The 57671-nt window shown below is 38.8% G+C and carries 44 protein-coding genes (1 of these 44 running past the window's edge); 32 read left to right on the top strand and 12 right to left on the bottom strand.

Going from position 1 to position 57671, the window contains the following annotated elements:
* Positions 1-728 precede the first annotated feature (728 nt).
* The 4 genes from pyrI to pyrB form a co-directional block, all read right to left on the bottom strand.
* Positions 729-1184, bottom strand: a complete 456-nt coding sequence (pyrI, locus tag HMPREF1505_RS08695) for an aspartate carbamoyltransferase regulatory subunit (RefSeq protein ID WP_013265703.1) — start codon at positions 1182-1184, stop codon at positions 729-731.
* 102 nt (positions 1185-1286) lie between these two features.
* Entirely contained in the window at positions 1287-1706 is a 420-nt protein-coding gene (locus tag HMPREF1505_RS08700; RefSeq protein WP_231480384.1) for a hypothetical protein, read from the bottom strand.
* Between the two features lie 43 nt (positions 1707-1749).
* The gene (locus tag HMPREF1505_RS08705) at positions 1750-2169 is read right to left on the bottom strand and encodes a hypothetical protein (protein WP_231480385.1); all 420 of its coding nucleotides are present in this window, start codon (positions 2167-2169) and stop codon (positions 1750-1752) included.
* 22 nt (positions 2170-2191) lie between these two features.
* Complete coding sequence (gene pyrB / locus HMPREF1505_RS08710; RefSeq protein WP_036924712.1) at positions 2192-3139, bottom strand: aspartate carbamoyltransferase; 948 nt, start codon at positions 3137-3139, stop codon at positions 2192-2194.
* A 163-nt stretch (positions 3140-3302) separates the two neighbouring features.
* Between pyrB and HMPREF1505_RS08715 the strand changes: the two genes are divergently transcribed.
* The gene (locus HMPREF1505_RS08715; protein ID WP_036924715.1) at positions 3303-5606 is read left to right on the top strand and encodes a transglycosylase domain-containing protein; all 2304 of its coding nucleotides are present in this window, start codon (positions 3303-3305) and stop codon (positions 5604-5606) included.
* A 334-nt stretch (positions 5607-5940) separates the two neighbouring features.
* Here HMPREF1505_RS08715 and HMPREF1505_RS08720 read toward each other — a convergent pair whose 3' ends face one another.
* From HMPREF1505_RS08720 to HMPREF1505_RS08745, 6 genes are all read right to left on the bottom strand, one after another.
* Entirely contained in the window at positions 5941-6486 is a 546-nt protein-coding gene (locus tag HMPREF1505_RS08720) for a hypothetical protein (protein WP_013265742.1), read from the bottom strand.
* Between the two features lie 30 nt (positions 6487-6516).
* Positions 6517-7032, bottom strand: coding sequence for a hypothetical protein (locus HMPREF1505_RS08725; RefSeq protein WP_013265832.1), 516 nt, complete (start codon positions 7030-7032; stop codon positions 6517-6519).
* Between the two features lie 119 nt (positions 7033-7151).
* On the bottom strand, positions 7152-7727 hold the full coding sequence (ruvC, locus tag HMPREF1505_RS08730) for a crossover junction endodeoxyribonuclease RuvC (RefSeq protein ID WP_004359457.1): 576 nt from the start codon (positions 7725-7727) through the stop codon (positions 7152-7154).
* A 25-nt stretch (positions 7728-7752) separates the two neighbouring features.
* Positions 7753-8397, bottom strand: coding sequence for an MBL fold metallo-hydrolase (locus tag HMPREF1505_RS08735; protein WP_036924719.1), 645 nt, complete (start codon positions 8395-8397; stop codon positions 7753-7755).
* 68 nt (positions 8398-8465) lie between these two features.
* Complete coding sequence (rsmG, locus tag HMPREF1505_RS08740) at positions 8466-9089, bottom strand: 16S rRNA (guanine(527)-N(7))-methyltransferase RsmG (RefSeq protein WP_013265377.1); 624 nt, start codon at positions 9087-9089, stop codon at positions 8466-8468.
* 50 nt (positions 9090-9139) lie between these two features.
* Positions 9140-9910 carry an RsiV family protein gene (locus tag HMPREF1505_RS08745; protein WP_036924721.1) on the bottom strand — a complete coding sequence of 257 codons (771 nt, stop codon included), beginning with the start codon at positions 9908-9910 and terminating at the stop codon, positions 9140-9142.
* A gap of 69 nt (positions 9911-9979) precedes the next feature.
* Between HMPREF1505_RS08745 and HMPREF1505_RS08750 the strand changes: the two genes are divergently transcribed.
* The 31 genes from HMPREF1505_RS08750 (at position 9980) to HMPREF1505_RS08905 (ending at position 55919) form a co-directional block, all read left to right on the top strand.
* Positions 9980-10603, top strand: a complete 624-nt coding sequence (locus HMPREF1505_RS08750; RefSeq protein WP_036924723.1) for an HAD family phosphatase — start codon at positions 9980-9982, stop codon at positions 10601-10603.
* Positions 10604-10708: 105 nt separating this feature from the next.
* Complete coding sequence (panB, locus tag HMPREF1505_RS08755) at positions 10709-11527, top strand: 3-methyl-2-oxobutanoate hydroxymethyltransferase (RefSeq protein WP_036924725.1); 819 nt, start codon at positions 10709-10711, stop codon at positions 11525-11527.
* Between the two features lie 178 nt (positions 11528-11705).
* Positions 11706-12881, top strand: a complete 1176-nt coding sequence (locus tag HMPREF1505_RS08760; RefSeq protein ID WP_036924727.1) for an MFS transporter — start codon at positions 11706-11708, stop codon at positions 12879-12881.
* A gap of 525 nt (positions 12882-13406) precedes the next feature.
* Positions 13407-14357, top strand: a complete 951-nt coding sequence (gene ftsY / locus HMPREF1505_RS08765) for a signal recognition particle-docking protein FtsY (RefSeq protein ID WP_036924729.1) — start codon at positions 13407-13409, stop codon at positions 14355-14357.
* 103 nt (positions 14358-14460) lie between these two features.
* The gene (rimO, locus tag HMPREF1505_RS08770) at positions 14461-15762 is read left to right on the top strand and encodes a 30S ribosomal protein S12 methylthiotransferase RimO (RefSeq protein ID WP_036924731.1); all 1302 of its coding nucleotides are present in this window, start codon (positions 14461-14463) and stop codon (positions 15760-15762) included.
* 87 nt (positions 15763-15849) lie between these two features.
* Positions 15850-16143 carry an HU family DNA-binding protein gene (locus HMPREF1505_RS08775; RefSeq protein ID WP_004359441.1) on the top strand — a complete coding sequence of 98 codons (294 nt, stop codon included), beginning with the start codon at positions 15850-15852 and terminating at the stop codon, positions 16141-16143.
* The gene (locus tag HMPREF1505_RS08780; protein WP_036924733.1) at positions 16136-17503 is read left to right on the top strand and encodes an HU family DNA-binding protein; all 1368 of its coding nucleotides are present in this window, start codon (positions 16136-16138) and stop codon (positions 17501-17503) included. Before HMPREF1505_RS08775 ends, HMPREF1505_RS08780 begins: the two co-directional genes overlap by 8 nt.
* Positions 17504-17693: 190 nt before the next feature.
* A complete protein-coding gene (locus HMPREF1505_RS08785) occupies positions 17694-18689 on the top strand; it encodes a MoxR family ATPase (RefSeq protein WP_004359437.1) in 996 nt (331 codons plus the stop codon).
* 50 nt (positions 18690-18739) lie between these two features.
* The gene (locus HMPREF1505_RS08790) at positions 18740-19612 is read left to right on the top strand and encodes a DUF58 domain-containing protein (protein WP_036924735.1); all 873 of its coding nucleotides are present in this window, start codon (positions 18740-18742) and stop codon (positions 19610-19612) included.
* Entirely contained in the window at positions 19609-20643 is a 1035-nt protein-coding gene (locus HMPREF1505_RS08795) for a hypothetical protein (RefSeq protein WP_036924737.1), read from the top strand. Before HMPREF1505_RS08790 ends, HMPREF1505_RS08795 begins: the two co-directional genes overlap by 4 nt.
* Before the next feature lie 19 nt (positions 20644-20662).
* Positions 20663-21619: a VWA domain-containing protein gene (locus tag HMPREF1505_RS08800; protein ID WP_036924739.1), complete on the top strand. Its 957-nt coding sequence runs from the start codon at positions 20663-20665 to the stop codon at positions 21617-21619.
* Between the two features lie 56 nt (positions 21620-21675).
* Positions 21676-22671, top strand: a complete 996-nt coding sequence (locus HMPREF1505_RS08805) for a VWA domain-containing protein (protein ID WP_036924740.1) — start codon at positions 21676-21678, stop codon at positions 22669-22671.
* A gap of 5 nt (positions 22672-22676) precedes the next feature.
* The gene (locus tag HMPREF1505_RS08810) at positions 22677-23369 is read left to right on the top strand and encodes a tetratricopeptide repeat protein (protein ID WP_036924936.1); all 693 of its coding nucleotides are present in this window, start codon (positions 22677-22679) and stop codon (positions 23367-23369) included.
* A gap of 10 nt (positions 23370-23379) precedes the next feature.
* Complete coding sequence (locus HMPREF1505_RS08815) at positions 23380-25932, top strand: BatD family protein (protein WP_036924741.1); 2553 nt, start codon at positions 23380-23382, stop codon at positions 25930-25932.
* A gap of 39 nt (positions 25933-25971) precedes the next feature.
* Positions 25972-26667 carry a phosphatase PAP2 family protein gene (locus HMPREF1505_RS08820; protein WP_036924742.1) on the top strand — a complete coding sequence of 232 codons (696 nt, stop codon included), beginning with the start codon at positions 25972-25974 and terminating at the stop codon, positions 26665-26667.
* 9 nt (positions 26668-26676) lie between these two features.
* Entirely contained in the window at positions 26677-27948 is a 1272-nt protein-coding gene (locus tag HMPREF1505_RS08825; RefSeq protein WP_036924743.1) for an S-adenosylmethionine:tRNA ribosyltransferase-isomerase, read from the top strand.
* 133 nt (positions 27949-28081) lie between these two features.
* A complete protein-coding gene (locus tag HMPREF1505_RS08830) occupies positions 28082-29302 on the top strand; it encodes a DUF2027 domain-containing protein (RefSeq protein ID WP_036924744.1) in 1221 nt (406 codons plus the stop codon).
* 13 nt (positions 29303-29315) lie between these two features.
* Positions 29316-31286, top strand: coding sequence for an NAD(+) synthase (locus tag HMPREF1505_RS08835; protein ID WP_036924746.1), 1971 nt, complete (start codon positions 29316-29318; stop codon positions 31284-31286).
* Positions 31283-31795, top strand: a complete 513-nt coding sequence (locus HMPREF1505_RS08840) for a hypothetical protein (protein WP_036924747.1) — start codon at positions 31283-31285, stop codon at positions 31793-31795. The genes HMPREF1505_RS08835 and HMPREF1505_RS08840 overlap by 4 nt, the downstream gene beginning before the upstream one ends.
* 930 nt (positions 31796-32725) lie before the next feature.
* Entirely contained in the window at positions 32726-35482 is a 2757-nt protein-coding gene (locus HMPREF1505_RS08850) for a TonB-dependent receptor (RefSeq protein WP_036924751.1), read from the top strand.
* Between the two features lie 196 nt (positions 35483-35678).
* Positions 35679-38258, top strand: coding sequence for a DNA gyrase subunit A (gene gyrA, locus HMPREF1505_RS08855; protein ID WP_036924752.1), 2580 nt, complete (start codon positions 35679-35681; stop codon positions 38256-38258).
* Between the two features lie 230 nt (positions 38259-38488).
* Positions 38489-39751 carry a hypothetical protein gene (locus HMPREF1505_RS08860; protein ID WP_013265160.1) on the top strand — a complete coding sequence of 421 codons (1263 nt, stop codon included), beginning with the start codon at positions 38489-38491 and terminating at the stop codon, positions 39749-39751.
* Between the two features lie 82 nt (positions 39752-39833).
* Positions 39834-40946, top strand: a complete 1113-nt coding sequence (locus tag HMPREF1505_RS08865; RefSeq protein ID WP_036924753.1) for a hypothetical protein — start codon at positions 39834-39836, stop codon at positions 40944-40946.
* Between the two features lie 53 nt (positions 40947-40999).
* Positions 41000-42148, top strand: a complete 1149-nt coding sequence (locus HMPREF1505_RS08870) for a hypothetical protein (protein ID WP_226893200.1) — start codon at positions 41000-41002, stop codon at positions 42146-42148.
* A 2-nt stretch (positions 42149-42150) separates the two neighbouring features.
* On the top strand, positions 42151-43464 hold the full coding sequence (locus tag HMPREF1505_RS08875; protein WP_036924757.1) for a DEAD/DEAH box helicase: 1314 nt from the start codon (positions 42151-42153) through the stop codon (positions 43462-43464).
* A 209-nt stretch (positions 43465-43673) separates the two neighbouring features.
* Complete coding sequence (serC, locus tag HMPREF1505_RS08880; RefSeq protein WP_013265365.1) at positions 43674-44744, top strand: 3-phosphoserine/phosphohydroxythreonine transaminase; 1071 nt, start codon at positions 43674-43676, stop codon at positions 44742-44744.
* Positions 44745-44834: 90 nt separating this feature from the next.
* Positions 44835-45752: an NAD(P)-dependent oxidoreductase gene (locus HMPREF1505_RS08885; protein ID WP_036924759.1), complete on the top strand. Its 918-nt coding sequence runs from the start codon at positions 44835-44837 to the stop codon at positions 45750-45752.
* A gap of 88 nt (positions 45753-45840) precedes the next feature.
* Entirely contained in the window at positions 45841-47088 is a 1248-nt protein-coding gene (locus HMPREF1505_RS08890; protein ID WP_036924761.1) for a DUF1015 domain-containing protein, read from the top strand.
* A gap of 21 nt (positions 47089-47109) precedes the next feature.
* Complete coding sequence (locus HMPREF1505_RS08895) at positions 47110-47703, top strand: YigZ family protein (RefSeq protein ID WP_013265280.1); 594 nt, start codon at positions 47110-47112, stop codon at positions 47701-47703.
* Positions 47704-48385: 682 nt separating this feature from the next.
* Positions 48386-53512 carry a translocation/assembly module TamB domain-containing protein gene (locus tag HMPREF1505_RS08900; RefSeq protein ID WP_231480386.1) on the top strand — a complete coding sequence of 1709 codons (5127 nt, stop codon included), beginning with the start codon at positions 48386-48388 and terminating at the stop codon, positions 53510-53512.
* 49 nt (positions 53513-53561) lie between these two features.
* Positions 53562-55919 carry a BamA/TamA family outer membrane protein gene (locus tag HMPREF1505_RS08905; protein ID WP_155948932.1) on the top strand — a complete coding sequence of 786 codons (2358 nt, stop codon included), beginning with the start codon at positions 53562-53564 and terminating at the stop codon, positions 55917-55919.
* Between the two features lie 755 nt (positions 55920-56674).
* Here HMPREF1505_RS08905 and HMPREF1505_RS08915 read toward each other — a convergent pair.
* Both HMPREF1505_RS08915 and HMPREF1505_RS08920 read right to left on the bottom strand, forming a co-directional pair.
* The gene (locus HMPREF1505_RS08915; RefSeq protein WP_036924769.1) at positions 56675-57160 is read right to left on the bottom strand and encodes a dihydrofolate reductase; all 486 of its coding nucleotides are present in this window, start codon (positions 57158-57160) and stop codon (positions 56675-56677) included.
* 196 nt (positions 57161-57356) lie between these two features.
* Positions 57357-57671, bottom strand: the end of a protein-coding gene (locus HMPREF1505_RS08920; RefSeq protein ID WP_036924771.1) for a thymidylate synthase. The gene runs 480 nt beyond the window's last position; the window shows 315 of its 795 coding nt (coding positions 481-795); its start codon lies off the right edge, out of view — the gene reads right to left on this strand; the stop codon is at positions 57357-57359.

Here is a 57671-nt window from a genome sequence, read left to right on the forward strand (position 1 = left end):
ACTCCGTGTGCCTATTATATAAGACTTTTAGTTTATCACTCCATATTTCGGAAGAACCACAATTTATTCCTATGTTATTTGTTTTTGTAAACTATTTTCGTACAGTTCAAAAGCAATACATGCTCTTTTGGCTTCTAAAAGACGCCCAATTGGCTTGCAAAAGGTGCCCTTTAAGCCCCTTACTAACGCCCTTTTGAAGTCCAATTAAGCACCTTTTACTTTGTTACTTTATAACTAATTGATTTCCTTATGGTTATAAACCTGCTTTTAGTATATGTTATTTTCGTTATTTATAGATGTCTTATTTGAAATTATGTAATGATTTTTCAAACCCTTGTCAGCATATTTTCGAAGTCTTAAAATGAGAAGTCTTCAATGACGGAGGGTGATAATAGGATAGATAGATGACTGTTTTAGCTATGCTTTTGTTTGATAAGTAACCTCGGTTCTTCCGTTAACGCAATACGAAAAGCGTCCACACATTTAACGGAAGAACTAAAAAAATGATTTCTCATCACGTAGATAAATAGGAAAAGATAGTTTTAAGGCTGAATAAACAAGTCTATAATTTATAAAATACTTCAATCTAATTAGCTTTAATGATATCAATTAAATTACTCATAGATAGTTGTTTAAAATATCAACTTATCCATCAAACAAGCAACCCGTCTACTTGTAAACTCGTCAACTTGTCTACTTCGAAACTTGTTTATTCAGCAACTGGCAGACTATACCAGTTCAACCTTCTCCATTTCCTGCTCTTTGTCGCAGTAATGACATTTAAGAATACCATGTTCCTTGTCGACAACATGGAAGATAGTGTCCATAGGTTCATTATTAGTAATACACTTTGGGTTATTGCATCTTACAATGCTCCGAAGCTCATCCGGTGTCACAACCTTCTTCTTCTCTACCACTTCATAGTCATTAATGATGTTCAACACCACGTTCGGTGCCACGACCGACAAGCGAGAAATTTCATCATCGGTAAAGAACTTATCGCTCACCTTGATGATTCCCTTTGTGCCTACCATCTTCGATGAGAAGTTGAAACCAATAGTGACAGGTGTGGAGAGCTTCTGGAGCTGTAATAGGTTCACAACCTGAAAAGTCTTCTCTGCTGGAATATGATCTATAACGGTGCCGCTCTCAATAGCAGCTACCAGACGTTCTTTCTTTGACATAATGATATGAGCCTCACTCCGTCTCCTTGATATGAAGGAATGCCTGACAGGGTATTTGTGGGCAGTTTTCTTTGTTCACTCATAGGCATTATGAGTCTATTTCTATTTTTCTTGGATGATTTCTACTCTATCTACGGCATCATCTGCTCTTAACCAAAAGTTTACTTTACGTTTTTTGCCTGTGGTGTTAGGCTCGATGGTTATCGTGAGTGTGTTGCCTGTTAATTCTGCAGTGTACCATCTTCCCACCATACCGGTGCTGATAACCTTATTCCCATATTGTGCTGCAGATTCTTCAACAGCCATATTTGCAAATCGCAGAGTTTGGTAGTTGGCGCATACCAACTTATAGGTACCTCCTTCAGCAGGAACTGTTATGTTCCTTGGATCACCTATATAGTCTGTAGTCCACTTAAATGTCGCTCTGTGGAGTTCATCAACTGTATCCTTGCTACAGCTGAATTGGGTGGCTAAAAGAACCAGTAACAACGCTACAAACGTTACATTCTTAAGTTTATTCATGCTCATTAAATGGATATAGTTATATAGATATTATGAGTATATTTTATTTGTTTTGTGTCACTTCTATATGATCGAAGATGTCACCTGCTGTCACATCGATGAATAGTTTGCGTTCTTTGCCAGTTGTATTGGGGAGGAGAGTGATATAAAAAGTATTTCCTTTCGCTAATACATCGTACCAATCAAATTGAATATGATGAAAATCTTGCTCTTTACTTGAACCAAAGATGGTTGTGTCTTGAGATGTAACGTTATTAATCCATGGTCCCCCATAATTGGTACATTTTAATTGATAAGTTCCACCTTCTGCTGTAGCAGTAATCTTTCTTGGGTCTCCTGGGCGGTTCGAAGTCCACTTCATAGGATCCCAACGACCATCTTCAGAGTTTAGTTCGCAGCTGAATAGGGTGGTCAAAAGCATCAGTAGCAGAGCGGCAAACGTACTCTTTTTTAATATACTCATACTCGTAAAAATGATAAAGTTATTATTTTAAAATTGTCTTATCGTTTTTTACTTCCTCCATAGATATACCAAGACAATGACAGAAAATAGCTTCACGCGCAAAAAGACCATTACGAGCCTGTTCTATATAGTAAGCATGTGGACTATCATCAACATCGTATGCTATCTCGTTCACACGTGGCAGCGGATGAAGAATCTTCATATTCGGACGAGCCAATGAGAGCATATCACGACGAAGAATATAAACATTCTTTACACGTTCATATTCCATTAGGTCAGAGAAGCGCTCTTTCTGTACGCGTGTCATATAGATAATATCTGCGTTCGCAATCACTTCTGGCGTGAAATCCTCATGCTCTTCGAAGTGGATGTTATAGTCACGACAGTACACCTTATACTCCTCAGGCATAGCGAGTTCCTTTGGTGCAATAAAGTGAAACGTTGGATTAAAATGGCGCATAGCCATAAGAAGAGAATGAACCGTTCTGCCGTATTTAAGATCACCAACAAGATAGATGTTTAGATTCTCTAATGTTCCTTGTGTCTGATTAATCGTATAAAGGTCAAGCAAGCATTGTGAAGGATGTTGATGTGCTCCGTCGCCAGCATTAATGATAGGCACTGGAGCCACTTCAGAAGCATATTGTGCTGCACCCTCTATGTAATGTCGCATAACAATTGCATCGGCATAATTAGAGACCATGAGGATGGTGTCTTTTAGTGTTTCACCCTTGCTGACACTTGAAACCTTTGCATCGGTAAAGCCAATAACACGTGCGCCGAGTCGGTTAGCCGCTGTTTCAAAACTAAGTCGGGTACGTGTAGAAGGCTCATAGAAGAGCGTTGCGATAACCTTACCTTTAAGTAGCTCTCGGTTTGGATGTTTCTCAAACTCTTGAGCCATTTCAATAAGGTAGAGTAGTTGCTCACGATCTAACCCTTGGATATTCACAAAGTTATGCTTTTCCATTTTTGTTTTGTGATGTTTTAGTTCTTTTCTGTTGGTAAAGGTACATTATTATTTTCTAATCAACGAACTATAGAAAGGGAAATATCCACCTATATCAAAAAAACATCTATTTATTTTGCTTATCCATTGATTTACATTATCTTTGCATAATATTTTCACAATTATGAGAAGACACTTTGTACATTTCCTCTGGGGGTCACTTCTTGCCATCTTGGGCTTGGTCTTCGTATTCTTCATCTCTGTATGGAACGGATGGGTAGGGTACATGCCTGATATGGATGAATTGTCTAACCCTATAGATAAGTTTGCTTCGCAAGTCTATTCTTCAGACCAACAACTTATCGGTACTTGGAACGCGGATAACAATAATCGTGTGGCAATCGACTATAATGGACTGTCGCCACACCTTGTTCATGCCCTTGTTGCGACAGAAGATGAGCGCTTCTATGAACATTCAGGTATTGACTTTATAGCCCTTGGACGTGCTGTTGTGAAGCGTGGTGTGATGGGACAGGCAAGTGCTGGAGGTGGTTCTACAATCACACAGCAGCTTGCTAAACAGCTTTTCTCAGAGAAGGCACACAGCACAGTAGAACGTCTTTTGCAGAAGCCTATTGAGTGGATTATTGCAGTGAAGTTGGAACGTTACTTCACGAAGGAAGAGATACTTGCTATGTATTTCAATTATTTTGATTTCCTTCATAATGCTGTTGGTATTAAGCGAGCTGCTAATGTCTATTTCAATAAGGAACCACGTAAGTTGACGGTGACAGAGTCTGCTATGTTAGTAGGACTTTGCAAGAACCCATCAATGTTCAATCCTCTTCGTCATCCAGAGCGTTGTTTGCAACGTCGCAACGTTGTTTTGATGCAGATGGTTAAGTCTGGCTATGTAACGAAAGATGAATATAAAGAATTGTCACAGCGTCCTTTAGGACTTCATTTTACGAGGTCAAAGCCAGTGAGTGGTGCAGGTGATTATTTCCAAGCATTCCTTCGTCAATATATGATGGCAAAGAAACCGGAGCGTGAGAATTATCAGTCATGGCAGAATCGTCAGTTTGTTCTTGATTCAATTGCATGGGAGCAGGATCCACTTTATGGCTGGTGTAATAAGAATACGAAGCGTAATGGTGAGCCTTATAATGTGAATACTGATGGTTTACGTATCTACACGACTATTGATACACGTATGCAACGGTATGCTGAAGAGTCTGTGCGTAAGCATGTAGGTGGATACTTACAGTCACAGTTCAATCAGGCTATGCATTATAAGAAGAATGCTCCATTCTCATCTAATATATCACGTCGTACGATTAAAGAGATATTGAATCGCTCCTGTCGCCAGACACTACGCTATCAGCGTTTGAAAGAGCAGGGAGCTACACCTGATGAGATTAGACGTAGTTTCCGTACACCACATGAGATGACGCTCTTTACATACCATGGTGATATTGATACGGTAATGACGCCAATCGACTCAATACGTTACTATAAGTCATTCCTCCGTTCAGCCTTTGTTAGTATGGACCCACATACGGGCGCTGTTAAGGCTTATGTTGGTGGTATTGATTATCAACATTTCAAGTATGATGTTGTGATGGGTGGTCGTCGTCAAGTTGGTTCAACTATAAAACCATTCCTTTATGCACTTGCAATGCAGAATGGTATGACTCCTTGTACACTTGCCCCAAACGTACAGCGCACTTATGGAGGATGGACTCCTCGCAATGGTTCACGTGCTCGTTATGGTCAAGAGGTCCCTTTGCGCTGGGCTTTACAACAGTCTAACAACTGGATTTCAGCGTATCTGATTAACCTCCTCGGTCCGTCTCAGTTCGTAAGCATTCTACATGACTTTGGATTGAATAATCCTGATATTGATAAGAATACAAGTCCAGTGTTATGTCTTGGACCTTGTGAGGCTTCTGTTGGTGAGATGGCAAGTGCCTATACAACTTTTGCTAATGGTGGTATTCGTTGTGCTCCGCTCTTTGTAACTAAGATTGAAGATAGCCATGGTAATGTCATTGCTAAGTTCCAACCATTGATGACAGAGGTTATTTCAGAGGTTAGTTCTTATCAAATGATTGATATGTTGGGTGCCGTTATTCAGGGTGGTACAGGTAGTCGTTTGCGTTACGCTTACCATCTTACAGCTGATATTGGTGGAAAGACGGGTACAACAAACAATAACTCGGATGGTTGGTTTATGGGTATTACACCAGAACTTGTCAGCGGTTGCTGGGTTGGTGGTGAAGATCGTGATATCCACTTCGACCATACATCAATGGGTCAAGGTGCTACAACTGCCTTGCCAGTGTGGGCTTACTTTATGCAGCGTGTTTATGCTGACAAACGATTAGGATATAATCAAGGTACTAAGTTTGCTATTCCTGCTAAGTTTAATCCTTGTGAGACGGCTGACACTATCAATGTTAATGGTATACAAGAAGAGTACTTCTAAGTGATAATATCTATCTTTAGACATTGATAGATATATAAGAAAACAGGGACACCTCATCGGGTGTCCCTGTTTTCTTATGCCTGTTGTGAATCATACCAAATCAATAAAGATACTTTCTTATAACTTCTAACAATAAGTTCTTACTTATTTATTTATAGATGATAGCGTGTTTAACACTTAGTACAATTGGTGCTAAGCCTCCGCACATGTTGTGCGGAGCATTCGCACAATGTGTGCTAAGCGTCCACACGTAAGTTGAAAAGGGTAAGACGGATTCATGAATATGATGAATCGTAAGCTTTTCTTTATAATCTTAGACAGAAAAGGGTTAAAACTATATTTTTGTCATGTGATAGCCCATACGCTTTAGCTGTATGGCTGCACCCATATAATACATTTGGTGAAGTGCTGCCACATATGCTTGAAAGGCATCACTACTACCTGGTGCAATAGGAAGATGACGGAGTAGGCTATTGGTTCGTGCTGCACACTTTCCTACAATAGCAGCAATATCCTTATGCTCTTCAGTAGAAAGGAGTAGAACTTTCTCACAAATATAGTCATCCATGTGGTCATAATCAATACGATCGCGTAGATAAGTGTAGAGATTCTCTACTTTACTATACAACCCCCAGTCTTCATCCCAATATTTAGCTATTGCCATACCGATGTACATCATCCAACCAAGGGAGACGGTAGGGTAGTTGGCAAACTCTCGCATACCATCAGGTAAGTAAGCTTCAGCAATGCCCAACCACTTATCTTCCATGTCGGTAATATCTGGCAACATATTATCTACAAGTTGTTTTCCTTGTAGATAAGTTGTTAAATCCTCTTTGAATTTGTCTTCAAATGAATATCTTAATTGTTCGTCTTGCATTGTTATGTATCTTAAAAGATTGAATTTGTACTACTCAGCCAACTTCTTCTTCACTTCTGCCAATGCTTTAATCCAATCGGTATCGAGGGAGAACTGAGTAAGATAGTCCTCACTATTGAAGTATACCAAAACAAGATTCTTATCAGGATCATTGTAGAGTGGGTGATTAATACTTGCATCACGGAATATCTTGAGAATTTGCTCTTTTCTCTTTTGCTTGTCAGCACGTGCATACTCTTTCGTAAAGAGATTAACATACTCATGCATATAATAAGCCATAGAGTCAAGTTGTGCGTTGAGATGAGCAATATCCTTAGTAGAAAGTTGCTTCGTTGTATCAACAAGAGCAGATAATGTCCGAGTATTAAGATAGGTAATTGCGTCGACTTTAAAGGAAGCTGCTTTGCGCACGTTTACATCTTCTTTACTGTCAGTTGCTATCTTGTAAGCACTTGCATATAGTTGTTTCGATACACGCTCCTGCTGGGCATTCACCGTAAGTACAGATGCGAGTAGGAATGAAAGAGCTATTATTCTATTTTTCATACGCTTGATACTTAAATCCTTGTGTTGTTTTAGTTGTTATCTTTGACGTTATTGAAGTTTTATAGGTTTAATGTACATAATTGTATTCATGACTAAATACAGCCGTGTTAGATATTTGTTTATCTTATTCTGTCCGCATTTTTGCGCGCAAAATCTTTCCAAGACCCATAGTGTTTTGCATCCGTTTCTGGCCGACTCATCTGTAAGAAATGACAATAAGCTGCTGCAACAGCATCCGTAGCATCCATAAAATGGGGCATTTGATCGTCACGTAGATGTAGTAGCTTTTGTAACATACCAGCAACCTGTTCCTTAGAGGCTGAGCCATTTCCCGTAATTGCCATTTTAATTTTCAATGGTGCGTATTCTTGAATAGGGACATCGTGGTTAATAGCTGCAGCAATAACAACACCTTGCGCACGTCCAAGTTTCAGCATTGATTGTACATTCTTTCCAAAGAAAGGAGCTTCGACGGCTACTTCATCGGGTAAATATTCGTCGATAATACCTGTTACACGTTCAAATATTCTACCTAATCGGAGATATACATCTTTCTCCCTGCGCATGTCAATGACACCCATGACAACAAGTTCAGCTTTATTTCCACAGACACGTAGCACACCATATCCCATCACATTAGTGCCAGGATCGATACCAAGTAGTATCTTTTCGGGTTGTGAACTTCTTGTCTTCATCTTGAGGAATTATTTTACTTGTGTTTTATCGGTCCATATAAGGGTTATGAGATAGCTCGAAACCGATAGATGTCTGTGGTCCATGCCCTGGATAAACAATAGTAGTGTCGGGAAGTTGTGCAAGTTCTCGAAGACTACTAATAATCTGAAACATACTACCTCCTGGGAAATCTGTTCTACCAATACTTCCTTTAAACAAGGTATCACCAGTAAAGATAACATTCTCTTCTGCACAATAAAAACATACTGAACCGCCAGAATGTCCAGGAGTATGCATAACCTTAAAGGTGTGTGAACCGAATGATATAATTTGCTTGTCTGTTAGTTTTAAATCACCAGCAGGCAAGTCATAGTTCAGTTGCATTCCCAGCATCTGTGCAGCTGCCTGCTTTGGATTATTCATAAATACACTATCGCCTTCAGAAACCTCTGGCTGGAGATTGAAGGCAGTAAGAAGAGCAGCATCACCAAAGTGATGATCAAGATGGCCATGGGTACCAAGATTGTGGACAGGTGTTAGCCCATCCCCTTTTATATAATCAATGATAGAGTTCTGTTCGCTTTCGGTAAGTGCGCCACAATCAATAATAACACATTCCTTAGTTTCGTCACTGACAACGTAGCAGTTCTCCTGAAGAGGATTAACCTCAAAAGTTTGGATTTTAAGCATAAGTGATATTTGAGTATAAATGGTTGATAATGAAGAAGAATTATATTATAGAAGCGTAGGGAATAGGATTATCCTGGTACGTAAATAAGATATTTCTCCTTAAACCATTCTTCATCAAACCATTGTGAAAGTTCAGTTTTCTCAGCAATGTTTTTGTATGGTTTCAGTTCTTCATCAAGGTTTCCACCTTTTAAAACAATGACACCATTTGGTAAAACATTATGTTGGTCTGATGCAATATTCTTCTTAACAATCTTCATTAAATCAGGTAGTGGCATCACTGCACGTGATACAATGAAGTCAAACTTTCCTTTCTCTTCTTCTCCACGTAGGTGAGAAGGGAGGACATTCTCAAGGCCAATTGCATCAGCAACTTCCTGTGCAACTCTTACTTTCTTACCTGTACCATCAATGAGTTTAAAGTTGGCTTCAGGAAAGAAGATTGCAAGAGGAACACCAGGAAAGCCTCCACCAGTACCAAAGTCAAGGACGTTTGTACCTTCACGGAAGTTTATACATTTTGCTATAGCTAATGAATGAAGAATATGATGCTCATAAAGATTGTCAATATCTTTACGTGAAATGACATTAATTTTTGCATTCCAGTCGTGGTATAGTGCATCGAGCGCTGCAAATTGTTCTTCCTGTTTTGGAGTAAGTTGAGGAAAGTATTTCTTTATAATTTCAATCATAATCTTTTTGTATGAGGTTTAGTGGTACAAAAATAAAGCCATAGAGAATGTTAGTTGTCGATAGCAACTCTAACTTCTTTCTGACTAATCTCACCTGGGCTATAGATGAATACAGTTGAATCATCTGTAAGAATGAAGTTATCTGCAGGGTAGGGGGCTATACCAATGAAATAACCCTTTGCTTGTAATCCTGCTATATCATCTTTCTCAAGGTCCTCTTTCTCTGCTAAACGCGCAATGATTTCCTTTGTTAGCGTTTCTTTATAATCCTTACCAAATTGGTCTTGAAGTGTGATAAGTTTACCGTTTTGGGGATTAAAATTACGTACAATCGTATACTTTGTAAGCTGCCCATTGCCATTGTTAATGGCAATATGTGATAAGGCAGTAATATATTTGTCCGCAGCAGCTCTTAATTCTGTCTTGATAGTTAGCTCCCCAATGAGTTGACTTTTATCTCTCTCTTTCTGACGAATAAGCTGAGCTATTTCCATATACTGCTTTATATACTGCCTTACAAAGGATGGAATAGCAGTTTGAGGAGTGAGTTTATCGTTTTTGACAGCGAAATAGTCTGGTTGTAAAAGCCCCATTCTGAGTAAAGAATCATTGACAGCAGCATGTTTACTCTCTTTTAAGTAAGTGAAATCTACATGTACATGACATTGTATTGCATCTGAAAGACGAGCTACAGTGTCTACAGAAACGACAGCTGTTGGGATATCCAACTTCTTTGGTGCTGATGACTTGTGTTCACAACTGCTCATAATGAATATTAGCATTGTGGAAAAAGCAAATATTGTAAATAACTTCTTTGTCATATATAGGCTACAAAGTTACGAAAAGTTTTTGTAACTTTGCATTATAATATATAATAATAAATGAGGAAAATGGTAAAAGCTTGTTTGTTTGATTTGGATGGAGTTGTGTTCGATACAGAGCCTTTATATACCTTGTTTTGGCGAAATTTGGATAAAAGACTTCGTCCTAACATTGATAATTTTGAGCATATTATTAAAGGACAGACACTTGTTCAGATATACGATAAGTATTTTACTGGAGACGAAGATAAACAGAAAGAAGTTACTACACTTCTCTATGAATACGAACAGAATATGTCTTTTAATTATATTGCTTGCTTCGAGGACTTTGTGAAAGATGTTAGAAGTAAAGGTATAAAGACTGCTGTTGTTACGAGTTCTAACCTTGAGAAGATGCTGAATGTTTATAATAAGCATCCAGAATTTAAGGGATACTTTGACGAGATTCTAACCTCTGAAGACTTTAAAGAGAGTAAACCATCTCCTGATTGTTACTTTAAGGCTGCTGCTCGTTTTGGTGTATCACCTAAAGAATGCATTGTCTTTGAAGATAGCTTTAATGGATTGCGTTCGGGAATTGCGTCAGGAGCACGTGTAATAGGTCTTGCTACGACTAATTCTGTGGCTGAAATTGAACCTTACACAAAGGAGGTTATTAGTAATTATGATGGTTTTACTTTGTCAGACCATTAAAAAGGAGTAACTTTGCAGCCCGAAACAAAAGTCAAGGTTCAAAATCATATTTGCTTATAAAGCATAAAATGGAAAGGATTGGACTATTGAATTATAAAAGTGATTATGGGATATTTAACAACAGATAAGAAGAAAGTTACTGCAAAAACATTATTGGAAATGAAGGCAGCGGGGGAGAAGATTACTCAAATGACTGCCTATGACTTTACGACAGCAGGAATTATTGATGCCGCTGGAATCGATAGTATTCTTGTTGGTGATTCTGCATCGAATGTGATGGCAGGTAATCAAGATACAACTCCTATTACTGTTGAACAGATGATTTATCATGCACGTTCTGTTGTACGTGCATGTCAACGTTGTCTTGTTGTTTGTGATATGCCATTCGGTTCTTATCAGATAAGTCGTGAAGATGGTATTCGCAATGCTATTCGTATTATAAAAGAAACTGGTGCAGGTGCACTCAAAATGGAAGGTGGTAAGGAGATTGCTGATACTATTAAAGGAATAGTTGATGCTGGTATTCCTGTTATTGGACATCTTGGTCTTACTCCACAAAGTATTCATAAGTTTGGTGGATATGGACTACGTGCCAAAGACGACGCAGAAGCTGAGAAACTTATAGAAGATGCACTTGCGCTTGATGCTGCAGGTGTCAGTGCTATCACCCTTGAGAAAGTTCCTGCTTCTTTAGCCACAAAGGTTACTTCTATGGTGAAAGCTGCAACGATAGGTATCGGCGCTGGTAATGGTACAGACGGTCAGGTGCTTGTTTATGCAGATGCTCTTGGTATGACACAGGGCTTCAAGCCTAAGTTCCTCCGTCATTTCGCTAATGTCAACAAATGTATGACAGAGGGTGTACAAGAATATATTAAATGTGTGAAGGATACGAGTTTTCCTTCAGAATCTGAGTCATATTAATATTCGTTTATAGATAAGAATTTATAAATTACGATTCTAAATGATGTTGGATTTATTAATGGAAATATGTATTTAAAAGCTAAATAGAGATTGTTGTATTCATCTATCTCTAACAAAATACATTACATATTTCAGAGTCTAACTCACATAATGATTAATTTCTGGATAATAATGATTTATGGATACTCAAAACATACCTGTTCACGTTCGTTTGTGGAATAAGCATTTTTGGTTATTGGCAATGGCTAATCTCTTGTTAGTCATGTCGTCTTATATGCTCGTTGCTACCATACCTTTGCGTATGGAAGTTAGAGGATATTCTATGTTACAGATAGCTTTGGTAATGGGTGTGTTCTTTATTGGGATATATCTCTTTGGTAGTCTTTCTGGCTATCTTGTTCAACGCTATCGTCGCAAAAATGTATTTAATGTCTCAACATTATTACTATTGGCAGTTACAGGGGTACTTTATTATCTAAGTATTTTACCTTATAACTCTTTTGATTATACGCTACTTGTAGGACTTCGTTTCATACAAGGCGCTTTCTATGGTCTTTCGCAACTTGTCCTTCTTAGTACACTCATTATTGATACTGTTGAAGCTGTACACAGAACAGAAGCAAACCATGCTGCAACATGGTTTGGACGTTTTGCGCTTTCATTTGGTCCTTTAGCGGGAATCATGGTATATCAAACAATGAATTTTGCTTCAGTGCTCCTCTTGTCTTGTATCTGCGTGGCTGTTTCTTTTATCTTTGTCAACTTAATAAGATTTCCATTTCGTATGCCAAGTGAGGATTTCTCTCGCTTTTCTTGCGATCGTTTTCTATTGAAAGGTAGTCATTGGCTTTTTGTCAACGTGACTCTTATCACATCTGTTGTTGGACTTCTTTTGAGTATAGAACACAGTCCTCGTTTTTATGGAATGCTGATGGTGGGCTTTATTATAGCAATTCTTGCTGAAAGATTTGTCTTTGCAGATGCTGATCTTCGCAGTGAAGCCACAACAGGAATGATTGTTATTGGTATTGCAATTCTACTGATGATTACTCGAAATCAGGAAAGTGTTAGCTATATCGTACCAATCCTTATTGGTCTGGGTGTAGGATTGATAGGAAGTAGATTCTTACTCTTTTTTATAAAGATGTCAGACCATTGTCAACGTGGAACGAGTCAGAGTACATTTTTACTGGCTTGGGAAACAGGTATCGGTGTCGGGTTGGTTCTTTCTTATGGAGTATTTAATCTTGAACTACCTCTCATCTTATGGATTGGACTTGGAATTTTAGCAGTCTCACTGATTCTGTATGATACGTTTATCCATAGCTGGTATGTAAAGCATAAGCATCGATAATTTACTTTAATTATTTATTGATACATATTTGAATATTAGTATTTTATATATCGATTTGATTAAAGATACTTAATAAGTTCTCATAAACTCGTTAGTAACGTTGTAAGTAAGCATTTCTTTGAGCATAAGGAATGCTTACTTGCGTTTACTGTAATCTGATAAAACTAATATTTCGATTGATGTTATACTATATAAGCCGGTTTTAATAGTAAATGACACTTCTAATCACAAACAAATATAGTTTTTCTTAGTATTATAAAGCATGTTGTTAAGCCTCCGCACCATTGGTGCAAAGCCTTAGCACGAATAGTGCGGAGGCTTAACACGATATGTGATGAGTTATATTATTTCTATTAAAAACAAACTCTACTATTCAATCTTATCATAAAAAAGAATACACTTAGGCTTAAACACGTAAATTATAGCGTAAATATTTCTTGGATAATACTAATTTTCATTGTGTTGTAAAGCAAATTTGCTTTTTCGTCAACTTTTTATTATCTTTGCAACAAATTAGCTAATTATATGGGATTATTCGGTTTATTCGGTAAGAAGAAGAAAGAAACACTTGACAAAGGACTTGAGAAAACAAAAGAAAATGTTTTCTCAAAACTGACACGTGCAGTGGCAGGAAAGTCAAAAGTAGATGATGAGGTCTTAGACGACCTTGAAGAGATTCTTGTAACGTCTGATGTCGGTGTAGATACAACTATTAAGATTATCCGACGCATTGAAGAACGCGTTGCCCGCGATAAGTATGTTTCAACAAGCGAGCTTAATAGTATTCTTAAAAGTGAGATAACAGCATTACTCTCTGAAAATAATACTGGAGATAATGGAGAATGGACGTTACCAGAAGGTACACACCCATACGTTATACTTGTTGTCGGAGTAAATGGTGTCGGTAAGACTACAACCATAGGTAAACTTGCTTGGCAGTTTAAGCAAGCTGGAAAGAAAGTTTATCTCGGAGCAGCTGACACCTTCCGCGCTGCTGCTGTTGAGCAGATTCAAATTTGGGGTGACCGTGTTGGTGTTCCAGTGGTGAAACAGCAGATGGGAGCAGACCCTGCAAGTGTTGCTTTTGATACACTGCAAAGTGCTAAAGCAAATGGTGCGGATGTAGTGATTATTGACACGGCAGGTCGTTTGCACAATAAAGTAGGCTTGATGAACGAGTTGAAGAAGATTAAGGATGTCATGAAGAAGGTTGTTCCTGAGGCTCCACACGAAGTACTGCTTGTACTTGATGGAAGTACTGGACAGAATGCCTTTGAACAGGCACGTCAGTTTGCTGCTGTAACACAGATTACATCTTTGGCTATTACGAAACTTGATGGAACCGCTAAGGGAGGAGTCGTGATAGGTATTAGTGACCAATTGAAGGTTCCTGTTAAGTATATTGGATTAGGTGAAGGCATGGAAGACTTGCAGCTTTTTGATAAGGTGCAGTTTGTTGATAGCCTATTTAAATAGGGTGTTGGGTGTTGAATGTTGGGTGTTGATGAAGTGATATTACATCCATTTATGCAATTCATTAACACCCAACATTCAACGCCTATCACTAAACAAAGAACGAATGAAGAAAAATCAGATAGATATTGTTACCATGGGCTGCTCAAAGAATCTTGTAGATTCAGAGCTAATCATGAAGCAATTTGAAGAAAACGGCTTTCATTGTACACATGACTCAAAGCGTCCACAAGGTGAGATTGCCGTTATCAATACATGCGGATTCATCGAAGCTGCAAAAGAAGAAAGTATCAATACGATTCTTGAATTTATCAATAGAAAGAAGAATGGACAGCTTAATAAGCTCTATGTAATGGGCTGTCTGTCACAACGATACAAAGACGAACTTGAAGCAGAACTTCCAGAGGTAGATAAGTTCTATGGTAAGTTCAATTATAAACAGTTGCTGACAGATCTTGGTAAGGCTGATGTTCCTGCATGTAATGGTGTTAGGCATCTTACCACTCCACGCCATTATGCTTATGTAAAGATTGCTGAAGGTTGTGATCGTCATTGTGCTTATTGCGCCATTCCATTGATTACGGGGCGTCATCATTCACGTCCTGTTGAAGAAGTTTTGGACGAGGTAAGAGGGCTTGTTGCTCAAGGAGTGAAGGAGTTTCAGATTATTGAGCAGGAATTGACCTACTATGGTGTAGACCTTGATGGTAAACATCATATTACTGAACTTATATCACGAATGGCTGATATAGAGGGAGTAGAGTGGATTCGCCTCCATTATGCTTATCCTAATCAGTTCCCACTTGACCTTCTCGATGTAATCGCAGAAAAATCAAATGTGTGTAAATATTTGGATATAGCCTTCCAACATATTTCGGACCATATGCTCGACCGTATGCGCCGTCATGTGAGTAAGCAGGAAACACTTGATTTAATTGCAGAGATACGTCGTCGTGTACCAGGTATTCATCTTCGTACAACACTTCTTGTTGGTTTCCCTGGTGAGACTGATGAAGATTTTGAGGAATTAAAGGAGTTTGTAACTAATGCTCGCTTTGAGCGTATGGGAGCCTTCTCTTATTCTGAAGAAGAAGGTACCTATAGTGCAAATCATTATAAAGATGATGTACCAGAGGATGTTAAGCAGGCTCGTCTCGATGAACTAATGGTTATTCAACAAGGGATATCAGAAGAGTTGGAAGCTGAGAAGGTAGGTAAAACCTTTAAGGTTATTATTGATTGTAAGGAAGGAGAATACTATGTTGGTCGTACAGAATTCTGTTCACCAGAGGTGGATCCTGAGGTCTTGATATCGTCAACAGAGAAGTCTTTACGTATCGGTAAATTCTATGATGTTTGCATCACAGACTCCGATGAGTTTGACCTTTTTGGAGAGGTTGTTAAGTGATAGTTTGTAGTTCATAATATTGAATTTATAAACTAAGAGTTAATTTGATTATAGATTCTGAATTTTTGAATAAAAGGAGAAAACAGAATGAATAATAAAGAATTCATTGCAGCATTAGCAGCAAGAACTGGATATACACAGGATGAAAGCCAAAAGATGGTGAAAACTGTTGTAGACATGATGGGTAAGTCCTTCGAAACAGGCGATCCTGTGCCAGTTATTGGTTTCGGAACGTTTGAAGTTAAAAAGCGTTTGGAACGTGTTATGGTTAATCCTTCAACAGGTTTGCGTATGCTGGTTCCTCCAAAGTTGGTTCTTAACTTCAAACCTGCAGCAACAATCAAAGGACATGTAAGAAAGGGAGGACAAGACAATGGCTAAGAGTGCAATACAATTAATTACAAGTGCATTGGCTAAACAGCATAATCTGTCGGCTGATGATGCGGCAGCTTTTGTTGATGCCTTTTTTGACATTATAAGTTCTGAATTAAAAAACGGTAATCAAGTAAAGATTAAAGGACTTGGAACCTTTAAGGTTCAAGCTGTTAAACCACGTGAGAGTGTTAACGTTAATACGGGTGAACGTGTACTTATAGAAGGTCATGACAAGATCAGTTTCACTCCAGATACAGTGATGAAGGAACTTGTGAACAAACCTTTCTCGCAATTTGAGACTGTCGTTATCAATGATGGCGTTGATACAGAGGAGTTAGAACGTATTCCTGCTGAAGATAGTTCTGATGAGGTAAAATCAGAACTTGTTGATGATGCCACAACAAAAAATACTTCTGAAGAAAAACTACTTGTCGAGGAGGAAAGAACAGAAGTAGAAGATACAAAGGATGAAACTAATAATATTAGTTCTGTAAAAGGGGATGCGGTAATAGAGGCAGAAGATAGTCTCAATGAAAAGAACTTACCGATTGATGTTATAGAAGAGCCTAATACAGAAGAAAATGAGGCTATCTTTGATTCAGAAGAAAAACCTTCTAATCTTGAGGAAAAGAAAGAGGAAAAACAGGAGGTTGCTAAAGAGGTAGATTCTAAGGTCGATTCAATTGTTGAGTCAAAGGTTGACGCTATAGTCGAACCAAAAGTTGAGGAGGAAACTATAGAGGTTGAAGTTAAGTCTGTACAATCTGTTCCTAATACATCAGAAGAGCGAGAAGAGTCTTCAAATGAGAATAATATTGATAACAAAGAATTACCAAATAGTTCTGAACCAACTCATATTCTTGACGACGAAGACACTGATGTAGAAAGTTCAGAGAATGGTATACTAAAGAAGGTTGCATTGGTTGCATTTATTGTAATCATATGTCTTGGTATTTTTCTTTGGGCACGAATGAGTAGCACAAACTCAAAGAAGAAGACGAAAGAAGTAGCAGAGCAAGTAAATACTTCAGAAGATCATTCTTCCCTTGGTACACAGACAGTCTCTGCAGATACAACATCTGTAACTAAAGTTCATAAAACACCTGAAAAGAAAGAGACAGCTAAAGTTGATTCTTTTATGCCTTTAAATAGTGACCCTCGTATCCGTTATGGTGCTTATAATATTATAGGCATTGATCGCATTGTAGTGTTGAAGAAAGGTGAGACTATGGAGAAGTATAGCCGAAAGACACTTGGTGCTGATATGGTTGGGTATTTTCAAGTTCTTAATGGTCGTAAGACAATGCAAGCTGGTGACACTATGAAAGTTCCAAAGGTTGAATTAAGACCAGAGTATAGAAAGTAAGTATTTTAAATATAATAAAGCAGTATTTGTTTTATACAGCTGTAATCTTGTAGAAAAAAGTCCTTAAAAGAAGTTTTAAGGACTTTTTTAATATAATTTAGACACTATTCTTCGCTTCATCCGCATTTATGTTGTACTTTTGCGACTAATAGAATAAGAATATAATAGTACAATAATAATTTGTAAGATAATGGCAGAATCTATTGATATTAGAGAGTTGAACGAGCGGATAGAAAGTCAGAGTTCATTTGTAACCAACCTTACAACAGGTATGAATCAGGTTATCGTTGGTCAAAGACATCTGATAGACTCACTACTTATTTCGTTACTCAGTGATGGTCATATTCTTCTTGAGGGTGTGCCTGGTCTGGCAAAAACACTTGCTATCAAGACTCTATCACAGCTTGTTGATGCACGTTATAGTCGTATTCAGTTTACTCCAGACCTTTTGCCAGCTGACGTTATTGGTACACAGATTTATTCTCAGAAGGATGAAGCCTTTCACGTAAAGAAAGGTCCTGTATTTGCTAATTTTGTACTCGCTGATGAAATCAATCGTGCTCCAGCAAAGGTTCAGAGTGCATTGTTAGAGGCTATGCAGGAGCATCAAGTAACAATTGGTGACTCTACTTTTACACTTCCAGACCCTTTCCTTGTATTGGCTACTCAGAATCCGATAGAGCAGGAGGGTACTTATATGCTTCCTGAAGCACAGGTAGACCGATTCATGTTGAAGGTTGTTATCGATTACCCTACGTTAGAGGAAGAGAAACTTGTTATTCGTGAGAATCTTCAAGAGAGTATGCCTGTTGTACATCCTGTTATTACTGCGAATGAGATTCTTGAGGCACGTCGTGTGGTTAAGGATGTATATATCGATGATAAAATCATGCAATATATTGCTGATATCGTTTTTGCGACACGTTACCCAGAGCGCTATCAATTGCCAGAATTGAAGCAAATGATAACATTTGGTGGAAGTCCACGTGCAAGTATCAATCTTGCAAAAGCAAGTCGTGCCTATGCTTTCATCAAGCATCGTGGTTATGTTGTCCCTGAAGATGTACGTGCAGTTGCACATGATGTTTTGCGTCATAGAATTGGTTTGTCTTACGAGGCAGAAGCAACTGATCTTACAACAGAGAAGATTATTAGTGAGATTATCAACAAAGTACAGGTGCCTTAATCTTCAATTATATTCTTAGAAGAATTTAAGAAGCATTATTATCATTTTCTATGGATACTACTGAATTACTAAAGAAAGTCCGAAAGATTGAAATCAAGACCTTAGGACTGAGCCAGAATATCTTTGCTGGGCAGTATCATTCTGCCTTCAAAGGGCGTGGTATGGCCTTTTCTGAAGTACGCGAGTATCAGTATGGTGATGATGTTAGAGATATTGATTGGAATGTGACAGGACGTTTTCATCGTCCATACGTTAAGGTTTTTGAAGAAGAACGTGAGTTGACAGTGATGCTGCTAATAGATGTCAGTGGCTCGCTTGATTTTGGTACTTCTGGCCAGTTAAAACGCGAGTGTGCTACGGAGATAGCCGCTACTTTAGCATTCTCTGCTATTCAAAATAACGATAAGATTGGTGTTATATTTTTCTCAGATTATATAGAGAAGTATATTGCTCCAAAGAAAGGACGTAAGCATATTCTTTATCTTATTCGAGAGATGCTTACTTTTACTCCGAATAGCAAGAGAACAGATGTCGGCATAAGTCTTGAATACCTTAACAAGGTAATGAAGCGTCGTTGTACAGCCTTTGTAATCAGTGATTTCTATACTCGTAAGGATTTTAGTCAAGAACTACGAATAGCTAATAAAAAACATGATATTGTTGCCATTCAAATTTATGACCCTCGAGCAAAAGAAATGCCTGATGTTGGCTTAATGAAGGTTGTTGATGCAGAAACAGGGCATGAGATGTATATTGATACTCATGATGCTCGTTTACGCAAAGTACATAATAAATATTGGGAGGAGCGTGAGATACGATTACATGAGATGTTAACTCAGAGTCATGTTGATAGTGTGGCTATCGCAACGGATGACGACTATGTAAAAATGTTGATGACGTTGTTTTCAAAGAGGAACCGATGAGAAAATATATTGTTATATTTTTATTGCTTATCCTGGCAGTTGTAAGCCATGCACAAGTACAGGTAACGGCAAGTGTGGATTCTACCAAAATATTAATAGGTGGACGTTCACACTATTTCATTACTGTATATGCACCTAAAGGGACGAAGATTTCTTTTCCAGAATTTAATAATAAAAAAGAGATAGTATCAGATGTTGAAGTACTAAGTGCTAAGTCTGACACAGCAGATGCAAATAGTAAGGTAAGAATAAGACGGATATATACCATTACTGCATGGGATGCTAAGCGTTATACTATTCCTGCACAGAAAGTTATTGTAGGTGGTGCGACTAAGACGACAGGTAATGTTACTCTGGATGTCCAGGCTGTTCCTGTCGATACAGTGAAAAGTACTCCTATGCCACCAGATGATATTCAAAAGGTTCCTTTTTCATGGGGGGAATGGGTTCCTGTAATTTTAGTAATTGTACTTGCACTTATACTCATCTGTTTTGTTTTCTATCTTTATAGAATTCTTTGCCATAAGAAAAATGGTAGGGCATTAAAGAAAACACGTGCATTATCTTACTATGAGCAAGCAAAACATGACCTTTCTGAGATAGCTGCAAATAAGATGTTGTATGCAGAACAGAAAGCTTATTATACAGATGTTACAAACGTTCTCAGAAAATATATCTCACAGCGTTACAATATCAACGCATTGGAAATGACTTCTCATGAGATATTAGAAAGTATGAAGGATGTTTGTGATGTTTCTGAATTAAAAGTAGTATTCAGCACAGCAGACCTTGTAAAATTCGCTAAATATTCAACAGATGCGAATGACATGACTTATTATCTTGATAGTATTGTTCATTTTATAGATAGTACAAAGGTTGAAGAAACAAAAGAGGTTGTTGAAGAACCAAAAGAAAACATAAGTGATACTCGTTCACGTAAGATAATAAAGCTCGCTATAGGATTGCTATTAGTAATATCCGTAGCTTTGCTTATTTACGCTGCATTTGAAGCCTATGCGCTTTTGATGTAATATAAATAGAATTATAGAAATGGAATTTGCCAATAGTGGATATCTCCTTTTACTACTCTTGTTGATACCGTATCTATTATGGTATTTCTTTCGTGGTAAAGGTAAAGAACCAACCATGAGGATGAGCGATACATTTGCTTATCAGCATGCTCCCAAAAGTTGGAAGGTGAAATTGATTCATCTCCCTATGGCTTTGCGTTGTATAGTTTACGCATTAGTAGTCATTGTTTTGGCACGTCCACAAACTTATAATGCCTGGGATAATAAAGATACTGAGGGTATTGACATCATGTTGACAATGGACATTTCTGCAAGTATGTTAACAGAAGATGTTTTTCCCAATCGTATGGAAGTAGCAAAGGAAGTTGCTTCTGAATTTATCAGTAGTCGTCCAAGTGACAATATAGGACTTACTATCTTTGCGGGTGAAGCTTTTACACAATGCCCAATGACGCTTGATCATGCAGCCCTGTTGAATCTTCTTCATAATGTTCGTACGGATTTAGTTACAAATGGATTAATGCAAGATGGTACTGCTATTGGTCTGGGATTAGCAAACTCTGTTAGTCGCTTAAAAGATTCTAAAGCTAAGAGTAAGGTTGTTATTCTGTTAACCGATGGTAGTAATAATGTTGGTTCTATTTCTCCAATGACAGCTGCTACCATAGCAAAGAAATTTGGTATCAGAGTTTATACAATCGGCTTAGGTAGAGAAACAGGGGAAGATATTGGTGCCATCGATTATAAGACATTGCAAGATATTGCAGTATTAACGAATGGTGAATTCTATAGAGCACAAAGCCAGGCTGAGTTATCAAAAATCTATCAAGATATTGATAAACTTGAAAAGACAAAGATGAATATTAAGTCGTATGACCATCTACATGATGCTTACATGCCTTTTGCTTGGTTGGCTTTATTACTCTTTTGCTTTGAGTTAATTCTTCGTTGGACAGTCTTCCGACGATTGCCATAATATTATCTCTTAGCGATACAAATAAGATTTGCTTGTTTAACAAGATTAGTTGAAGAATGTTTAGATTTGATAATCCCATATATCTGTGGTTATTATTACTGATACCCTTATCAGTAATCATCTACTTGTACTCCATTCGTAAGCATAAGCAACGATTGGCGAAGTTTGGGAATCCATCACTTATACACCAGCTCTCTCCTATGACAAGTAAGAGAAGAGGTTGGATTAAATTTGTGTTGGTAGAACTGGTATTATTACTCCTTATACTTATTATCGCTCGTCCTCAGGTTGGAAGTAGAATTGCTACAAACAAGGAGCGTGAAGGCATAGAAACTATAATTGCACTTGATATTAGTAATTCAATGCTGGCAGAAGACGTTGCTCCTTCACGTTTAGAGAAGAGCAAATTGCTTGTTGAAAATTTGATGAATAAGTTTAGTGAAGACAAAATAGGATTGATTGTCTTTGCGGGAGATGCTTTTGTTCAATTACCTATAACAAGTGATTATGTTTCAGCTAAAATGTTTTTAGATAATATCAATCCTTCTTTAATTGGTACACAAGGAACAGATATTGGTAAGGCACTTCAACTTTCTATGAATAGTTTTACACCTAACTCTAAGGTCGGGAAGGCTATTATCTTAATTACGGATGGTGAAGATAATGAAGGTGGTGCTGAAGAAATGGCAAAACAGGCACAAAGCAAGGGGATAAGAGTTTTTATTTTAGGTGTTGGCTCTACAGAGGGTGCAACAATTCCAATGTCTGATGGCAGTGAATTGAAAACATCTAACGGTGAAGTTGTGAAGACTCGTCTTAACGAAGAAATGTGTAAACAGATTGCAACTGCAGGACATGGTGTTTATCTACATGTTACAAATAGCAGTATGGCTGACGCTGTTTTAGGCAGAGAACTTAATAAATTGCAGAAAGGTAAAATTAACAATGTTGTTTACAGCGACTTTGATGAACAATTTCAGGCATTAGCATTGCTTGTTGTCATTCTGCTAATTATAGATGTCTTATTACTTGAAAGAAAAAGACGTTGGTAAAAGGTATGGTAAAACGACTTTATATCACAATATGTATGTTGTTGGTGTTTGTCGGGAGTAATGCACAAACAGCTAATCAACTCATAAGAGAGGGAAATAAGCTTTTCTCTTCAAAAAACTATGCACAGGCGGAAATTCTTTATCATAAAGCTATTGATAAAGATGGTAGCAATGCGATTGCTAATTATAATTTGGGTAGATGCCTACAAGCACAAAAAAAGAATGAGGAAGCAAAGAAATTGTATGATAATGCTGCAAAGTTAGAAAAAGACCCAGTTCGCCTCTCAAGCAGTTATAATAATCTTGGTACAATTTTTCAAGATGAGCAAAATTATGAAAAGGCTATAGAGGCTTATAAGAGTGCTTTACGTAGTAATCCAAATCATAAGAATGCTCGCTATAACCTTGAGTTATGTAAACGTAAATTGAAACAGCAACAAAATCAGCAATCATCTGATAAAAATAAATCTGATAAGGATAAAGAAAAGAAAAAGAAGCAACCTCAAAATCAGAATCAAAATAAAAACAATCAAAAAAATAATCAGAAGAATAAACAACCGAAAGACAACCAAGGCATGAGCAAAGATAATGCTGAGCAACTTCTCAATGCTGTTAAACAGCAAGAGAAAGAAACTCAAGAGCGTCTATCAAAGGTTATGCGCCAACCTTCTGATAAAAAACTTGATAAAAACTGGTAATATTGAAAATATGAAACGATATATAATTTTATTTCTGTCACTAATGAGTGTTTGTGTTTTACAAGCACAACGTGTTCGGGTGGCTGCACCAAAACAAGTGACAGTGGGCGAGGAGTTTCAGGTTGAATACGTCGTATACACCCAAGATGTTCGTAGATTTCAATTGGGAAGATTATCAAGTGGACTTGAGAAAGTATTTGGTCCTGCAACTTCTTCGCAATCAAATTATCAATTCATTGATGGGCATGCAAGTAGTTCATCTTCTGTTTCATTTACATACGTCTTTATAGCAACTAAGAAAGGAAATGTTAATATTGGTCCTGCCCATATTTTTGTGAATGATCAGGAACTTGCATCAACGCCAGTAAAAATTTTAGCTACTACAGGTTCTCATAGTGCTACAAGTAGTGGATATTATGATTCACGTACAGACTCTCGTGCTGCTGCAGCAAAGATTACAGCTAACGATTTGTTTATCAAGGTAAGTGCTAATAAGACTACTGTTTATGAACAGGAGCCTGTTTTGCTGACATACAAGGTCTATACAACAAAGAACTTACGCCAACTTATTGGTAAGATGCCCGACTTGGTTGGTTTTCATGTGCAAGAAGTTGACTTGCCACAACAGAAGACTTTTCACAAGGAACGAATCGGAAAACGTTTATATAATTGTGTTACATGGAGCCAGTATGTAATGTATCCACAAATGACAGGTACTTTACAGGTTCCACCATTGACCTTTCATGGTATCATACAAGAATCTAATGGCTTTAATCCATTTGAAGCCTTTGGTATTGATGGTGGTAGTACAAATTTTAAGAAAGACATTGTAGCACCAGGATTAGCTGTTAAGGTTTTACCTTTACCTAATCGTCCTACAGATTTTTCTGGTGGTGTTGGTCATTTTAATCTTTCTGCACAATTAAATAAAAAAGAAGTAAAGGCTGGTAATCCTATTACGATTCGTGTTGTTGTTAGTGGAGCAGGAAATCTGAAGTTGATAAAGAAACCTATCATTCAGATTCCTAAGGGCTTTGAGTCATTTGATATTAAAACAACTGATAAGACCCAGTTGACAACAAAGGGTGCAGAGGGTAACATGGTTTATGATCAGGTAGTTATTCCTCATCAGGAAGGACTTGTAGCCATACCTCCAGTAAAGTTCTGCTACTATGACTTAGTGCAGAAGAAATACGTAACGCTGCAGACAGAACCGATGGAGTTAAAAGTATCAAGAGGTGACGGCTCTTCAAAAGATATTCTTTCTGTTGATTTACCAAATGAAGACATTTTACCATTGAAGATAGGCGACAGTTCACTTGATAAAGTTGGCAACTTCTTCTTTGGTTCTGTGACATACTATATAATTCTTCTTTTACTATTGGGAGTAGGGGGTGCATTATCATTCTACTATCGTGATCGCTTTGCGCATCGTGTGGATATGGTATTAAAACGTGGAAAAAATGCCAATCGTGTTGCTTCCAGTCGTTTACATGCTGCAGAACTTTTAATGCTGAAGAATAAAAATCTCGATTTCTATGATGAGGTTTTGAAGACATTATGGGGTTATGCAAGTGATAAGCTCAACCTGCCTGTAGAATCATTATCACGTGATAATATTAGAGAGCAGTTTAGTAAAATCAATGTTCCATTCGAAGTGATTGATAACTACATTTCTGCTATTGACGAATGTGAATATGAACGCTATGCTCCTGGTGACGAGAAAGGTAATATGAAACGAACACTTGATGCAGCAATGAAAGCTATAGCAGATATGGAAGAGACTGTAAAGAAATTGAAGCCTTCAAGCAAGAAGACTTTCAGCTTCTTCTTCCTTATCATATGCATGTCTATTTTCTCTTTGCAGTTATCAGCACAAACAAAGGCTGATGTTGACAAGCTATATCAAAAAGGGAATTACATGCAAGCCGTTAAAGGTTATGAGAAACTATTAAAGCAGGGCGAATCTGCTGCCTTATATTATAATCTTGGCAATAGCTACTATCGCCTTGATAACATCCCACATGCCGTGTTATCATATGAGCGTGCACAGCGTCTTGCTCCAAGCGATGAGGATATTCGTTTCAACCTTCAGTTGGCACAATCAAAGACAATTGACAATTTGACACCAGAGCCAGAAATGTTTTTTATAACATGGTATAAGGCATTGGTTAATTATCTTAGTGTTGACATGTGGGCAATTCTCAGTCTTGTTTGTCTATTTATTTCGATTTTAGCGCTTATTGTTTACTTGTTTGTTGACATTGAGTTCCTTAGGAAGTTGTCAAAGGTGGTATTGCCTATCTTTTTCCTATTTTTCATTATCAACACATTCTTTGCTATACAACAGGTTTATTTGTTAGACTCAGCATCACATGGTATTATCATGACACCATCAGCCGTTGTAAGAAAGACGCCTGATCAGAAGTCTGCTGAAGCATTTATCCTTCATGAAGGTTCAAAAGTCAGAATTACCGATAATAGTATGAGCCAGTGGACGGAAATCAAGTTGAGTGATGGTCGTCAAGGTTGGATTAAGGCTGAGAATGTTGAAGCTATATAAATGACAACTTGACAGAAAGTTTCTTATAGAATCCAAACAATGAATTTAGACGTATTTAGAGAACTTGATAAATCAATTTTACTCGCTTTCAATGGAGGCGATAACCTTTTTATTGATTATTTTGTTCTTACAGTTACCAATGCTTTTACATGGATTCCTCTTTATGCGTCTTTGCTTTATTTGGTTATAAAGAATAATGAGAACTGGCAAAAAATAATACTTGTTATTGGATCTGTGGCATTGGGGCTTCTTATCGTAAATGGTTTAAATGTTGGTATTGTTAAGCCACTTGTAGCCCGACCACGTCCTCTCAATAATCCAGACTTACAGGGAATTGTTGTGGCTGTAAACCATTATATGGTTGATGGTTATAGCTTTTTCTCGTCACATACTGCTAATGCCTTTGTGATAGCAGTATTCTTCTGTTTATTGGTACGTGACCGCATCTTTTCTATTTTAATGATTGCATGGAGCATTATGGTATCCCTAACACGTCCATATCTTGGTGTTCATTATCCTTCTGACGTATTTGTAGGAATGATATTTGGCTCAAGCGTCGCTGTTTTCATTTATTTTTTATACCTTCGCATTTATATTCGTTTTAGTGACAAATTACACTATATTTCGACAAAATATACGCGAACAGGTTATAGCTTTGCAGATATAGACGTTGTTATTAGTGTACTTATCTTGTCATTTATTTATGCGGCTTTTCGGGCCGTCTTATCCATATAAAATAAAATTATGTCTGAAGATACAAAACATATTAGCATTTCTGATTACAACTATCCACTCCCTGATGAGCGCATCGCCAAGTTTCCGTTGACAGAGCGCGACCATAGTAAGTTATTGCTTTATAAGCATGGTGATGTATCGGAGGACATTTTTTATAATCTTCCTGAATATTTGCCTAAGGGTGCGTTGATGGTTTTCAATAATACGAAAGTCATTCAAGCACGTATGCACTTTCGCAAGGAGACGGGAGCACTCATAGAGGTGTTTCTTATGGAACCAGCACAGCCAACAGATTATGAATTGATGTTTCAAACAAATCATGAGTGTGCATGGCTTTGTATGGTTGGCAACCTTAAGAAGTGGAAGGAAGGTGCATTAAAGCGTGCATTTGAAATCAAAGGGCAGAAGCTGACACTCACCGCAACAATGGACCGCAGTAAGGTTCAAGAGCAAGCTGGTGGAACTAATCACTGGATTCAATTTGAGTGGGATAATACAAACATATCATTTGCTGAGATTCTTGAAGCCGTAGGTGAATTACCTATTCCTCCATATCTTAACCGTGCTACAGAGGAAAGTGATAAAGAAACTTATCAAACCGTATATTCAAAGATTAAAGGTTCAGTGGCAGCACCTACAGCTGGACTTCACTTTACCGATAAAGTGCTGAAAGCCTTGGATGAACATGGTGTTGATCGTGAGGAACTTACACTTCATGTGGGAGCCGGAACTTTCAAACCAGTGAAGAGTCAGGAGATTGAGGGTCATAATATGCACACGGAGTTTGTTGTTGTTCGTCGTCAGACCTTAGAGAAACTTCTAAAGCATAAATGTCACGCTGTTGCTGTAGGAACAACAAGTGTTAGAACACTGGAAAGCCTTTATTATATGGGTGTTAAGTTGGTATTGTCTCCAGAAACAGCAGAGAAAGACCTTCATGTCAATCAATGGGAACCATATGACTTACCACATAATGAAGAAGGATTGGTAGTAGTGAATGGTAAGGTGATAACTGCGGAGGATTCTATTCGTCATTTGCTTGCCTATTTGGATAAAGACGGATTAAATGTGTTACATTCAAGTACTCAGATTATCATTGCTCCAGGTTATACTTATAAGATAGTCAAGGCACTTGTTACCAATTTCCATCAACCACAATCAACGTTGTTGCTCTTAGTAAGTGCTTTTTTAAAGGGCGATTGGCGTAAGGTTTATGATTATGCCCTCAGCCATGACTTCCGTTTCCTTAGTTATGGTGATTCTTCATTATTGATACCATAGTATTTTTCCCTTAGCGTGAGGATTTATAAAACTTATTTATTATAAGTAGACTTGGTATTTAAAAGAGGGAGGAAATGCAGCTAATTGATAAGATATTGGTTGTATTCTTTATAAACATTTAGAAGAAAAAAAGATGAAAATAGGTGATAAAGTTAGATTTTTAAGCTCTACTGGTGGTGGAGTCATTGCAGGTTTCAAAGGTAAAATTGTTTTGGTTGAAGACGAAGATGGTTTTCAGATTCCAACAGTAGCCAGTGAGGTTGTTGTTGTTGAAGATGCCGCTACTGACCGTGCAAAACTGCGTATCGACCAGCAGCAACGTAAGATGGAGAAAGGCGAGGATACTCGCAGTATCAAGCAACGTCTGACCGCTACAGGCGCTGAAGAAGAGGAGGTAGGGGAGGATTGGCGTGATGTTGATGCTGACATAGAACCGCATGATGACCCTTCCGTTAATTTTGAAGCTCCAGTGAGAGAACGTGTTGGTGGTGATGAATTGTCTATTTATCTTGCTTTCACACCTACCGATATAAAGAACCTCACGACTACGCACTTCAAGTCTTATCTTGTCAATGATTCAAATTATTATGTTCATTTCTCCTACTCTTTAAAGCAGGAAGATAAGTGGGTATTGAAGGCTGTTGGCGAATTGGAACCAAATATGAAGTTGCTGATAGAGGACTTCACGCTTGCCGACCTCAACGATATGTTGCAGGGATGTGTTCAACTTCACAGTTATAAGAAGGATAAGCCTTTCGCACTCAAGCCTACTTGTGATCTTCAGGTAAAGATTGATGCCGTGAAGTTCTATAAGCTCAATACTTTCCACGAAAGTGTCTTCTTCGAGCAGCCAGCATTGATATACACGTTGATTGAGAAGGATAAGCCTGCTCAGCACCCGATGTTGGAACCTTTAACAAGGAAAGGTGAGGACGAAGCCACAGAGAAGTTGAAGGTGGGTTATGCGTCACCAAGCCGTCTGTCAGAAGAAGATATTGACAAGAAGACGGAGGAACTCTCCAAGCGTTATAAGTTTGAGCGTAAGAAGCCAGCTAAACAGATTCTTAGCGATGACAAAATTATCATAGACCTTCATGCTGACGAATTGCTCGAGACGACAGCGGGTATGACAGCGGCAGATATTCTTGAATATCAATTAGATGTCTTCCGTCGTACGCTCGAACAATACAAGGCGCATCGTGGCAAGAAACTCATCTTCATTCATGGGAAGGGCGAAGGCGTATTGCGCCATGCAATCATTCATGAACTTAATTATAAATACAAACATTATTCTTACCAAGATGCTTCTTTCCGTGAATACGGCTACGGAGCTACTCAGGTAACAATTAAATAATTTTTCATTCAATATGAAACACGGACTTATAAAGGTGGCTGCAGCTATTCCTGCAGTGAAGGTTGCAGATACAAAGTTCAACCTTATAGAAACAGAAAAGCAGATTGCTATTGCTGAAGGTCAGGGCGTAGAGATTATCGTTTTCCCAGAGCTTTCAATAACGGGTTACACTTGTCAGGACCTTTTCCAGCAGCAACTTCTTCTTGACGATACTGAGCAGGCTGTCATCGAGCTGCTCGAATTTACTCGCCAATTAGATATCACCGTCATTGTCGGTGCGCCTGTAGCTGTGGGAGCATTGCTCCTTAATTGCGCATTGGTCATTCAACAAGGAAAACTCTTAGGCATCGTAGCAAAGACCTTCCTACCTAACTACAGCGAGTTCTATGAGAAACGATGGTTTGCATCTTCACAAGACTTGCGTCCACAGCACATTCGCTTTGCAGGGAATAATATTCGCGTGACACCAGAGTTGCAGATTTTCCGCACATCTGAGGGGGCTACCTTTGCCATAGAAATCTGTGAGGATGTATGGGCACCAACACCACCGAGCAATCATCTTGCCTTGGCAGGTGCAGAGATTGTCTTCAACCTTTCTACCAGCGACGAACTCATCGGAAAGCACACTTACTTGAAGTCACTGCTTGCCCAGCAAAGCGCACGCACTATCAGCGGATACGTTTATAGCAGCAGTGGTTTTGGTGAGAGTACGCAGGATGTTGTCTTTGGTGGAAATGCATTGATTTTTGAGAATGGCTCACTTGTTAAGCAGTCAGAACGCTTCCAGCTTGACCCACAGTTAGTTATCTCTGAAATTGACATTGAAAATTTACGTAGCGAACGTCGTACCAATAGTACCTTTGTCAACGCACAGCGTCCTGTTGCGTCAGGATTAGCTGGTGTTACTGGTCAGATTGATGAACTCGCCTTGCACGTAGATTGCTTGCCACCGCTCAAGCCTATGCGTGAGTTTACGCTGACACGCGAGTTCGACCAGCATCCTTTTATTCCTAAGACAGAGAATATGCAGGATGCTTGCGATGAAATCTATAATATTCAGGTGAGTGGATTGGCGAAGAGGTTGGTACATACTAATTGCAAATCAGCAATTATTGGTATTAGTGGTGGACTTGATTCCACCCTTGCCCTCCTTGTTGTTGTCAAGACTTTTGATAAGCTTGGACTTGATCGTAAGGGAATTGTAGGCGTTACCATGCCAGGGTTCGGAACAACAGGCCGAACCTATAAGAATGCTATGGCTCTCATGGAGCGTCTTGGTATCACGATTCGTGAGATTGATATTAAAGCCTCTGTTTTACAGCATTTTAAGGATATTGGTCATGACCCAGAGGTACACGATTCTACTTATGAGAACGCACAAGCGCGTGAGCGTACGCAGATTTTGATGGATTTGAGTAATCAGATGAACGGACTTGTCATTGGTACGGGCGACCTTAGCGAACTTGCCTTGGGATGGTGCACCTATAATGGCGACCACATGAGTATGTATGCCGTGAATGCAGGTGTGCCAAAGACGCTGACGCAATATCTTGTGCGTTATGCTGCTGACACAACTAAGGATGAAAATGTACGTAAGACATTGATAGACATCGTGGAAACTCCAATCTCACCAGAGCTAAAACCTGCTGATGATAAGGGAGAAATTGCACAGAAGACAGAAGACCTTGTTGGTCCTTACGAGCTTCACGATTTCTTCCTCTATTATGTTCTTCGCTGCGGTTTCCGCCCTTCAAAAATCTATTGGATGGCGCAGAATGCCTTTCGTGGTGTTTACCCCGACAGCGTCATTCTTCATTGGATGCGCATCTTCTTCCGTAGGTTCTTCTCTCAGCAATTCAAACGTTCATGCTTGCCAGACGGACCAAAGGTGGGCAGCGTGAGCCTTTCGCCACGTGGCGACTGGAGAATGCCTTCTGATGCAATGTCAACCAACTGGCTAAACGAGTTGGAAGGACTGTCATGAAGCGAATAATCTTTCAACTTATTTTCCTACTGATTCCTCTGTGCACACCTGCGCAGGGGAATCTTCCTTTACTTCCATTGCCTGTGCTTGAATTATTGCAATATCAGGTGCAGAAAGGGAAGCGGGCGGTTGCACCTTATCTTTTCAGTAAGTATGGGTTTAGGCGGATACCAGCAGAATTGGTGGTTGATGAATCTCGTCAGTTATGGGGTTGGCATGTCGGTCCTAACACGGATTTTGATCAATCTAAACATCCATTTTACAGACTCTTTACAAAGAAGGATAATTCAAGCCTTGCAGTCATTGACGATAGGGGAGGAGCGTTGCAAATCGTCTTTTGGGACAAGGGGTATTATCATACGTTGGTGTCTGGTCTTCGGTCGCATGGCTACCAGCTGCAGCATGTGAAGCCTGCGACTAATGTTCTTCGTTTTCAGCGTGAGGGCAGTTCTGTGATAGCAGACGTGACGGTGTGGGCAGATATGTACGTCTTAGAGCTTCATAACTGATAACGACTTGTTTTCTACTTTCTTCTCTTGTTTTTCATTTTGACGATACAAAGATAAGTTTTAATTTCTAAGATTGCAAGAAAAGTGAGTGTTATAAAATGTTATTTTGATTATAATGCGTTATTAATCAGTATTTTACAAAATGATTAGCAGTTATCGCATAGGCTAATAACAATACGCTCATTATTTATTTTTTTTCGCATAGAGGTTCTCTCTAAGCTTCTTTGATGCCATATCTATACGATGCAGATGCGCCTTTTATGGTGAATAGATAGGCTAAAAACATCATTTTATTTCTTGTATAAGACGTTAAGACCTAACTTTTTACAATAGTGAGAGTGAGAATAATATTTCTGTTTTGATTGATAATCAGTAATATAACTTCTTTGCTACTTTCCTCCGATTACAAAATTACAAATTACATATTACATTAAGGACCATCAGACTTTTCGTATGGTGCCGAATAGGTGAAAAATGATAGTTTTATAATGAATAAAATAATAATTTATAATATAAATATTTTTATTATTATATATAATATATATTATATATAATAATAAACTTTTGTTCCTTAGCTGCTGGCAGACATACCCCCACGACCTTAATGTAATTTGTAATTTGTAATTTGTAATTTTGAGAACTGATAATACAACCATAAATTGTCCGTATACATAAGGGGGGATACTTGCTCAATAAAAGATAACTCATGATATATCAAAAAGTTAGACTTAAAATAACATTTTTTAAAGTAATAGATTCTTGGAATCACAAAGATTTGTTCGTAACTTTACACGTATATAAAAGAAACTTCTACATAGAAATCTACTTACATCTTCCTTGCTTTTTTATCAGATATTCTTTATCTTTGCATGCACCATTTGACATTGGACAATCTTTATCAAAAATAAATCTATTTCTAAAAAGCATCTTATGAGAAACGGACTACTTTTGTTGTTAATGTTATTATTTTGCTGCAGTAATGTACATGCAAAAGATGACGCAATCCCTGTTCAAGGGCGAGTGCTTGATAACATGACAGGAGCTGGAGTGCCAAGTGCCAAGGTTTACCTGATGACCTTAGACAGTGTTGTTATAGATAGCTTGATAGCCGCACCTGCAGAGGCTGGAGAATATGCGGGCTTCTATCAGTTTAAAAATTTGACGAAGGTTGGGAATTATATCGTGCGGGCAAGTGCTGAGGGGTATGAGGACGGCTATATGCACTTTGCGTTGAGGAGTAAGCGAGAGTTTTCTGTATTTGTAAAGTCAATACGATTGGCAAAGGCGCACGAATTGGCAGAAGTGACCGTAAAGGCTACAAAGGTTAAGATGGTTGTTGCGGGCGATACGATTGTTTATAATGCTGATGCTTTCAACCTTGCAGAGGGGAGCATGCTCGATGCACTAATCAGCAAGTTGCCAGGCGCACGACTGACCAAAGATGGGCAAATATTCGTCAATGGCAAGTATATCCAAAGTCTTTTAGTCAACGGACGAGAGTTTTTCAGTGGAAACCCAAAGTTGGCATTGGAGAATCTACCTGCCTATACGGTTAATAAAATCAAGGTTTTTAACAAGTCGGGAGCAGCTTCAAAGTTGGCAGGACGTGATATGGGCGACAAGAACTATGTGATGGATGTAAAGCTGAAGAAGGAGTATGCCGTAGGCTATATGGGTAACGTTGAAGCTGGTGCAGGTTCGAACAACAGATATAAGCTACGTGGCTTAGCCATAAAGTTCTCTGACAAAGAACGCATCGGAATATTTGCCAATAGCAACAACCTTAACGACAATCAGCGAGCGGCACTCAATGGCGAGTGGAGTCCACAAGATGTAGGGAGTGGATTGCAGACGACTAAAACGGTTGGTGCTCAATATATGCGCTTTTTAGGAAATGATTTTTCTTGGTTCGATATTAGTAGCCTTTGGAATCATACAAATACTGACAACGAGTCTCACTCATCTAAACAAACATTCTTGTATGGTGGAGATTCATATCAGCATAGCAGGTATAAGTCGTTAGGAAGTTCTGAAAATTGGTCAGCGGGCAGCAATTTATGTATCCAAAAAGACGAATATTATACGATTAATAACCTTTCTTTTTCATATACCCATAGTCATGGCTTAAATAATAGTAGTATTGAGACTTCTGATAATCAATCACTACTTAACCGTATGCTATCGGCAAATAGCCTTGAATCGAAGAATATAGATTTCAACCTTAAAAATAGCAATGGAATAAGTATCATAGCTGATATGATCAGGTGGAATTTTGGAATCAATTATAACCGTAACACGCAAAAGACCTTTTCTCTACAGGATTTGACCTATCTACAGCATAGCCTTCCACGTGATTATCGTAATCAATATATAAACCGCCTTAATCAAAACCTTAAGTTATCAGCTGGTATCAGTTATAATTGGGCTTTTAGAAATATCAGCTTACAACCTGAGTATAATTACGCATATTCTTATATAAAAACGGATAATCCACTCTATCGTCTTGATAAGATTTCTGGACGTGATAGCAGCTTGTTCGATAGATTGCCCTCTGCCACAAGCATCTTGGCTACAGTCCTTGATAATGGGAATACATATCACTTTACTGAGTATCAAAATAGTCATCAATTTAACTTCTGCTATAGAGACTTGCATAGTAAACTCTTGAAGTGTGAGATAAGTGTAAATCTGCCTGTTCGTATAGCTCATGCCAACCTTTACTATCAACGCATGGGACGACACGATGTGTCTCGGCAGAGTATATTCTTTGAACCTAATATATGGTTGAGGGGTAACGCATGGGAGATAAAAGCTAAGATGAATTCTGAATTACCTGACCTCACAACAATGGTTAATTATCGTGATGACAGCAATCCTATGAATATCATATTAGGCAATACGCAGCTTCGTAATATTCATTATTATGACATAGAAGGTGGTAAGACATTTGAGGGAAAGAAACATAGTCGCCTTAACATTAATACGGGTTATCATCAGACGGATAATGCTGTGGCTTATAGTCTTGTATTTGATAAACAAACAGGTGTTTCAACCGTTCAGCCCATTAGCGTAAATGGTAATTATCGCATTGATTTAGGAATAGGATATACTCGTTCGCTGGATAAAAAAGAGAAATTAAGTATTGATAATCAAGCATCTTTTAACTATAATCATAACGTTGACATGGCAATGGTACAAGGGGCTACACAAAGTCAACGAAGTATTGTAAATAACTGGAAGATAAGTAACGTCTTGAAACTAAATTATCGTCTCGATGATAACTATGAGTTCACACTCCATGGCGGAGGTACATATTATCTTATCAAGAGTCAGCGTGAGGGATTTAGCAATATTCATGCAGGAGATTATAATATAGGTGTGAATGTGCAGGTAGCTTTGCCTTGGAAACTACAATTAACAACCGACCTAACAATGTTTGCTCGCCGTGGTTATCAGCTCTCAGAGATGAATACTACTGACTGGATATGGAATGCACAACTTAGTCGCAGTTTCATAAATAAGAAACTTTTAGTTAAGTTGCAAGGCTTTGACATACTCCGTCAGCTCTCTAATACTCAATACTTAATGAACGCACAAGGAAGAACTGAAACATGGAATAATAGTATTCCACGATATATGATGTTATCCTTGTCATGGCGATTTAATGTAAATCCTAAAAAGAAATAAACGCTTCAAAATAATAGGTCTTGATAACATTTTTTCGTTATAAGCCCTTTGTGGTATCAAAAAATATTCGTATCTTTACACCTTGAAAAAGTACGAAAACGGCTCAGAAAGGAAATAAAGGCTATTGTGAGCAATTTTAGCCTTATGGGGATGAGCTCGTTAAAGTGATAGAAATTTATAACAGAAAAAATATATAATGGACGAAAATCAGACAATTGATCAGGACAGAATTATGAAGATCAACATCGAGGAGGAGATGAAAAGCTCCTACATCGACTACTCAATGTCGGTGATTGTAGCACGTGCCCTCCCTGATGTTCGTGACGGTTTTAAGCCTGTTCACCGCCGTATCCTCTTCGGTATGCGTGGTATCGGTAACTTTAGCAACCAGCCTTACAAGAAGTGTGCCCGCGTTGTCGGTGAGGTACTTGGTAAGTATCACCCACATGGTGACTCTTCTGTTTACGGTGCGCTTGTGCGTATGGGACAGGACTGGAATATGCGCTACAAGTTGGTTGATGGACAGGGTAACTTTGGTTCTGTCGATGGTGACTCTGCTGCTGCGATGCGTTATACTGAGTGCCGCCTCTCAAAGATGGGTGAGCACGTTATGGACGATATCGAGAAGGATACGGTTGACATGGTCAACAACTTCGACGATACGCTGCGTGAGCCAGCTGTAATGCCTACAAAGATTCCTAACCTGCTTGTAAATGGTGGTAATGGTATCGCTGTGGGTATGGCAACGAATATCCCTACGCATAATCTTGGCGAAGTTATTGATGGATGTTGTGCTTATATTGACAATCCAGAGATTTCTACTGATGGATTAATGGAATTTATCCCAGCTCCAGACTTCCCAACAGGTGCATATATTTATGGTCTTCAAGGTGTTAAGGATGCCTATGAGACTGGTCGTGGCCGTGTCGTAATGCGTGCAAAGGCTGAGATTGAGAGCGATGAGAACCACGATAAGATTGTTGTGACAGAGATTCCTTACGGAGTTAATAAGCAGCAACTTATTGAATATATTGCTGACCTCGTGAAGGAAGGAAAGTTGGAGGGTATCTCTAATGTTAATGACGAAACGGGCCGTCAAGGTATGCGTATCGTTGTTGATGTGAAGCGTGATGCCAATGCAAACGTCATTCTGAATAAGCTTTTCAAGATGACAGCATTACAGAGTTCTTTCTCTGTAAACTGTATCGCATTGGTAGCGGGTCGTCCACGTCTGTTGAGCCTTCGTGAGTGTATTAAGTACTTTGTTGAACATCGTCACGATGTCACCATCCGCCGTGCACAATTCGACTTGAAGAAGGCACAGGAGCGCGCACATATCTTAGAAGCACTGATTAAGGCTTGTGACAATATTGATGAGGTTGTACGTATTATTCGTGCCAGCAAGACACCTTCAGAGGCACAAAGAAACCTTGAGAAGCGTTTTGAATTCGATGAGCTTCAATCAAGAGCTATCGTTGATATGCGTTTGTCACAGCTTACGGGTCTGCGTCTTGACCAGTTGCATCAAGAGTTTGAGGAATTGATGCAAACCATCAAGGACTTGCAGGAGATTCTTAATAACCCTGAGCGTTGTAAGGAAGTGATGAAGGAAGAGTTGCAGGAGGTTAAGGAGAAGTATGGCGATGACCGTCGTACAGAGATTATCCCTGATGAGCATGAGTTTAATGCTGAGGACTTCTATCCTAATGACCCTGTAGTTATTACTATTAGTCACCTTGGTTATATTAAGCGCACTCCGCTTGCAGACTTTAAGGAGCAGGCTCGTGGTGGAGTAGGTTCTAAGGGTGCTCGCACACGTGAGAAGGACTTCACCGAATATATCTATCCAGCAACAATGCACCAGACAATGCTGTTCTTTACTCGTAAGGGACGCTGCTACTGGATGAAGTGTTATGACATCCCAGAGGGTGATAAGAACTCAAAGGGACGTGCTATTCAGAATATGCTCTCACTTGAGCCGGGCGACTCTGTTAATGCATTCTTGCGTATTCAGGGCTTGGATGATGATGACTTCCTCGATTCTCACTATGTAGTATTTGCTACAAAGCAGGGTATCGTTAAGAAGACTTCACTCCGTGCTTACTCACGTCCTCGTACCAATGGTGTGATTGCTATTAACATCAATGAGGGAGATGAGGTTGTAGACGTTCGTCTGACAAATGGTCATAACGAACTTATCATCGCTGACCGCAATGGTCGTGCTTGTCGCTTCGATGAGTCAAATATCCGTACTATGGGGCGTGTGTCTACAGGTGTACGTGGTATGCGTTTGGACGAAGATGGTCAGGACGAAGTTGTTGGTATGATTGTTGTTAATGACCCTGTTAACGAGACGGTTATGGTAGTATCTGAGGAGGGTTACGGAAAGCGCTCACAGGTAGAGGACTATCGATTAACTAATCGTGGCGGTAAGGGTGTTAAGACGCTGAATATCACGGATAAGACTGGTAAACTTGTTGCTATCAAGAACGTTACTGATGATAACGACTTGATGATTATCAACAAGAGCGGTATTGTTATCCGTATGTCAGTTGCCGAATGCCGTGTAATGGGTCGAGCAACACAAGGTGTGCGCCTAATAAACCTCGCTAAGAAGAATGATGTTATCGCATCTGTATGTAAGGTGATGAGCTCTGAGATGGAATCACAGGTTGAGGATGATAGTCGTGAAGACCTCCCAAACACTGATGAGGATATCAAGGGAGAGGCATCATCAGTAGATAATACAGAGGTGACACCTGTTGATTTCGAGTAAACGAGTTAACGAGTTGACGAGTAAACGAGTTGACAAGTTGACGAGTTGCTTGTTTCAAAGCTCATAGAAACAACGGTAATCATAATTATGAATTCTGAATTATGAATTATGAATTAACCGAGTTGCTTGTTTCAAAGCTCATAGAAACATCGGTAATCATAATTATGAATTATGAATTATGAATTAAGAATTAACATAGAATTATAAACCTTTTAATAAAGATCACTAATATGAAGAAGTTAATGTTCGCAGCATTGATGTTACTCAGTACATCTGCTGCATTCGCTGGTGACAGCGAGCCACTGAAGGCAATCCTTAAGGCACAGAGCTACGCAGAGGCTGCTGAGCTCATTAAGGCTAACCTCGGCCAGCTTACAGACAATGCTGAGAAGGCAAAGGCTTATGACAAGCTCTATCAACTTGCTATGAAAAAGGTAAGTGCAGAGCAGGGTGTTCAGCTTGAGAACCAGACTAACCAGCAAATGGGTAAGGAAGGTAACAAAGCTGTTGATGAGAAAGGTCTCTACGAGGCTGTAGGTCAGGCTTTCGATGCTGCTGAGGAAATTGTTAAGTATGACAATATGCCTAACGCAAAGGGTAAGGTTAAGCCTAAGTATACAGGTATTGCTGATGAGCTCTATCCACTCCGTGGTCAGCTTATTAATGGTGGTATCTTCTATCAGGGTGCTAAGGATGATGCAAATGCTTATAAGTATCTTGCTCGTTACGTAGACTCTGCTGATGAGCCAATGTTCTCAAAGTTTGATAAGTCTAAGGATGAAAACTTGAATGAGATTGCTTACTTCGCAACTTATTATGCTTATCAGAATAAGGACTACAAAAAGGCTGAGAAATATGCTGAATACGCTGTAAAGAGTAAGGACCGTGGTAAGGATGCGAAGCAGTTGCAGTTGGCTATTATGGGTGCACAGCTTAATAGTCGCCAAGACTCTGTAGCTTATGCAGATAAGCTCGCTGGTATCTATGCTCAAGATCCTGATAATGATGCTGTATTGACAACTTTGACATCTATCTATAGCTCACTTGGTATGCAGAACAAGGCAGAGGAAATCGTAAACGCTGCCCTTGCAAAGAACCCTAACAGCTACGGTGCGTTGGTAATGCTTGGTCAGTTCGCAAGCCAGAAGAAGGAATACGAGAAGGCTGCTGATTACCTTTCTAAGGCATTGGCATTGGCAAAGGATGATAATGCAAAGATTGCTATCAATGCATCAATCGGTCAGTGCTGGTTCTATAAGGCACAGGACCGTGTAGCAGCTGTGAAGGGTGTATTGTCACCAGCTGCACGTGCTCAGTTCAACGATGTTTACAATAAGGCAATTTCATACCTCGAGACAGCTAAGAATCTCGATGTTATGAAAGAGCATAAGAGCTCATGGGCTTACCCACTTTACGGTTGCTACTATTTCGTAAAGGGTGCACAAGCTCCTGAGACATTGGAAGCTGCAGCTATTGCTGGCGTTCAGCAGTAAATAGTTTTTAATATTCCCCTCTTATATGAATTATTAGGTTAAATCATATAAGAGGGGATTTTGTGTTACTAAAATATAGCCGATGAAAAGAGTACTAATACTGATTATTTCTATTTTTACAAGTTGGAATATCGCAGAGGCACAAGAAGCATATCAGCAGGCAGAGTCTTTTAATCGCCTTGCAAAAGAAGCTTTCACCCGTGTAGAGAAACTTTCGAATAGGGATTCTGTAGCCATTTTCAATGCTGTTGTTGATGGTGTGGAATATTCATTGAAAAGTGATGAATTTGACAGAATGCCTAATCGAAAGGGGAAAGTTAACCCAAGATTTGAGGAGGAGAACAAGAATCGTCTTGCAGTTCTGCATCCAATGTTGATAGATGCTGGTAAGTATTTTACCAAAGGAAGTTATACGAGAAATGAAGGACTTGATGCCTTACAATTATATCTAAAAGCTCGTAAATCTCCATTGGTAAAGGATAATATCGATGAGTCAGGTGTTGCTGCTTATTACATTGCTTATTATTATTTAAAAGCTCACAACTTAGAGAAAGCTGATGAATATGCTGATATTGCTATGCAATACGATGAAACGGCACAGGCAGCAGCAGAAATTAAAGCTCAGTGTATGCACAGTAAGATGGTGACAGAGGAAGACTCTTTGCGTTATCTTTCTGTAATACAACGACTTTATCGTACTGACCCTACTAATGAGACTTATTTCTCATGGATTATGAAGTTCTATCAGAATCCTACACGTAAGTTTAATATTGAAGACTTTATTGATAGAATCCTTGAAGAGAATACAAATTCAGCAGTGCCATGGATTCTTAAAGGTGAAATTGCCATGCATGCTGAACGTTGGGAAGAAGCTATAGATGCTTACAAGCAAGCTGATGAAATAGACCCAAGTAGCATTCCTGTAGCCTATAATATTGGTGTATGTCTGAATACTGTTGGATTGGCTGCACGTGAGGCTGTTGCTGAACGAAGAAAGAAAAAGGAAGACGTATCAGATAATGAGTATATGAAATATTTTGCAGAAGCACGTACTTATCTTGAACGTGTGAGAGCAAAAGACCCTCGTAGGAATAGAGTAGATTGGGTAGGTCCTCTCTATTTAGATTATACAATATTGAATGATAAAATAAAGGCTGAAGAACTTGAACCTCTTGTAACAAATTTTAAAAAGTGAAATTTATAAAGTTATTTTTGATATATATCTGCTTGCTCTTTTCCCTTACAGGTATGGCACAGAAGAAACAATTACAGGCAGTACGTGACCAAATAAAGTCGGGAAAAGAACTCACAAAAGCAGAAAACACACTTCGTGGATTATTGGTTGATTCGGCTTCTAAGAAGAATAGTAAAATATGGCTCCTTCTCTGTGATGCATTAACAAAACAATATGAGCAGGGAAATGAAAAATTATATTTGAAACAAAAGTATGACACGGCAGCCCTGTTTACTGTAACAAGGAAGTTGTATGATGTAATGTCACGCTTTGATTCTCTTGATGCTCAACCAGATGCTAAAGGAAGGGTACGTGCTAAATATAGAGCTAAGCATGCAGAATTCCTAAACTCTATTCGTCCGAATCTCTTCAATGGAGGTTCATATTTTATCCATAAGAAAGATTATAATACGGCCTTTGATTATTATAGCGATTACTTGCTGTCAGCAAATTATCCTCTGTTTGAAGGTTATGACTATATGCAGAAAGATGCTCTTATTCCACATGCTGCTTATTGGGCTATGTTCTGTGGTTATAAGCTTAGTGATGCTGATAAGATTATGCAGTTTAAAGAGCAGGCAGAGCGTGATACCTCTATGCTAAACTTTGTTAGGCAGTATGAGGCTGAAGCATATTTGATAAAAAAGGATACTGCCATGTATGTAAAGTCTCTACAAGCAGGTTTCGAACAATATCCTAATTTTGCCTTCTTCTTCCCACGATTAGTTGAATATTATGCTAAGATTGGAGAACATCAAAAAGCATTAGAAATCACGGAGCGTGCTTTGAAAGCTGATTCCACAAGTCTTTTGTTTCGTTTTGCTAAAAGTACAGCATTGCTGAACCTTGGTAGATACAATGAATGTATTGAGATTTGTAAGCAGCTGATAAAAGATAAAGACACTTATGCTGATGCTTATTATAATATAGGACTTGCCTATTTTAATCAAGCGATAGAATTAAATAAAGATAGGCAGAAGTATCGTGCCAACAAGGAAAAGATTATAACATTATATCAGCGTTCTAAACCCTACATGGAGAAATACAGAGAGCTTGCTCCTACCGCTAAGAGTAAATGGTTAGCACCTTTGTATACTATTTACCTTAATTTGAATATGGGTAAGGAATTCGATGAAATTGATAAGTTGAGAAAGGAAAGATAAAGATGAATAATAATATTCTTAATAAACTTGGTATCACGCTCAATGCAATGCAGGAGGCTACGGCTGATGCAGTATTGCATACGGGTAAAGATGTTGTAGTGATGTCACCGACAGGTTCAGGTAAGACTTATGCTTACCTCCTACCATTAATTCAGCGCTTAGATGCTTCGTCAGATGCACTGCAGGCTGTAGTGTTGGTACCTGGACGTGAATTGGCATTGCAGTCAGCTAATGTTCTTAAGGATATGGGTAGTGGCTTACGTTCTATGCCTTTATATGGTGGACGTCCAACAATGGAAGAGCATCGTGTATTGAGAGATGTAAAACCTCAGATAGTCTTTGCAACTCCAGGACGTTTAAACGATCATCTTGATAAGGCTAATATTAATGCAGAAACGATAAAGTGGCTTGTCATTGATGAGTTTGACAAGTGTCTTGAATTTGGTTTTCAAGACGAAATGATGAGTATTCTCTGTAAGTTACCAAATATAGAAAGACGAATCCTACTTTCAGCAACAGAGTCTGAAACAATTCCTAACTTTGTATCAATGGGTAGGACCGTTCATTTGGATTATCGTACAGAAGATGAGAATATTCCTGATCGTATTCGTCTTTACACAGTTACAAGTCCCGAAAAGGATAAACTTGAGGTATTGAAGAAACTTCTCCTTTCTTTAGGTGACAAAAGTAGTATTGTATTCTTGAATTATCGTGACTCTGTTGAACGTACAGCCTTATTCTTAAAAGAGAATGGTTTTACAATCAGTTGGTTCCATGGTGGCTTAGACCAGCGTGAACGTGAAGCTGCCCTTTATCGTTTCTCTAATGGCTCTGCACCAATACTTGTTAGTACCGACTTAGCTTCACGTGGGTTGGATATACCAGATGTTGACAATATTATTCATTATCATTTCCCTGAAACTGAAGATAGCTATGTGCATAGAGTAGGGCGTACAGCACGTTGGGATAAGGAAGGAAGAACCTTCTTCATTCTTGGTCCAGAAGAACATTTGCCAGAGTATGTTACCAATAAGTATGAAGAATATAAGATACCAGAGACTTTACCAAAACCATCTCAGCCTCGTATGGCAACAATATATATAGGTAAAGGAAAGAAAGATAAAATCTCAAAAATAGATATTGTTGGCTTTCTTTGTAAGAAAGGTGGATTAAAGTCTTCTGAGATTGGAAAGATTGATGTGAAAGATCGTTTTACTTATGTAGCAGTTTCACGCACAAAGATTAAAGAAATAATTTCATTGACTAAAGGTGAAAAAATAAAGGGTATTCGTACCGTTGTGGAAGAGGTAAGGTGACACATTATACAATGTGTCACCTTTTTCTTTAACATCCCTCTCCACGTGTATAAAACACATACTATCTTGCAAATAAAAAAAATGATGTTTTATTTGGAAGTATAAAAATAAAAGCGTATCTTCGCATCGTAGACCATAAAAACCTATTACAATATTTAATACTGATAATAACTACAAAACATAAGTCAAACTTAAACTAAACAATCGAGATGAAAAAGTACAATTTTGGTGCAGGTCCATGTATCCTTCCACGTGAAGTAATCGAAAAGACGGCAAATGCCATTTTAGATTTTAATGGAATTGGTCTCTCAATTGCAGAAATCAGCCATCGTTCAAAGGATTTCCAGCCAGTAATGGACGAAGCTATGGCTTTAGTAAAGGAAGTGTTAAATGTCCCAGAGGGCTATTCAGTGCTTTTCTTGGGTGGTGGTGCATCACTTGAGTTCTGCATGATTCCTTTCAACTTCTTGGTAAAGAAGGCTGGTTATTTGAATACTGGTGTTTGGGCAAAGAAGGCCATGAAGGAAGCTAAGTTGTTTGGAGATGTTGTTGAAGTTGCTTCATCTGCAGATGAAAACTATACATATCTTCCAAAGAACTTCGATGTTCCTACAGACTTGGATTATTTGCACATCACTACCAATAACACAATTTATGGTACTGAATATCACAAAGATTTAGATGTACCAGTTCGTTTGATTGGTGATATGTCTTCAGATATCTTTAGCCGTCCAGTTGATGTTTCTAAGTACGACTGCATCTATGGTGGTGCACAGAAGAATCTTTCTATGGCGGGTGTGACATTCATCATTATTAAGGATGAAGTTCTTGGTCGTGTACAACGTGAAATCCCAACAATGTTGGATTATCGTACACATATCAAGAAGGGGTCTATGTTCAATACTCCTCCTGTAGTACCTATCTATACAGCTTTAGAGAACCTTCGTTGGATTAAAGCAAATGGTGGTGTAGAAGCAATGGAGAAACTTGCTAAGGAGCGTGCTGATATTGTTTACGGTGAAATCGATCGCAATAAGTTGTTCCGTGGCACAGTTAAATGTGAGGAAGATCGCTCTTACATGAACATCTGCTTCGTTCTCAACGATGAGTATGCAGAATTGCAAGATGAGTTCTTTAAGTTCGCTACTGAAAGAGGAATGGTTGGTATCAAGGGACACCGCGATGTTGGTGGTTTCCGTGCAAGCTGCTACAACGCAATGACAGTTGAAGGCTGCAAGGCCCTTGTTGAAACAATGAAGGAGTTTGAAGCTAAACACTAAATATATAAAGATTAGACTTAGCAGTGGTGTACATGCCACCTGCTGAGTCTAAACGATAACTTTACTATATCTAACCCAAACATTAAGGCTATGAAAGTTTTAATTGCAACTGAAAAACCATTTGCACCATCTGCAGTGCAAGGTATTACAACAGAACTTAAGAATGCAGGACATGAGGTTGTTCTGCTTGAAAAATATACAGAGAAAGCTGAATTGCTTGAAGCAGTAAAAGATGCTGATGCAATGATTGTACGCTCTGATAAAGTTACACCAGAAGTACTTGACGCAGCTAAACAGTTGAAGATAGTTGTTCGTGCAGGTGCTGGTTATGACTCTATTGATACAGCCTATGCAAAGGAGAAGAATGTTGTTGTAGAAAATACTCCTGGACAGAACTCTAATGCTGTTGCTGAACTTGTATTTGGTTTGTTGGTATATGCTGTACGTAGTTTCTATAATGGCAAGGCAGGCACCGAATTGATGGGCAAGAAAATTGGTATTCTTGCTTTCGGTAATGTTGGTCGTAATGTAGCTCGTATCGCCAAAGGCTTTGGTATGGAAGTGTACGCATACGATGCATTCTGCCCAGCAGAGGCTATTGAAGCAGCGGGTGTTCATGCTTGTAAGACACAAGATGAATTATTCCAGACTTGTGACGTTTTGTCACTCCATATCCCTGCAACTCCACAGACCGTTAAGAGTATTGATTATCGTTTAGTCAATCTTCTTCCAAAGAAGGGTATTCTCATTAATACTGCCCGCAAGGAAGTTATCAATGAGGAGGAACTTCTGAAGTTGATGGCTGAGCGTGAAGACTTGAAGTTTGTGACTGATATTATGCCTGATGCTGATGCTGAATTCAAGAAATTTGAAGGACGTTATTTCTCTACTCCTAAGAAGATGGGTGCACAGACAGCTGAAGCTAATAATAATGCTGGTATTGCTGCAGCAAAGCAGATTAATGCTTTCTTTGCTACAGGTGATACTAAATTCCAAGTAAATAAATAACTTTCTAATACATAAGGGTTGATTGTCTTAATCTACTAAGTGAGGTTGTGACTTTTAATCCTTTTATTTTTATTTAAAAACTAACACTATGGCAGTAATAAAACCTTTTAAAGGTATCCGCCCTCCAAAGGACTTGGTTGAGTCTGTTGCAAGTCGTCCATACGATGTTTTGGATTCTGAAGAAGCTCGTGCAGAAGCTGGTGACAACGAGAAGAGTTTATATCATATCATCAAACCAGAAATCAACTTTGAAGTTGGCACAAGTGAATATGATCCAAGAGCTTATAATAGTGCTGTTGAACAATTCCAGAAGTTCCAAGATGAAGGTTGGTTAGTCCAAGACGATAAGGAGCATTACTATATCTATGCACAAACTATGAATGGCAAGACTCAATATGGTCTTGTTGTTGGAGCATATGTTGATGATTATCTGACAGGTAATATTAAGAAGCATGAGTTAACGCGTAGAGATAAGGAAGAAGACCGTATGAAACATGTTCGCATTTGTAATGCTAATGTTGAACCAGTGTTCTTTGCTTATCCTGATAATCAGGTACTTGATACTTTGTTGGCTCGATATGCTGCAACAAAACCTGAATATGATTTTGTTGCACCTGATGATGGTTTCAGACATCAGTTCTGGGTTATTACAGATGAAGCTGACATCAAGACTATAACTGAAGAGTTTAAGAAGATGCCAAGTCTTTATATTGCAGATGGACACCATCGTTCTGCTGCAGCAGCTTTAGTAGGTGCAGAGAAGGCTAAGAACAACGAAAATCATAAGGGTGACGAGGAGTATAACTACTTTATGGCAGTATGCTTCCAGGCAAGTCAATTAACGATTCTTGACTATAATCGTGTTATCAAGGATTTAAATGGCATGGAAGTTGCTGAGTTCTTAAAAGCTTTGGAGAAGAACTTTACTGTTGAGTTGAAAGGACAAGATGAATATCGCCCAACAAAGTTGCATGAATTCTCTATGTATCTCGACGGCAACTGGTATAGCTTGGTTGCTAAACCTGGTACATACGATGATAATGACCCTATTGGTGTTCTTGATGTTGACATCTCAAGTCGACTGATTTTAGACGAACTAATGGGCATTAAAGACCTCCGTTCAGACAAACGTATTGATTTCGTTGGTGGTCTGCGTGGTCTTGGAGAACTGAAGCGTCGTGTTGATAGTGGTGAAATGCGTTGGGCGTTGGCACTCTATCCTGTATCAATGCAGCAGATTATGGATATTGCTGATAGTGGAAAGATTATGCCACCTAAGGCTACATGGTTTGAACCAAAACTTCGTTCTGGTCTTGTCATCCATAAGCTGGATTGATACAAGATTAACATTTAATGAATGGATAGCGATAAATATAAGACAATAAAAGAGAAAGCGATTAGCGAGGGATATTACTCTGAAAAGCGGAGTAAGTTCCTCGCTTTTGCGCATCATGTTGATTCTGTCGAAGAGGCGTTAGAGATAGTAAAAGAATATCGAAAGAAGTATTATGATGCTCGCCATTGCTGCTATGCTTATAGAGTAGGTTTTGATGGTACTGAATTCCGAGCAAATGATGATGGTGAACCGTCTTCAACAGCAGGTAAGCCTATTCTTGGACAGATTGACAGTTATGGATTAACAAATACACTCATTTGTGTTATTCGGTATTATGGAGGTATAAACCTCGGTACTGGTGGTTTGATTGTTGCCTACCGTGAGGCTGCAGCAGATGCATTATCAAATAGCGAGATAGAAGAAAAATTCATTGAAGAGGAAGTGAAATATACATTTACTTATCCGATGATGAATGATGTTATGCGAATCATTAAGGAAATGAATCCTCGCATTATTAATCAAGTATTTGACAATACTTGCGAAGTTGTTCTCTCTATTAGAAAAGGGCAAGCAGAAGAACTACGTACCCGACTGAAGAAACTATCATTTGAATAAGTTTTTGGAGATTATTTGGCTAATTAGGCATATTAGGCTAATTGGACATATTAGAGTAATTGAGCTAATAAAAATAATCGAATAAAAAGTATTTTATTAACTTGTTATTGTAAACTATTTTGCACTCATTAAAATCAAAACATGTCCTTTTAGCTTCTAAAAGATGCCTAATTGGCTTGTAATAGATGCCCTATTGGGGTCTTACTAACGCCCTTTTGAAGGCTAATTAAGCACCTTTTAAAATTCATCCTTATAACTACTTGAAAACTTGTTAGTTACAAGACCACCTTTTAAATATCTTTTTTGTCTTTACTTTAAGTTGCTTATACAAAATTATGTAATGTTTTTTCATAGTCACATCGGCAATTTTTTGAAGGGTTTAGAAGAATTGTTTTTATGGAGCAAAAAGAAAAATTAGTAGATTAAAAGTATGCCATAACTATGTTTTAGTGTATTAGTTATTATCAACTCTTCGAATAAAGCAATGCAACAATCATTTAGGTACTTTATAAATAAACCCTATTTTATCTCTTTACACTTTTTGTTTTTTTACCTTTTTAAACTCTTCTATTCCATTTTTTTTGTGTTACTTTGCAGGTAATTATATGAGTTTACTAACGTATTAATCCTACTTATTAAGGATATTTTCTCGAGAAAGTTGTTAATGACTAACATTTTAAATATGAATAGGAGCTTGAAATGGCTGGTTGCAATTGTAGCAACACCTGTCATTCTGTTTCTTATCCTCGTAGCTTTACTATATTGTCCACCCGTTCAAAATTGGGCTGTAAAGCATGTGGCGGCCTATGTTTCAGACAAGACTGGAATGGAGGTAAGCATCGATAGGGTCAATCTATCTTTTCCTTTAGACCTTCAGTTAGATGGTCTAAAGATGCTTCGCCCGAATGATTCTATCCCAAATAAGAAAGATACGGTGGCAGATGTACATCGCTTGGTGGCTAATGTAGACCTATTGCCATTGCTTAAAAGTAGGGTAGAAGTAAACGAATTAACATTTACAAAACTCAAAGCAAATACCGTCAACTTTATTGGTGACCTACGTATTCGTGGTGATTTGCAACGCTTGCATATTGTTAGCCATGCAGTTAACCTTGTTGGTGATTCTGTTCGTGTTAACAAAGCAGATATAGAAGGGGGATGGGTAGATATTGCATTGGGAGATACTGTACCCGAAGATCCAAACAAACAGAAACCACTTTGGCGTATCAATATAGATAAACTTAATCTTACAAAAACGGATTTTCGCCTCCATATGCCTGGCGACACAATGAGTGTTCACGCAAACTTCAAGAAAGCAGTAGCTAATGGAGCTGAACTTCTATTACATGACAACATATACAAGGTTGCAAACGTAGATTGGCAAGGCGGTGATTTTAGTTATGATCAAAACTATGTACGCCATGCAAAGACAGGTTTTGATGCAGCACATATAGCCATGCAAGATGTTATTCTGGGTATAGATTCCTTCCTATATGCTGCTCCAAAGATTCGATTACGTGTTCGTACAGCTAATATGAAGGAAAAGAGTGGACTGATAGTAAAGGATTTCCGTGGACCATTTTCTATGGATTCTACAAGTATCAATCTACCTGATTTGTATTTCCGACTACCTAACACTGAGCTTTCTGGACGGTTTATGATGGACATGAATGCCTTTGCTGATAAGAATCCTGGGCAGATATCTACTCAGTTAGATGGTTTTCTACGTCTGGAAGATTTGCACCCGTTCCTAACCTCCGTACCAAAGAATATTTATCAGGCTATTCCTAATCAAAGTATCATCATAAAGGGTCAACTGGATGGAAATCTTCGTTCAGCAGCTTTTAAACAGCTTCGTTTAGCTATGCCAGGCTATTTTGACCTTACAGGAACAGGATGGATAGCTGATATGATGTCTGGAGCTGGTCATCTTCGCAGTGACTTAAAGCTTAAAGGAACAGCAAGTAATCTTGGTTTTGTTTCTAAATTATTACCACGTGATGTGCGCAAGACAATAGCTTTCCCACATGGAGTAGGTATAAATGGTGATATTCATGTGCGTAAAACGCTGTACACAGGTAGCATACAGTCGACACAAGGTGGCGGACGTATTCGATTGAATGGTGCTTATAATACAGCAACAGAACTATATCGTATTACAGCAGATGCGACTTCATTCCCTGTTCATCGTTTCTTACCCAATATGGGTTTATCAGCTTTCTCCGGAACAATAAAGACGCAAGGACGAGGCACAGACTTCTTAAATCCAAAATCATCAACCAATCTCAGCCTTCGTATTCGTAGTTTCAAATATGGTAACTACGTATTGGATGGCTTGAATGGAGACATTTCAAAACATGGAGAGCAACTTTCGGCTCATGTAAAGAGTACGAACCGAATGATAGGTGGCGACTTCACTTATAAAGGCAGAGTTAATACAAAACTTGTGGATGGTCATCTACGTGGTTGGTTACGTCGAGTTGACTTGCACGCCATGGGCGTAATGAATCAAAGATATGTAGTTTCTACATGGGCTGATGTTGATATACACTCTGATATGAAGAACATTCATCATGTCAGTGGTCCACTTCGTTCGTTCCGCCTTCTGCAAGAAGGACGAAAGAAAAGTAGACTTTTAGCAGCTGGAAACTTTGATGTGCGAGCTGATGTACGCCCTGGTAGCCTTGACACTCACATAAAAGGAAATCTATCAGAAGCAGATTTGCAGGCTTTTGGATTTATAGATAAGCATTATATAACATCTGCTAATACAGACATTACGCTTCGTTCAGATATGAAGAAGTACTATGCTGTAAGTGGAAATGTGGGTAATTTATTACTAAGCGAACAACGTAAGGGAGAGCGTTTACCATTAGCTGAAGGTAATTTCAATCTTGATGCAACCATGCGTGGTAATCAAATTGAAGGTTCAATAAATGGTGTTTTCCCACGTGTAGACCTTTACCAATTAGGAATTGTAGACAAAGCGATGACAAGTAGTTTCTCTACTAACACCTCGTTTGCAATGTCTGGCAAAGATAATTTGAATGTTCGTGGTTTGATTGGCAATCTTCGTGTTACCGAAAAAGACCGTACCTATACTCCAGGTGATGTGAATGTCGACCTTATGAGTCGTCGTGATACAGTGCATGCAGTTCTGAATGGTGGAGACTTCCATCTCAGTACAGCTTTTAATAGTAGTGTCAACCAATTGGCAGAAAGTGGAAAGCGAATCTATAAGACTGTACGTGAGCAATTGACTAATCGTCGTATAGATCAGTCTGCTATACTCCGTCAGTTACCAACAGGACACTTTACGCTCCGCAGTGGACGTGATAACTTATTCTCTAACTTGTTAGCACGAGATGGATATGCCTTTAGTCAGGCAGATATTAACCTGACATCATCACCAACAAAGGGACTCGATGGAAGAATTAGTATTGATTCTTTGGTATATAATGATATTCTTCTCGATAGTATTAGGGCTGACCTTAACAGTATTGATGGACAGTTGAACTATACGCTATCTGTAATAAATAACCCTAATAATACATATCCTTATCATGGATCTTTGCAGGGTGCGCTCTACGAACATGGTTTGAAGACACATGCAACCATCCTTGATAATAAGGGTAAGACTGGTTTCGACTTAGCGATGAAGGCTGCTATGAAGGGTAGGGGAATAGAACTTTCAATTACTTCTCCTCAATCTATCTTAGGTTATAAGTCATTTGCTGTCAATGATTCCAACTATATCTACATTGGACGTGACCGTCGTCTATCTGCCAATCTTCGTCTGGAAGCAGCTGACGGAACTGGTATGCTCGTATCAACAGAAGATAATGATCCTACTTCATTACAAAATGTTACACTCTCAATGAACCACTTTGAGTTAGGCAGTTTGTTTGAAATCTTACCATTTGCACCGAAGTTGTCGGGTATGTTGGACGGTGACTATCACCTTGTTCAGACTGAAAAGGAACTCACGATATCAAGCGATATGACTATTAAGAAGCTTGTTTATGAGAATAGTCCTATGGGAGATGTGGGCACACAGTTTGTTTATATGCCTAAGGGAGATGGTACTCACTATGTTGATGGTATAATAACACAAAACGGAAAGGAAGTCGGTTCACTTTCGGGTATCTATAATAATGAGGGGGCTGGAGAACTTGATGCAACCTTAGAGATGAACCGTTTCCCACTGAATTACGTCAATGGCTTCGTTCCTGACCAAATTGTAGGACTCGATGGAGTAGGAGAAGGAACCCTAACGGTAAAGGGTCCACTTAAGAACTTAGACTTCAATGGTGAGATTTATCTTGATTCAACTTATTTGGTGAGTGCACCTTACGGCATAAGGATGCGCTTTGCGGATGATCCTGTTCAAATACACAATAGCCATATTCAGTTTGAGAACTTCGAACTCTTTGCAAGTAATGGTTCACCACTCGACATATCGGGCTACTTAGACTTCTCTAATCTTAATAAGATGCAGCTTGATGCACAACTGAGGGCTAAAAACTTCCAAATCATTAATGCAAAGAAGAATCCTCGTTCAGAAGTTTATGGAAAGGCTTTCGTTGACTTTACAGGACGAATAAACGGCCTTTTAAACAACTTACAGTTAGTTGGAAATCTTGATGTCTTAGGTAGTACAGATGTCACATACGTAGTACGCGATGGTACATTATCTACTGATGACGATTTGAAAGACCTCGTTCAGTTCACCAACTTCAATGATTCTACGGTTAATGTTGTCAAACGTCCAGATATTACAGGCTTTACAATGGGGCTTAATGTAGATATTGATGAGCAGGCACATGTATTATGTGCGTTGAATGCAGATCAGTCTAATTATGTCGATTTTGTAGGTGGTGGCAATCTACTTCTTAATTATGACCCAACCAATGGTGTGCAGGTTCGAGGTAGATATACGTTGAGTGATGGTAAGATGAAATACTCTCTGCCAGTTATTCCACTTCGTACTTTCAACATTAAAGACGGAAGTTATCTTGAATTTACGGGTGATCCGATGAAACCAACACTGAAAATTACCGCAACGGAAGAAGTCAGAACAAGTGTTTCGAATGGTTCGGGTGAAGGTAGGATTGTTGATTTTGAGTGTGGTGTAAGCCTTACCAAGCAGTTCCCTAAACCTGGTGTGGAATTTATTATAACTGCTCCAGACGACCAAGAGATGCAGAATATCCTTAATACGAAGAGTGTTGAGGAACGCTCAAAGCTTGCCGTTACAATGTTGGCATCAGGTATGTACTTCGATGGTGATAACTCAGCAAGTGCTAATACTGCCATGAGTGGTGCATTAGCGGGCTTCCTACAGACACAAGTCAACTCTATTACGGGTAAAGCCCTTAACTCTATGGGACTCGACTTGACTGCCAATATGGAAAGTGCTGCCGATGTGAATGGTAACTTACACACCGACTATACCTTCAAGTTCTCAAAACGTCTGTGGAATAATCGCCTACGTATCATTATGGGTGGACGAGTTTCAACAGGTTCACAGTTCTCTGAAGATAATGGTGCTTACTTCGATAACTTCTCGCTTGAATATCGCCTAAACCAAAAAGAAACCAAGTATTTGAAACTCTACTATGAGCGTGAGGCATACGATTGGTTAGAAGGTAACTTGAGTGAGTTTGGTGCTGGCTTCATGTGGCGTCGTAAGTTACGTCATTTCAAGGATATATTCCGCTCTAAAGAAGATAATCCAGTAGTAGCACCACAGACTGAGAAGCCTAAACGAGATACATTAATAAACTTTGTAAATGACAAAAAGAAATAAATATATTAGAACAACAGGTGGAAAAGGAGTCATAGAACTATTTGCTTTTATGGCATTCTTATTCATACTTGTTGCCTGTAGTACGACTTCAGCAATCCCTGATGGTGAACACCTATATACAGGTATGGAGCCGACAAAATACAGTAATTACAAAGAAAATCAACACTTCAATGATGTGAAAGAAGAGTTGGATCTTGTGTTAGCAACTAAGCCTAATGCCGCTTGGTTGGGTAGCCCCAGTGTGCGTTCTCCTTTCCCTATCGGGTTATGGATATGGAATGCTTTCTCACAAGATACAACCGGACTCAGTCGTTGGTTAGTACGTGCATTTGGCTCTTCACCAGTATTAATGAGTTCAACAACACCTGATTTGCGCGTAACGGTTGGTGAAAATCTCTTACGCAAACGTGGTTATTTCAACGGAAAGATAAGCTATGAAAAGCTTGCACAGAGTAATCCAAAGAAGATGCGACTACAGTATGCTGTTGATATGGGACGTCTGTGGTTGCTCGATAGCGTACAATACACCAACTTTCCACCTTCAGCAGATAGTTTGATAAGAACCAATCTTGATAAAGCAATTATCCGCAAGGGAGATGCTTTTGATGTAGCAACACTTGAACAAGAACGCAAGCGAATAACTGATTTGTTCCGTAATAATGGTTATTATTATTATCAGAATAACGATGCGAGTTATCTTGCTGACACAACGAAGGCTTATGGCTTGGCTTCTATTCGTCTGCAGATGGCGGATTCAGTAAGTGATAAAGTATTGAGAAAATGGACAATAGGAACCATTAACATCAACCTACAGCGTCAGTTCATAGATTCTCTTACTCAGCACAAGCGTTTCCGTGATGTCATTGTGAATTACAACGGTTCGCACATGCCACTCCGTCTACGCGCCATAGCTAATGATTTAAAGATATGGCCGGGTACTGTGTATAATAACGAACTATTTGAAAAAAGCCAGCAACAGCTGAATGGTAGCGGATTATTCTCTGCTACGAACTTTACTTTCACTCCACGTGATAGCACTGATTCATGTAATATCTTAGACATGACCATTAATTGCATTTTTGATAAGCCTTATGACTTCTATATTGAGGCTTATGGAAAGGGGAAAACAAGTGGTAGATATGGTCCAGAGGCTATTATTGGTCTGACAAAACGTAATGCATTCCGTGGTGGTGAGAAACTTAATTTACGCATACATGGTTCTTATGAATGGTCGGCAAGTAGTGATGATGACGGCCGTGATCGCCTTGGACTGAATAATTATGAGTATGGTGCTGAGACCAGTTTACAGTTTCCTCGCCTTGTTAATCCATTCGTTACACCACCACGAAAGCGTTGGGAACGCGAAGAGAGAAAGAGTGCTGAAGCTGCAGAGAAGGGACTTGTATATATCCCTAAGGGACCACGCATCTATTATACAACACCATCAACGACCCTTAAAGCTTCTGTTGATGTGTTGAACCGTTCTAAGTATTTCAAGCGTCATGTTGTGTCAGGCGAGTTAACATACCAGTGGCAGCCAAACGAGCGTAATAGCTATTCGTTCTCTCCTTTGACACTGACTTATGAGTATATGCATAACGTGACTGACCGTTATCTTGAATTGATTGATAGTGTTCCTTATCTTGAGGTATCATTGGCAGACCAGTTCATTCCAAAGATGATGTTCCAACATACGTTTATGAGCCCAGCACGTTATAAGAGTCCGATTAAAATATGGACAACGGTTAGTGAAGCTTCAAACATCTTGTCTGCAGGTTACGCTGCCTTTGGTAGACGTTGGAGCGAAAAAGACAAGAAACTCTTTAAGAATCCATTTGCACAATTTGTGAAGATTGATGCTAATCTTACAAAAGTATGGAGTCTTGGAGAGAAGAGTGGCATTGCAGCCCACGTCAATTTAGGAACATTATGGGCGTATGGCAACAGTAGATTTGCACCTTATACAGAACAGTTTTATGTAGGTGGAGCCAATAGCATCCGTGCGTTTAATGCCCGCCAGATTGGTCCAGGACGTTATCGCTCAACGCAGCGTCGACGCTCATACGTAGAACAGACAGGTGATATCAAAATACAGTTCAACCTTGAGTATCGTCCTCACCTTATGGGCTCCCTCTATGGTGCCGTTTTCCTCGATGCTGGTAATGTATGGACAATGCACTATGATGATGGTCGACCAGAAGGACATTTCAAGTTTAAGAATATATTAAATGAAATGGCACTCGGTACGGGAGTTGGTTTGCGCTATGATATTGGCTATTTTATGATTCGTCTTGATTGGGGACTTGGCTTACACGTACCTTATGAAACAGGCAAGACTGGTTTCTATAACATATCAAAATTTAAGGATGCACAAGCCTTCCACTTAGCGATTGGTTTGCCATTCTAATCTTTTTGATTTTCAACTATTCAGCCCTGCTAATCTGATTAGCAGGGCTGAATAGTTTTAATTAGGTCTTATTATTCCTTAAGATGGTAACTATAATATGCTCTAACATCAATTTTTATTTACGTGTTTATGCCAGACACATATAGTGCTGATGCTTAACACATATGGTGCTGATGCTTAACACATATGGTGCTGATGCTTAACACATATGGTGCTAATGCTTAACACATATGGTGTTGATGCCTAACACATGTAGTGTTAATGGTAAGTACACATATTCTTTAATATCAAACACATTGAATATTACTATTTGGTAGAAGGCTGTAGAGCATCAGAAATGTACTTTTAAACAACTATAAGCAAACAAAAAGACTTTACAAAAATATCAAAGTACAGAATGTTTTTTAATCAAAAAACACCTCTTTCTTATGCGTTTGTAACTTACAGCAATACAGATAGTTATAAACTTGCATTTTAAAAGGTGCTTAGTAAGGCTTCAAAAGGGCGTTAGTTAGAGGTCAAAAGGGCATCTATTGAAAGCCAATTAGGCATCTTTTAGAAGCTAAAAGAGTATGTATTAGAATTACAACTATGGAAAATATCAGACAAAAAGTAAGATGGAAACAAACCTTTATACAAAAAGCTCCTATGTTAGGAGCTTTTAAAAACGAGTTATCTTGTATATTTAGTTATGTTACTATACAACTCAATACTTGTTATTCTCCTCTCTGGAGGACAGAAGTTTGGAGTGAAGATTATTTCCTCACATAGTTTACAAACGCATATGCAGGATTATCGTCAGCAGCAGGACGTTCCTCACATGATTCTACAACCCACGTATCATCATTATATTCTGGGAAGAAAACATCTGCTTGTGGAGGAGTAGCAGCTATCTCTGTAAGGTAGAGATGGTCTGCTATAGTAAGCGCCTCTTTATAAAGACTTGCTCCACCAATGATAAATGCCTTTTCTTCTGCCCCAATATGTTTAAGCGCTTCTTCAAGTGAAGAATAAACATCGCAGTTAGGGAAGTCTGTTTCCGTTCTACTGAGTACAATGTTTCTACGATTAGGCAGAGCACCTTTTGGTAATGAATGGAAGGTCTTACGCCCCATGATAACAGTATGTCCTGTTGTTAGTTGCTTAAAACGCTTAAGGTCTTCTCTAATGAAATAGACCATATCATTCTGATAACCAATGGCACGATTGGCTGCTACTGCAGCAATGATATTTATTTCCATAATGGTTTTTTTGGACCTCCCCCAACCCCTCCAAAGGAGAGGAGTACTGATTTAGCAATCAATTTGGTGAAGGATTTAAAGTTCTTGACTAATTTAATATACTATTTTAGAAGTTGAGAGAATTGATTATTTTTCATACTCCAACTACTTTCTATTTGCACTCCCCTCCTTTCGGAGGGGTTGGGGGAGGCTTCCTTTACACTGCAACAACTCCCGGAATGTGTGGCAACGGATCGTAACCAATCAGTTCAAAGTCTTCATACTTAAAATCAAAGATATCCTTTACATCAGGATTAATCTTCATCTTTGGCAGTGGACGTGGCTCACGAGTAAGCTGGAGTTTAGCCTGTTCAAGATGGTTTAGATAGAGATGTGTATCACCTGTTGTATGGATAAACTCACCAGCCTCAAGACCTGTTACCTGTGCAATCATTTGCAAAAGGAGAGCATATGATGCAATGTTAAAAGGGACACCGAGGAAACTATCTGCCGAACGCTGATAAAGTTGGAG

The organism is Prevotella sp. ICM33 (assembly GCF_000517825.1).
Taxonomy (GTDB): Bacteria; Bacteroidota; Bacteroidia; order Bacteroidales; family Bacteroidaceae; genus Prevotella; species Prevotella melaninogenica.

Bases quoted from the DNA above. Each gene is read 5' to 3' on its own strand.
- HMPREF1505_RS08715 (WP_036924715.1), top strand. From the start codon at position 3,303: ATGAGAAGACACTTTGTACATTTCCTCTGGGGGTCACTTCTTGCCATC.
- HMPREF1505_RS08815 (WP_036924741.1), top strand. From the start codon at position 23,380: ATGAAACGATATATAATTTTATTTCTGTCACTAATGAGTGTTTGTGTT.
- HMPREF1505_RS08830 (WP_036924744.1), top strand. From the start codon at position 28,082: ATGAAAATAGGTGATAAAGTTAGATTTTTAAGCTCTACTGGTGGTGGA.
- HMPREF1505_RS08725 (WP_013265832.1), bottom strand. From the start codon at position 7,032: ATGAAAAATAGAATAATAGCTCTTTCATTCCTACTCGCATCTGTACTT.
- HMPREF1505_RS08850 (WP_036924751.1), top strand. From the start codon at position 32,726: ATGAGAAACGGACTACTTTTGTTGTTAATGTTATTATTTTGCTGCAGT.
- HMPREF1505_RS08900 (WP_231480386.1), top strand. From the start codon at position 48,386: ATGAATAGGAGCTTGAAATGGCTGGTTGCAATTGTAGCAACACCTGTC.
- HMPREF1505_RS08835 (WP_036924746.1), top strand. From the start codon at position 29,316: ATGAAACACGGACTTATAAAGGTGGCTGCAGCTATTCCTGCAGTGAAG.
- HMPREF1505_RS08790 (WP_036924735.1), top strand. From the start codon at position 18,740: ATGGATACTACTGAATTACTAAAGAAAGTCCGAAAGATTGAAATCAAG.
- HMPREF1505_RS08785 (WP_004359437.1), top strand. From the start codon at position 17,694: ATGGCAGAATCTATTGATATTAGAGAGTTGAACGAGCGGATAGAAAGT.
- rsmG (WP_013265377.1), bottom strand. From the start codon at position 9,089: ATGATTGAAATTATAAAGAAATACTTTCCTCAACTTACTCCAAAACAG.
- HMPREF1505_RS08875 (WP_036924757.1), top strand. From the start codon at position 42,151: ATGAATAATAATATTCTTAATAAACTTGGTATCACGCTCAATGCAATG.
- rimO (WP_036924731.1), top strand. From the start codon at position 14,461: ATGAAGAAAAATCAGATAGATATTGTTACCATGGGCTGCTCAAAGAAT.
- HMPREF1505_RS08895 (WP_013265280.1), top strand. From the start codon at position 47,110: ATGGATAGCGATAAATATAAGACAATAAAAGAGAAAGCGATTAGCGAG.
- HMPREF1505_RS08805 (WP_036924740.1), top strand. From the start codon at position 21,676: ATGTTTAGATTTGATAATCCCATATATCTGTGGTTATTATTACTGATA.
- HMPREF1505_RS08720 (WP_013265742.1), bottom strand. From the start codon at position 6,486: ATGCAAGACGAACAATTAAGATATTCATTTGAAGACAAATTCAAAGAG.
- HMPREF1505_RS08750 (WP_036924723.1), top strand. From the start codon at position 9,980: ATGGTAAAAGCTTGTTTGTTTGATTTGGATGGAGTTGTGTTCGATACA.
- pyrI (WP_013265703.1), bottom strand. From the start codon at position 1,184: ATGTCAAAGAAAGAACGTCTGGTAGCTGCTATTGAGAGCGGCACCGTT.
- HMPREF1505_RS08820 (WP_036924742.1), top strand. From the start codon at position 25,972: ATGAATTTAGACGTATTTAGAGAACTTGATAAATCAATTTTACTCGCT.
- panB (WP_036924725.1), top strand. From the start codon at position 10,709: ATGGGATATTTAACAACAGATAAGAAGAAAGTTACTGCAAAAACATTA.
- HMPREF1505_RS08870 (WP_226893200.1), top strand. From the start codon at position 41,000: ATGGCACAGAAGAAACAATTACAGGCAGTACGTGACCAAATAAAGTCG.
- HMPREF1505_RS08825 (WP_036924743.1), top strand. From the start codon at position 26,677: ATGTCTGAAGATACAAAACATATTAGCATTTCTGATTACAACTATCCA.
- gyrA (WP_036924752.1), top strand. From the start codon at position 35,679: ATGGACGAAAATCAGACAATTGATCAGGACAGAATTATGAAGATCAAC.
- HMPREF1505_RS08860 (WP_013265160.1), top strand. From the start codon at position 38,489: ATGAAGAAGTTAATGTTCGCAGCATTGATGTTACTCAGTACATCTGCT.
- HMPREF1505_RS08800 (WP_036924739.1), top strand. From the start codon at position 20,663: ATGGAATTTGCCAATAGTGGATATCTCCTTTTACTACTCTTGTTGATA.
- HMPREF1505_RS08760 (WP_036924727.1), top strand. From the start codon at position 11,706: ATGGATACTCAAAACATACCTGTTCACGTTCGTTTGTGGAATAAGCAT.
- ftsY (WP_036924729.1), top strand. From the start codon at position 13,407: ATGGGATTATTCGGTTTATTCGGTAAGAAGAAGAAAGAAACACTTGAC.
- HMPREF1505_RS08775 (WP_004359441.1), top strand. From the start codon at position 15,850: ATGAATAATAAAGAATTCATTGCAGCATTAGCAGCAAGAACTGGATAT.
- HMPREF1505_RS08840 (WP_036924747.1), top strand. From the start codon at position 31,283: ATGAAGCGAATAATCTTTCAACTTATTTTCCTACTGATTCCTCTGTGC.
- HMPREF1505_RS08890 (WP_036924761.1), top strand. From the start codon at position 45,841: ATGGCAGTAATAAAACCTTTTAAAGGTATCCGCCCTCCAAAGGACTTG.
- HMPREF1505_RS08810 (WP_036924936.1), top strand. From the start codon at position 22,677: ATGGTAAAACGACTTTATATCACAATATGTATGTTGTTGGTGTTTGTC.
- serC (WP_013265365.1), top strand. From the start codon at position 43,674: ATGAAAAAGTACAATTTTGGTGCAGGTCCATGTATCCTTCCACGTGAA.
- HMPREF1505_RS08735 (WP_036924719.1), bottom strand. From the start codon at position 8,397: ATGCTTAAAATCCAAACTTTTGAGGTTAATCCTCTTCAGGAGAACTGC.
- HMPREF1505_RS08915 (WP_036924769.1), bottom strand. From the start codon at position 57,160: ATGGAAATAAATATCATTGCTGCAGTAGCAGCCAATCGTGCCATTGGT.
- HMPREF1505_RS08905 (WP_155948932.1), top strand. From the start codon at position 53,562: ATGGCATTCTTATTCATACTTGTTGCCTGTAGTACGACTTCAGCAATC.
- ruvC (WP_004359457.1), bottom strand. From the start codon at position 7,727: ATGAAGACAAGAAGTTCACAACCCGAAAAGATACTACTTGGTATCGAT.
- HMPREF1505_RS08745 (WP_036924721.1), bottom strand. From the start codon at position 9,910: ATGACAAAGAAGTTATTTACAATATTTGCTTTTTCCACAATGCTAATA.
- pyrB (WP_036924712.1), bottom strand. From the start codon at position 3,139: ATGGAAAAGCATAACTTTGTGAATATCCAAGGGTTAGATCGTGAGCAA.
- HMPREF1505_RS08795 (WP_036924737.1), top strand. From the start codon at position 19,609: ATGAGAAAATATATTGTTATATTTTTATTGCTTATCCTGGCAGTTGTA.
- HMPREF1505_RS08780 (WP_036924733.1), top strand. From the start codon at position 16,136: ATGGCTAAGAGTGCAATACAATTAATTACAAGTGCATTGGCTAAACAG.
- HMPREF1505_RS08705 (WP_231480385.1), bottom strand. From the start codon at position 2,169: ATGAGTATATTAAAAAAGAGTACGTTTGCCGCTCTGCTACTGATGCTT.
- HMPREF1505_RS08700 (WP_231480384.1), bottom strand. From the start codon at position 1,706: ATGAATAAACTTAAGAATGTAACGTTTGTAGCGTTGTTACTGGTTCTT.
- HMPREF1505_RS08885 (WP_036924759.1), top strand. From the start codon at position 44,835: ATGAAAGTTTTAATTGCAACTGAAAAACCATTTGCACCATCTGCAGTG.
- HMPREF1505_RS08865 (WP_036924753.1), top strand. From the start codon at position 39,834: ATGAAAAGAGTACTAATACTGATTATTTCTATTTTTACAAGTTGGAAT.